At 56.9% G+C, this 55,591-nt stretch carries 57 protein-coding genes and 1 pseudogene (2 of these 58 running past the window's edge); 23 read left to right on the forward strand and 35 right to left on the reverse strand.

Translation table 11 applies throughout. From position 1 onward, the window contains the following. Positions 1-715: the 5' portion of a triose-phosphate isomerase gene (gene tpiA, locus IB144_RS00560; RefSeq protein ID WP_002922909.1), read on the reverse strand. Its footprint begins 53 nt before the window's first position; 715 of the gene's 768 nt are visible here — the first part of the coding sequence; the start codon lies at positions 713-715; its stop codon lies beyond the left edge, outside the window. A 109-nt stretch (positions 716-824) separates the two neighbouring features. Further along, the gene (locus tag IB144_RS00565) at positions 825-1,427 is read right to left on the reverse strand and encodes a YiiQ family protein (RefSeq protein WP_002922908.1); all 603 of its coding nucleotides are present in this window, start codon (positions 1,425-1,427) and stop codon (positions 825-827) included. Between the two features lie 112 nt (positions 1,428-1,539). On the opposite strand from IB144_RS00565, the gene IB144_RS00570 reads away from it, so the two are divergent. Next, positions 1,540-1,968 (forward strand): DUF805 domain-containing protein, encoded by a 429-nt coding sequence (locus tag IB144_RS00570; RefSeq protein ID WP_004173894.1) that lies wholly within the window; start codon positions 1,540-1,542, stop codon positions 1,966-1,968. Here IB144_RS00570 and fpr read toward each other — a convergent pair whose 3' ends face one another. The 7 genes from fpr to gmk all read right to left on the reverse strand — a co-directional run bounded on the left by fpr (position 1,969) and on the right by gmk (position 9,798). Then, positions 1,969-2,715 (reverse strand): ferredoxin--NADP(+) reductase, encoded by a 747-nt coding sequence (fpr, locus tag IB144_RS00575; RefSeq protein WP_004173895.1) that lies wholly within the window; start codon positions 2,713-2,715, stop codon positions 1,969-1,971. Positions 2,716-2,865: 150 nt separating this feature from the next. Then, positions 2,866-3,876, reverse strand: a complete 1,011-nt coding sequence (gene glpX / locus IB144_RS00580) for a class II fructose-bisphosphatase (RefSeq protein ID WP_004181540.1) — start codon at positions 3,874-3,876, stop codon at positions 2,866-2,868. A gap of 48 nt (positions 3,877-3,924) precedes the next feature. Further along, the gene (recG, locus tag IB144_RS00585; protein WP_149358928.1) at positions 3,925-6,006 is read right to left on the reverse strand and encodes an ATP-dependent DNA helicase RecG; all 2,082 of its coding nucleotides are present in this window, start codon (positions 6,004-6,006) and stop codon (positions 3,925-3,927) included. Positions 6,007-6,011: 5 nt separating this feature from the next. Continuing rightward, on the reverse strand, positions 6,012-6,701 hold the full coding sequence (trmH, locus tag IB144_RS00590; protein ID WP_004181538.1) for a tRNA (guanosine(18)-2'-O)-methyltransferase TrmH: 690 nt from the start codon (positions 6,699-6,701) through the stop codon (positions 6,012-6,014). A 4-nt stretch (positions 6,702-6,705) separates the two neighbouring features. Further along, positions 6,706-8,826: a bifunctional GTP diphosphokinase/guanosine-3',5'-bis pyrophosphate 3'-pyrophosphohydrolase gene (spoT, locus tag IB144_RS00595; protein ID WP_004150214.1), complete on the reverse strand. Its 2,121-nt coding sequence runs from the start codon at positions 8,824-8,826 to the stop codon at positions 6,706-6,708. 18 nt (positions 8,827-8,844) lie between these two features. After that, positions 8,845-9,120 carry a DNA-directed RNA polymerase subunit omega gene (rpoZ, locus tag IB144_RS00600; RefSeq protein WP_000135058.1) on the reverse strand — a complete coding sequence of 92 codons (276 nt, stop codon included), beginning with the start codon at positions 9,118-9,120 and terminating at the stop codon, positions 8,845-8,847. A gap of 54 nt (positions 9,121-9,174) precedes the next feature. Next, the gene (gmk, locus tag IB144_RS00605; protein WP_002922664.1) at positions 9,175-9,798 is read right to left on the reverse strand and encodes a guanylate kinase; all 624 of its coding nucleotides are present in this window, start codon (positions 9,796-9,798) and stop codon (positions 9,175-9,177) included. Between the two features lie 258 nt (positions 9,799-10,056). Between gmk and ligB the strand changes: the two genes are divergently transcribed. Continuing rightward, complete coding sequence (gene ligB, locus IB144_RS00610) at positions 10,057-11,733, forward strand: NAD-dependent DNA ligase LigB (RefSeq protein WP_032418267.1); 1,677 nt, start codon at positions 10,057-10,059, stop codon at positions 11,731-11,733. A 5-nt stretch (positions 11,734-11,738) separates the two neighbouring features. Here the strand turns inward: ligB and IB144_RS00615 are convergent, their stop codons facing one another. Next, positions 11,739-12,356: a trimeric intracellular cation channel family protein gene (locus IB144_RS00615; protein WP_002922654.1), complete on the reverse strand. Its 618-nt coding sequence runs from the start codon at positions 12,354-12,356 to the stop codon at positions 11,739-11,741. A 275-nt stretch (positions 12,357-12,631) separates the two neighbouring features. Here IB144_RS00615 and IB144_RS00620 point away from each other — a divergent pair. After that, positions 12,632-13,882 (forward strand): annotated as a pseudogene (locus IB144_RS00620) (chloride channel protein). Positions 13,883-13,937: 55 nt separating this feature from the next. On the opposite strand, the gene IB144_RS00625 reads toward IB144_RS00620, so the two are convergent. The 3 genes from IB144_RS00625 to IB144_RS00635 all read right to left on the reverse strand — a co-directional run bounded on the left by IB144_RS00625 (position 13,938) and on the right by IB144_RS00635 (position 16,791). After that, positions 13,938-14,996 carry a methylated-DNA--[protein]-cysteine S-methyltransferase gene (locus IB144_RS00625; protein ID WP_046653131.1) on the reverse strand — a complete coding sequence of 353 codons (1,059 nt, stop codon included), beginning with the start codon at positions 14,994-14,996 and terminating at the stop codon, positions 13,938-13,940. A gap of 2 nt (positions 14,997-14,998) precedes the next feature. Next, on the reverse strand, positions 14,999-15,745 hold the full coding sequence (locus IB144_RS00630; RefSeq protein WP_046653133.1) for an isocitrate lyase/phosphoenolpyruvate mutase family protein: 747 nt from the start codon (positions 15,743-15,745) through the stop codon (positions 14,999-15,001). Between the two features lie 182 nt (positions 15,746-15,927). After that, positions 15,928-16,791 (reverse strand): YicC/YloC family endoribonuclease, encoded by an 864-nt coding sequence (locus tag IB144_RS00635; protein ID WP_002922636.1) that lies wholly within the window; start codon positions 16,789-16,791, stop codon positions 15,928-15,930. A 499-nt stretch (positions 16,792-17,290) separates the two neighbouring features. On the opposite strand from IB144_RS00635, the gene IB144_RS00640 reads away from it, so the two are divergent. Next, a complete protein-coding gene (locus IB144_RS00640) occupies positions 17,291-18,991 on the forward strand; it encodes a lysophospholipid acyltransferase family protein (RefSeq protein WP_046653155.1) in 1,701 nt (566 codons plus the stop codon). A 37-nt stretch (positions 18,992-19,028) separates the two neighbouring features. Here IB144_RS00640 and IB144_RS00645 read toward each other — a convergent pair whose 3' ends face one another. Beyond that, entirely contained in the window at positions 19,029-19,160 is a 132-nt protein-coding gene (locus IB144_RS00645; RefSeq protein WP_015959141.1) for a hypothetical protein, read from the reverse strand. Here IB144_RS00645 and IB144_RS00650 point away from each other — a divergent pair. The 5 genes from IB144_RS00650 (at position 19,120) to pyrE (ending at position 23,647) form a co-directional block, all read left to right on the forward strand. After that, complete coding sequence (locus IB144_RS00650) at positions 19,120-20,046, forward strand: HlyD family efflux transporter periplasmic adaptor subunit (RefSeq protein ID WP_269465108.1); 927 nt, start codon at positions 19,120-19,122, stop codon at positions 20,044-20,046. The genes IB144_RS00645 and IB144_RS00650 overlap by 41 nt on opposite strands. Continuing rightward, a complete protein-coding gene (locus IB144_RS00655; RefSeq protein WP_004181533.1) occupies positions 20,039-20,956 on the forward strand; it encodes an ABC transporter ATP-binding protein in 918 nt (305 codons plus the stop codon). The genes IB144_RS00650 and IB144_RS00655 overlap by 8 nt, the downstream gene beginning before the upstream one ends. Beyond that, positions 20,943-22,082: an ABC transporter permease gene (locus tag IB144_RS00660; RefSeq protein WP_015875241.1), complete on the forward strand. Its 1,140-nt coding sequence runs from the start codon at positions 20,943-20,945 to the stop codon at positions 22,080-22,082. Before IB144_RS00655 ends, IB144_RS00660 begins: the two co-directional genes overlap by 14 nt. A gap of 96 nt (positions 22,083-22,178) precedes the next feature. After that, positions 22,179-22,895 carry a ribonuclease PH gene (gene rph, locus IB144_RS00665; RefSeq protein WP_002922602.1) on the forward strand — a complete coding sequence of 239 codons (717 nt, stop codon included), beginning with the start codon at positions 22,179-22,181 and terminating at the stop codon, positions 22,893-22,895. A 110-nt stretch (positions 22,896-23,005) separates the two neighbouring features. After that, positions 23,006-23,647: an orotate phosphoribosyltransferase gene (gene pyrE / locus IB144_RS00670; protein WP_004173904.1), complete on the forward strand. Its 642-nt coding sequence runs from the start codon at positions 23,006-23,008 to the stop codon at positions 23,645-23,647. Positions 23,648-23,694: 47 nt separating this feature from the next. Here pyrE and slmA read toward each other — a convergent pair whose 3' ends face one another. From slmA to coaBC, 3 genes are all read right to left on the reverse strand, one after another. Continuing rightward, positions 23,695-24,291, reverse strand: a complete 597-nt coding sequence (gene slmA, locus IB144_RS00675; RefSeq protein ID WP_002922598.1) for a nucleoid occlusion factor SlmA — start codon at positions 24,289-24,291, stop codon at positions 23,695-23,697. 124 nt (positions 24,292-24,415) lie between these two features. Then, positions 24,416-24,874, reverse strand: a complete 459-nt coding sequence (gene dut, locus IB144_RS00680; RefSeq protein WP_004145270.1) for a dUTP diphosphatase — start codon at positions 24,872-24,874, stop codon at positions 24,416-24,418. Next, entirely contained in the window at positions 24,852-26,066 is a 1,215-nt protein-coding gene (coaBC, locus tag IB144_RS00685; RefSeq protein WP_004188117.1) for a bifunctional phosphopantothenoylcysteine decarboxylase/phosphopantothenate--cysteine ligase CoaBC, read from the reverse strand. The genes dut and coaBC overlap by 23 nt, the downstream gene beginning before the upstream one ends. Positions 26,067-26,238: 172 nt before the next feature. On the opposite strand from coaBC, the gene radC reads away from it, so the two are divergent. The 4 genes from radC to mutM all read left to right on the forward strand — a co-directional run bounded on the left by radC (position 26,239) and on the right by mutM (position 28,490). Continuing rightward, positions 26,239-26,904 (forward strand): DNA repair protein RadC, encoded by a 666-nt coding sequence (radC, locus tag IB144_RS00690; RefSeq protein ID WP_002922589.1) that lies wholly within the window; start codon positions 26,239-26,241, stop codon positions 26,902-26,904. 216 nt (positions 26,905-27,120) lie between these two features. Next, positions 27,121-27,357 carry a 50S ribosomal protein L28 gene (rpmB, locus tag IB144_RS00695; protein WP_000091955.1) on the forward strand — a complete coding sequence of 79 codons (237 nt, stop codon included), beginning with the start codon at positions 27,121-27,123 and terminating at the stop codon, positions 27,355-27,357. Between the two features lie 20 nt (positions 27,358-27,377). Beyond that, the gene (gene rpmG / locus IB144_RS00700; protein WP_002922510.1) at positions 27,378-27,545 is read left to right on the forward strand and encodes a 50S ribosomal protein L33; all 168 of its coding nucleotides are present in this window, start codon (positions 27,378-27,380) and stop codon (positions 27,543-27,545) included. A 135-nt stretch (positions 27,546-27,680) separates the two neighbouring features. Next, positions 27,681-28,490: a bifunctional DNA-formamidopyrimidine glycosylase/DNA-(apurinic or apyrimidinic site) lyase gene (gene mutM, locus IB144_RS00705; RefSeq protein ID WP_004173907.1), complete on the forward strand. Its 810-nt coding sequence runs from the start codon at positions 27,681-27,683 to the stop codon at positions 28,488-28,490. Between the two features lie 188 nt (positions 28,491-28,678). Here the strand turns inward: mutM and coaD are convergent, their stop codons facing one another. The 7 genes from coaD to rfaQ all read right to left on the reverse strand — a co-directional run bounded on the left by coaD (position 28,679) and on the right by rfaQ (position 35,613). Continuing rightward, positions 28,679-29,158 (reverse strand): pantetheine-phosphate adenylyltransferase, encoded by a 480-nt coding sequence (coaD, locus tag IB144_RS00710; protein ID WP_002922501.1) that lies wholly within the window; start codon positions 29,156-29,158, stop codon positions 28,679-28,681. Beyond that, complete coding sequence (locus IB144_RS00715) at positions 29,155-29,931, reverse strand: glycosyltransferase family 2 protein (protein WP_040216449.1); 777 nt, start codon at positions 29,929-29,931, stop codon at positions 29,155-29,157. The genes coaD and IB144_RS00715 overlap by 4 nt, the downstream gene beginning before the upstream one ends. Further along, entirely contained in the window at positions 29,931-31,205 is a 1,275-nt protein-coding gene (gene waaA / locus IB144_RS00720) for a lipid IV(A) 3-deoxy-D-manno-octulosonic acid transferase (RefSeq protein WP_002922499.1), read from the reverse strand. Before waaA ends, IB144_RS00715 begins: the two co-directional genes overlap by 1 nt. A 91-nt stretch (positions 31,206-31,296) precedes the next feature. Then, positions 31,297-32,286 (reverse strand): glycosyltransferase, encoded by a 990-nt coding sequence (locus IB144_RS00725; RefSeq protein ID WP_004173909.1) that lies wholly within the window; start codon positions 32,284-32,286, stop codon positions 31,297-31,299. Between the two features lie 29 nt (positions 32,287-32,315). Beyond that, complete coding sequence (locus IB144_RS00730; protein ID WP_004145262.1) at positions 32,316-33,410, reverse strand: glycosyltransferase; 1,095 nt, start codon at positions 33,408-33,410, stop codon at positions 32,316-32,318. 2 nt (positions 33,411-33,412) lie between these two features. Next, entirely contained in the window at positions 33,413-34,540 is a 1,128-nt protein-coding gene (locus IB144_RS00735; RefSeq protein WP_002922496.1) for a glycosyltransferase family 4 protein, read from the reverse strand. Beyond that, the gene (rfaQ, locus tag IB144_RS00740) at positions 34,537-35,613 is read right to left on the reverse strand and encodes a putative lipopolysaccharide heptosyltransferase III (protein WP_004181527.1); all 1,077 of its coding nucleotides are present in this window, start codon (positions 35,611-35,613) and stop codon (positions 34,537-34,539) included. Before rfaQ ends, IB144_RS00735 begins: the two co-directional genes overlap by 4 nt. Positions 35,614-35,724: 111 nt before the next feature. Here rfaQ and IB144_RS00745 point away from each other — a divergent pair, with 111 nt between their 5' ends. Both IB144_RS00745 and IB144_RS00750 read left to right on the forward strand, forming a co-directional pair. Beyond that, positions 35,725-36,687 (forward strand): polysaccharide deacetylase family protein, encoded by a 963-nt coding sequence (locus IB144_RS00745; RefSeq protein ID WP_002922494.1) that lies wholly within the window; start codon positions 35,725-35,727, stop codon positions 36,685-36,687. Positions 36,688-36,705: 18 nt separating this feature from the next. Further along, on the forward strand, positions 36,706-37,785 hold the full coding sequence (locus IB144_RS00750) for a glycosyltransferase family 9 protein (RefSeq protein ID WP_032440407.1): 1,080 nt from the start codon (positions 36,706-36,708) through the stop codon (positions 37,783-37,785). Positions 37,786-37,828: 43 nt separating this feature from the next. On the opposite strand, the gene IB144_RS00755 is transcribed toward IB144_RS00750, so the two are convergent. Genes IB144_RS00755 through rfaD form a run of 5 tightly spaced genes read right to left on the reverse strand, consistent with a single transcriptional unit; the run spans position 37,829 to position 42,859 of the window. Beyond that, positions 37,829-38,998, reverse strand: coding sequence for an O-antigen ligase family protein (locus IB144_RS00755; RefSeq protein ID WP_032440405.1), 1,170 nt, complete (start codon positions 38,996-38,998; stop codon positions 37,829-37,831). Further along, positions 38,976-39,884, reverse strand: a complete 909-nt coding sequence (locus tag IB144_RS00760; RefSeq protein WP_032440403.1) for a sugar glycosyltransferase — start codon at positions 39,882-39,884, stop codon at positions 38,976-38,978. Before IB144_RS00760 ends, IB144_RS00755 begins: the two co-directional genes overlap by 23 nt. Continuing rightward, complete coding sequence (gene rfaC, locus IB144_RS00765; RefSeq protein WP_032440401.1) at positions 39,884-40,855, reverse strand: lipopolysaccharide heptosyltransferase RfaC; 972 nt, start codon at positions 40,853-40,855, stop codon at positions 39,884-39,886. Before rfaC ends, IB144_RS00760 begins: the two co-directional genes overlap by 1 nt. Positions 40,856-40,858: 3 nt before the next feature. Next, on the reverse strand, positions 40,859-41,917 hold the full coding sequence (gene rfaF / locus IB144_RS00770) for an ADP-heptose--LPS heptosyltransferase RfaF (RefSeq protein ID WP_004196077.1): 1,059 nt from the start codon (positions 41,915-41,917) through the stop codon (positions 40,859-40,861). Positions 41,918-41,926: 9 nt separating this feature from the next. Further along, positions 41,927-42,859, reverse strand: a complete 933-nt coding sequence (rfaD, locus tag IB144_RS00775) for an ADP-glyceromanno-heptose 6-epimerase (RefSeq protein ID WP_002922463.1) — start codon at positions 42,857-42,859, stop codon at positions 41,927-41,929. Positions 42,860-43,072: 213 nt separating this feature from the next. On the opposite strand from rfaD, the gene kbl reads away from it, so the two are divergent. The 3 genes from kbl to IB144_RS00790 all read left to right on the forward strand — a co-directional run bounded on the left by kbl (position 43,073) and on the right by IB144_RS00790 (position 46,261). After that, complete coding sequence (kbl, locus tag IB144_RS00780; RefSeq protein WP_002922462.1) at positions 43,073-44,266, forward strand: glycine C-acetyltransferase; 1,194 nt, start codon at positions 43,073-43,075, stop codon at positions 44,264-44,266. A 12-nt stretch (positions 44,267-44,278) separates the two neighbouring features. Next, positions 44,279-45,304: an L-threonine 3-dehydrogenase gene (gene tdh, locus IB144_RS00785; RefSeq protein ID WP_002922461.1), complete on the forward strand. Its 1,026-nt coding sequence runs from the start codon at positions 44,279-44,281 to the stop codon at positions 45,302-45,304. 219 nt (positions 45,305-45,523) lie between these two features. Continuing rightward, entirely contained in the window at positions 45,524-46,261 is a 738-nt protein-coding gene (locus IB144_RS00790; protein ID WP_232551505.1) for a glycosyltransferase family 2 protein, read from the forward strand. Positions 46,262-46,266: 5 nt separating this feature from the next. On the opposite strand, the gene IB144_RS00795 is transcribed toward IB144_RS00790, so the two are convergent. Genes IB144_RS00795 through gpmM form a run of 3 tightly spaced genes read right to left on the reverse strand, consistent with a single transcriptional unit; the run spans position 46,267 to position 50,043 of the window. Beyond that, complete coding sequence (locus IB144_RS00795; RefSeq protein WP_002922459.1) at positions 46,267-47,214, reverse strand: divergent polysaccharide deacetylase family protein; 948 nt, start codon at positions 47,212-47,214, stop codon at positions 46,267-46,269. A gap of 3 nt (positions 47,215-47,217) precedes the next feature. After that, positions 47,218-48,489 (reverse strand): murein hydrolase activator EnvC, encoded by a 1,272-nt coding sequence (gene envC / locus IB144_RS00800; RefSeq protein ID WP_002922458.1) that lies wholly within the window; start codon positions 48,487-48,489, stop codon positions 47,218-47,220. A 9-nt stretch (positions 48,490-48,498) separates the two neighbouring features. Then, positions 48,499-50,043: a 2,3-bisphosphoglycerate-independent phosphoglycerate mutase gene (gpmM, locus tag IB144_RS00805; protein ID WP_065888718.1), complete on the reverse strand. Its 1,545-nt coding sequence runs from the start codon at positions 50,041-50,043 to the stop codon at positions 48,499-48,501. Positions 50,044-50,288: 245 nt separating this feature from the next. Here gpmM and IB144_RS00810 point away from each other — a divergent pair, with 245 nt between their 5' ends. The 5 genes from IB144_RS00810 to cysE all read left to right on the forward strand — a co-directional run bounded on the left by IB144_RS00810 (position 50,289) and on the right by cysE (position 53,517). After that, entirely contained in the window at positions 50,289-50,720 is a 432-nt protein-coding gene (locus IB144_RS00810) for a rhodanese-like domain-containing protein (RefSeq protein WP_002922436.1), read from the forward strand. Between the two features lie 103 nt (positions 50,721-50,823). After that, positions 50,824-51,075 (forward strand): glutaredoxin 3, encoded by a 252-nt coding sequence (grxC, locus tag IB144_RS00815; RefSeq protein ID WP_002922429.1) that lies wholly within the window; start codon positions 50,824-50,826, stop codon positions 51,073-51,075. A gap of 60 nt (positions 51,076-51,135) precedes the next feature. Beyond that, on the forward strand, positions 51,136-51,603 hold the full coding sequence (gene secB / locus IB144_RS00820) for a protein-export chaperone SecB (RefSeq protein WP_002922428.1): 468 nt from the start codon (positions 51,136-51,138) through the stop codon (positions 51,601-51,603). Further along, a complete protein-coding gene (gene gpsA / locus IB144_RS00825; protein ID WP_002922427.1) occupies positions 51,603-52,622 on the forward strand; it encodes an NAD(P)H-dependent glycerol-3-phosphate dehydrogenase in 1,020 nt (339 codons plus the stop codon). Before secB ends, gpsA begins: the two co-directional genes overlap by 1 nt. Positions 52,623-52,695: 73 nt before the next feature. Next, on the forward strand, positions 52,696-53,517 hold the full coding sequence (gene cysE, locus IB144_RS00830; protein ID WP_002922426.1) for a serine O-acetyltransferase: 822 nt from the start codon (positions 52,696-52,698) through the stop codon (positions 53,515-53,517). Positions 53,518-53,598: 81 nt separating this feature from the next. Here cysE and trmL read toward each other — a convergent pair whose 3' ends face one another. The 3 genes from trmL to lldR form a co-directional block, all read right to left on the reverse strand. Further along, positions 53,599-54,072 carry a tRNA (uridine(34)/cytosine(34)/5-carboxymethylaminomethyluridine(34)-2'-O)-methyltransferase TrmL gene (trmL, locus tag IB144_RS00835; protein ID WP_002922423.1) on the reverse strand — a complete coding sequence of 158 codons (474 nt, stop codon included), beginning with the start codon at positions 54,070-54,072 and terminating at the stop codon, positions 53,599-53,601. 92 nt (positions 54,073-54,164) lie between these two features. Next, a complete protein-coding gene (gene lldD, locus IB144_RS00840) occupies positions 54,165-55,349 on the reverse strand; it encodes an FMN-dependent L-lactate dehydrogenase LldD (RefSeq protein WP_002922420.1) in 1,185 nt (394 codons plus the stop codon). Next, positions 55,349-55,591, reverse strand: partial view of a transcriptional regulator LldR gene (gene lldR / locus IB144_RS00845; protein ID WP_002922415.1) — the final stretch only. Its footprint extends 531 nt past the window's final position; 243 of the gene's 774 nt are visible here — the last part of the coding sequence; its start codon lies off the right edge, out of view — the gene reads right to left on this strand; the stop codon is at positions 55,349-55,351. The genes lldD and lldR overlap by 1 nt, the downstream gene beginning before the upstream one ends.

Consider the following 55,591-nt stretch of genomic DNA (forward strand, 5'->3'; position numbering starts at 1 on the left):
CTTTCAGGGAGGCGCCGCCAACCAGCGCGCCGTCGATGTCCGGCTGGGTGAACAGCTCTGCGGCGTTGCCAGCGTTAACGGAACCGCCGTACTGGATGATCACTTGCTCAGCGATTTTGGCGTCAGCTTTAGCAATGTGGTCACGGATGAATTTGTGCACCGCCTGCGCCTGAGCCGGGGTCGCTGATTTGCCGGTACCGATAGCCCATACTGGTTCGTAAGCGATAACCACGCCTTCGAAAGCGGCAGCGCCCTGGGTTTTCAGCACGGCGTCGATCTGACGCGCGCAAACTTCTTCCGTTTTGCCCGCTTCGTTTTCGGCTTCGGTTTCACCGATGCACAGAACCGGGGTCAGACCCTGCTCTTTCAGCACGGCGAATTTCTTCGCGATCAGCTCGTCGGATTCTTTGTGGTAGGTACGACGCTCGGAGTGGCCGATGATGATGTACTGCGCGCCGATATCTTTCAGCATTTCGGCGGAGGTTTCACCGGTGAATGCGCCGGACAGGTTCACGTCAACGTTCTGCGCGCCCAGGTGAATGTGGCTGCCTTCTGCCGCGCGCTTAGCCAGGTCCAGATACATTTCCGGCGGGGCGATGGCAACTGCACAGCCGCTTACGCCAGCCAGCTCGGTACGCAGGTTCGCAACCAGTTCGTTTACCATGTGGCGGCTGCCGTTCAGTTTCCAGTTACCCATCACTAAAGGATGTCGCATTTTAATTCTCCACGCTACTTAAGCGAATTAAGGAATATAGCCGCCCCAGAGGGCAGCATGGTCTGTGAAACAGTATAGAGACTCGTCACTGGAAAGGCTTTGCTTTTTGTCATTTATTGTTACCTTCCAGCGTTTCAGATAGCGCCAGCTTAATCGGTTCAATGGCGAAGGTCAGGCCCTTTTCCCCATGATCTGCCACCACATAGCGCACGGCGCCTTCGGTATCGGCGAAGTAGCGCTTGCCCTTGCCGGCGGCCAGCAGTTTCTGCAGTTTTTGCTGGCTTTGCGCCTGGCTAAAAGTCGGCACGAAGGCGCGGATCATGGCGCTCATATACTCCAGCGCTTTGGTCCTGGCCGCCTTTTGCTCCGGCCCCTGGATCGGCAGCCAGGTGATCTGCATGGATTTGATCTTCAGCGTGCCGCGCTCCAGCGCGGTGGAGGCATAGAGATTTTCGTTAATTTTGCTGGCGGCGCGGGTCAGGTTAGCCCGATCGCGACTGGTAGCGATGGAACGGAATTCGTTCAGAGGCAGCTTTGGGTTATCGGCGTTGAATTTCTCGCGGAACTGACTGATCGACTGGTCAAAGCTCGGCGCGCCGGCGAGCAGGTAGGGCGCTGCCGCGGTCGTCGATTCGCTCTCTGCGGACAACGCGTGCGGGCCGACGGCAAGGCCCATCAGCCCACTTAACCACAAAATTGTCCACTTCTTCATGCCCGTCGTTCCTTTTTTTGCCTGCTGACGATTAAATCGGGAAGCGCGGCGCTTGTCAAAAAGTCACGACGCCAGGGTAAACTACGCAGACGATGATGATAAGGAAAAACGCATGACCCTACAGCAGTGGTTATTCTCAATTAAAGGGCGCATTGGCCGCCGCGATTTCTGGATCTGGATTGCCATCTGGCTGGTGACCATGAGCGCCCTGTTTACCCTGGCAGGCAGCAATCTGCTCAACCTGCAGACGGCGGCGTTTATTATCGTCTGCCTGCTGTGGCCGACGGCGGCGGTGGTGGTCAAGCGGCTGCACGATCGCGGCAAATCCGGACTTTGGGCGCTGCTGATGATTCTGGCGTGGATGCTGCTGGCGGGGAACTGGGCGATGTTGCCGCAGGTCTGGCAGTGGGGCGTCGGGCGCTTTGTGCCGACGTTGATTATCGTCATGATGTTGATCGACCTGGGGGCGTTTGTCGGCACCCAGGGCGAGAATAAGTTCGGCAAGGAGACCCAGGACGTGCGCTGGAAAGCGGACGCCTGATTACCAGTAGTGCTCCGCCGTCATGTGGCCTGGCCGGCGACGCAGATGTTTGGTCATCTGCCGGGTCTCTTTTAACAGCTGTTGGGTATCGCGCACCATTTGCGGGTTGCCGCACAGCATCACATGGCTGGTGTCGGTGGTCATCGGCAGGCCGACGGCCTCTTCCAGCGCGCCGGTTTCAATCAGAAACGGCACCCGGCCGGTCAGCGAGCCTTCCACGGTTTCGCGGCTGACCACCGTCTGAATACGGAGTTTGCCGGCATAGCGCTGCTCCAGTTCGCGCATTAGCGGCAGATAGCTCAGGTCCGCGGCGTAGCGGACGGCGTGGACCAGCACCAGGTTGTTAAAGCGCTCAAGGTCCTTGCCTTCCTGCAAAATTGACAGGTACGGCCCCAGCGCAGTGCCGGTCGCCAGCATCCACAGGGTATCGCAATCCGGTACTTCCTCGAGGACGAAGAAACCTGCCGCTTCACTCACCACCAGGACTTCATCGCCCGGCTTCAGCGCCGCCAGACGCGGGCTCAGCTTGCCTTCCGGGACGGTGACCAAATAGAACTCGAGGTCGGGATTGCCGGGGGCGTTGACGTAGGAGTAGGCGCGCTGCACGCGTTCGCCGTCGATTTCCAGCCCGAGCTTGGTAAATTGCCCGGCGGTAAACGGATGAACAGGCGCCCGCACGTATAAACTGAACAAGGCGTCCGTCCAGTACTCCACTTTTGTCACTTTGCCGCTAACCCAGTCCGCCATCGTCTTCTCCTGTTGCCAAGCGATGCCTTATCTTCGGTCCAGACGAGCCAGATTTCCACCCCGAAGGCGCAAGAAAGCTCTATTGATCAAATATAAACGAAGAACAGGGCAACCGCCTGCGGACGGTTGCCTGGGAGAGAAAAAGCGGTATTACAGGATGTGCTGCTGAATGTCCGGATCTTTACGGTCGAGGTAATGAATCGACTGGATACGACGGATAGTGCGCGACTTGCCGCGGATCAGCAGCGTCTCGGTGGTGGCCATATTGCCCTTGCGGGTGATTCCGTCCAGCAGATCGCCTTTGGTGATCCCGGTGGCGGAGAAGACGACGTTATCGCTGCGCGCCATTTCATCCAGACGCAGCACTTTGCCCGCTTCAATGCCCATGGTTTTGCAGCGCGCCAGCTCATTTTCACCGATGCGGCGGTTCTCTTCGTTATCGCCCTTCACGTGGTGGCGAGCCAGCAGGCGCCCCTGCATATCCCCGTCGAGGGCGCGGATCACCGCGGCGGAAACCACCCCTTCCGGCGCGCCGCCGATGCCGTACAGTACGTCGACTTCGCTATCCGGCATGCAGGTGAGAATAGAGGCCGCGACGTCGCCATCGGGAATAGCGAACACGCGCACGCCCAGCTGCTGCAGCTGGGCAATGACCGCGTCGTGGCGCGGTTTCGCCAGCACGGTGACGGTCAGCTCGCCCAGCGGCTTGTTCAGGGCGCGGGCGATATTGTGCAGGTTCTCTTCCAGCGGCAGATTAAGGTCGATAGCGCCTTTAGCGCCCGGGCCGACGATCAGCTTTTCCATATACATATCCGGCGCGTTGAGGAAGCTGCCCTTATCGCCGACCGCCATCACCGCCAGGGCGTTGGCCTGGCCCATCGCCGTCATGCGGGTGCCTTCGATGGGATCGACGGCGATATCTACCGCATCGCCCTTGCCGGTACCCACTTTTTCGCCGATATAGAGCATCGGCGCTTCATCGATTTCGCCCTCGCCGATGACGATGGTGCCGTCGATATTGACGAGGTTAAGCATAATGCGCATGGCGTTAACCGCTGCGCCGTCGGCGGTATTCTTATCGCCGCGGCCCAGCCATTTATAGCCCGCCAGCGCGGCGGCTTCGGTGACACGCGAAAATTCGATGGCCAGTTCTCGTTTCATAATCCACTCGTTGTGTAGAAAAGTTGCCCGCAGCGCGGCAGAAGCGCGCTACGCGTTGGAATAGCGTTCGGTTTCCGGCATCCAGCGCTCGATAAGCGCCTGGGCCTGCAGCGGATAGCGTTCATGAATGTGGCGAGCAATGCGCTGGACATCGAGGATCATCGCCTGATCGCGCAGTAAGTCCGCCACTTTAAATTCGGCGTTGCCGGTCTGGCGGGTGCCGAGCAGCTCGCCGGGACCGCGAATTTCGAGGTCTTTCTGGGCAATGACGAAACCATCGTTGCTGTCGCGCAGGACCTGCAGACGTTTCTGCGCCGTTTTGGAGAGCGGCGATTTATAGAGTAGCACGCAGTGGGAAGCGACCGCGCCGCGCCCGACGCGCCCTCTGAGCTGATGCAGCTGCGCCAGACCCAGACGTTCCGGGTTTTCGATAATCATCAGGCTTGAGTTAGGCACGTCGACGCCGACTTCAATCACCGTGGTGGCTACCAGCAGATGCATCTCGCCCTGCTTGAAGGCCTGCATCACCGCCTGCTTCTCCGCCGGTTTCATCCGCCCGTGGACGAGGCCGATATTGAGCTCCGGCAGCGCCAGTTTGAGCTCTTCCCAGGTCGCTTCCGCCGCCTGGGCTTCCAGCAGATCGGACTCTTCAATTAGCGTACAAACCCAATAGGCCTGGCGCCCTTCGTGGGTGCAGGCGTTGCGTACGCGGTCGATAATATCGCTGCGCCGGGTGTCCGGGATGGCGACGGTGGTCACCGGGGTTCGGCCCGGCGGAAGCTCGTCGATAATCGAGGTGTCCAGATCGGCGTAGGCGGTCATCGCCAGGGTGCGGGGGATAGGCGTGGCGGTCATGATCAGCTGATGCGGGTGGAACCCCTGCTGCTGACCTTTTTCCCACAGCGCCAGCCGCTGATGCACGCCGAAGCGGTGCTGTTCGTCGATAATCACCAGCGCCAGGCCGTTAAACTGCACCTGCTCCTGGAAGATGGCGTGAGTGCCGACAATCATCTGCACTTCGCCGCTGGCGATAGCCTCCTGCTGCGCCTGACGGGCTTTGCCTTTCTGTTTGCCCGCCAGCCAGCCGACTTCTATGCCCAGCGGTTCAAACCAGCTGCGGAAGTTATTGGCGTGCTGCTCGGCAAGCAGTTCGGTGGGCGCCATCAGCGCCACCTGTTTGCCGTGGACGATAGCGCGCAAGGCGGCCAGGGCAGCGACCAGCGTTTTACCGGAGCCAACGTCGCCCTGCACCAGGCGCATCATCGGCACGTCCAGCGCCATATCGTGTTCAATCTCGGCGGTAACCCGCGCCTGCGCGCCGGTGGGCTTAAAGGGCAGGGAGGCCAGCAGTTGGTTTTTCAGGGTATCGTTGGCGCCGAGCGGCAGGGCGTGATAGCGCTGGGCGCCTGCCCGCAGCGCCAGCATGCTGAGGTTATGCGCCAGCAGCTCTTCCAGAATCAGACGCTGCTGCGCCGGGTGCTTGCCGCTTTCCAGCTCGCTAAGTTGCAAGGAGGGAGGCGGGCGGTGCAGCGTACGCAGCGCCTCCGGCAGGCTCATCATCCCCTGCGCCAGCTCCGGCGGCAGGAGTTCGCTAATCGCGCAGGTTTCCAGGAGCTCAAGCGCCTGATCGGTGAGCTTGCGCAGGGTCGCCTGCTTGATGCCTTCGGTGGTCGGATAGACTGGGGTTAACGTTTCCTGCAGCTCCGGGGTGCTCATATCGCCCTGGACGCGATATTCCGGGTGGATCATCTCGGCGCCGTACTTCCCGCGTTTGGCTTCACCGTAGGCCAGCACCCGACGACCGGTCGCGAGGCTGTTTTTCATCGCCGCGTTGAAGTTGAAAAAGCGCATGGTGAGGATGCCGGTGCCATCGCTGATCTGGCAGGTCATCATCCGCCGGCCGCCGAAGGTGATATTGCTGTTGAGCACTTCACCTTCCACGGTGGCATAAACTCCGGGAAGTAGCTCGGCTATCGGGTAAAGATGGGTGCGATCTTCGTAGCGTAAAGGCAGGTGCAGCAGCAGATCCTGTACCGTATGCAGGCCAATCTTCGCCAGTTTGCTGCTCTGCGCAGCGCCCACACCGGTGAGTGAACTGAGCGGAACGGCATCTAACAGGCGGCCTGACATTGGGTTTACCTCGCAGCCTGCATGGTAGCCCACCACGCGGCATCGGCTTCCACTTCGCCCTGCTCGTTAACGTGGGGGTAAGGCAGACCTTTTTGTCTGGCGACGCGGGCCAGCACCGGATAGCCGCCTTCGAACAGCAGGCGCTGCTGCTCTTGCGGCGGCAGCATGCTGTTGGCGCGTTGGTACATCCCGGCATTCTGCCGCTGGCGCTGCGCCTCGTAGAGGATCAGCGCCGAGGCGACGGAAACGTTCAGCGACTGCACCATGCCGATCATCGGGATAATGATGTCCTGATCGGCCAGCGCCAGCGCTTCCTGGGTGATGCCGGTTTTCTCCTGGCCCATCAGGATGCAGGTTGGACGCGTATAGTCGATTTCACGAAAATCGATGGCTTTGTCGGAAAGGTGAGTGGCGAGAATTTGCATGCCCTGACCTTTCAGGTGGCCGACGGCATCTGCGATAGTGCGGTGGGTTTTAACCTGCACCCAGCTGTTGCTGCCCGCGGCGGCGGAGGCCATGGTACGCATCCGGCTGCTCGGCCAGACGGCATGCACTTCGTGTACGCCAACGGCATCTGCGGTCCGGATGACCGCAGAGACGTTATGAGGCTTATGGACCTGCTCCATGCAGACCGTCAGGTCAGGCTGACGCCTGGCGAGCATCTCGCAGATACGCTCGTAGCGCTTTGAGTTCATAAAGCTAGTTTCGGTTACGGGTGACTTTAATCACGTCCGGCATGACGCGGATTTTGCGCATGATATTCGCCAGATGCACGCGGTCGCGCGCGGTCAGGCGGATAAAGGCGCTGTATACGCGGCCATCTTTCTCTTCCGTATTCAGGCTCTGGATATTGGAAGACGCGGTGTTGATCGCCGCCGTCAGGTTAGCCAGCGCGCCCTGGTGGTTAAACATGTCCACCTTGATTTCGGTGATGAACTCCTGAGCGGTCTCTTTATCCCACTCAACCGCCATAAATTTCTCCGGCTCTTTCTGGTAGCCGCGAATGTTACGACAGGATTCATGGTGGATAACCAACCCTTTACCCGGGCTGACGTGGGCGATAATCGGGTCACCTGGAATTGGACGACAGCACTTGGCGAAGGTGATCAACACGCCATCGGCGCCTTTGATTGGCAGATGACCGTGGTTCGACGCGTTAGCCGGTACCGGCGCCGCAGCGGCTTCGCCCTGCTGCAGGTTTTTTGCCACCACGACGCTCATGGCGTTGCCCAGACCGATCTCTGCCAGCAGATCGTCAAGCGAGGCCAGCTTCATGCGATCGAGTTCGCGCTGGATATTCTCCGGTGGGATCTCGGCAAGTTTGCGGCTTCCGCCCAGCGCGTGATTGAGCAGACGACGGCCAAGGCTGACCGAATCGTCGCGCTTAAGGTTTTTCAGCAGCTGACGGATCTTGGCGCGCGCTTTCGAGCTGACGACAAAGTTCAGCCAGGCGGCGTTCGGGCGAGCGCCCGGCGCGGTGATAATTTCGACAGTCTGACCGCTGGAGAGCGGCTGCGACAGCGGATAGGGCTGACGGTCGACGCGCGCGCCGACGCAGGCATGACCGATATCGGTATGCACCGCGTAGGCGAAGTCCACCGGCGTGGCGCCGGCAGGCAGTTCGACAATGCGCCCTTCCGGGGTGAAAACGTAAATCTCATCGGGGAACAGATCGGATTTTACGCTCTCGATAAATTCAAACGAGCTACCGGCGCTCTGCTGCAGCTCCAGCAGGCTTTGCATCCAGCGCTGAGCGCGGATCTGCGCGGTGGTGCTGCTTTCGCCGCCGTGCTCTTTATAAGCCCAGTGCGCCGCTACCCCCATCTCCGCCATCTGGTCCATGTCTTCGGTACGAATTTGTACCTCGACCGGGACGCCGTGGGGGCCGATCATCGAGGTGTGCAAAGACTGATAGCCGTTAGCTTTCGGAATGGCGATATAGTCTTTAAAACGACCCGGACGCGGTTTGTAGAGGCTGTGCATCTGGCCGAGCACGCGATAGCAGATATCAGCATCATGGACGATAACGCGGAAGGCGTAGATATCCATGATCGAGTGAAAACGTTGCTCTTTGAGCACCATTTTACAGTAGATGGAGTATAGATGCTTCTCGCGACCGCTGACGCGGCAGGGGATCCCCGCTTCCTGTAAACGCCCTTCGATTTCGGAGAGGATCTTTTGAATCATCTCCTTACGGTTGCCGCGCGCCGCTTTGACCACCTCTTTAATGACGCGGTAGCGGTTAGGGTACAGCGCTTCAAAGCCCAGCTCTTCGAGCTCGGTTTTGATGTGATGGATACCTAAACGGTGCGCCAGCGGGCTGTAAATTTCCAGCGTTTCGCGGGCGATGCGGCGGCGTTTATCCGGGCGCAGCGAGCCCAGAGTACGCATGTTGTGGGTGCGGTCGGCAAGTTTGATGAGGATGACGCGGATGTCCTGCACCATCGCCATGATCATTTTGCGAAAGTTTTCGGCCTGCGCCTCTTTCTTATCGCGGAACTTGAGCTTATCAAGTTTCGACACCCCCTCTACCAGCTCGGCGACGCTTTTACCAAAAAGCTGTTCCATGTCCTGGTAGGTGGCGGGGGTATCTTCAATCACATCATGCAGCAGCGCGGCCATCAGCGTTTCATAGTCGAGCTTCATCTCGGCCAGAATGCAGGCTACCGCGACCGGGTGCGTGATATAGGGTTCACCGCTTGAACGTGTCTGACCCTCGTGAGCGTCACGTGCAACGAGATACGCCTGCCGCAGACGCTTAATCTGGTCTTCCGGCAGGTAGTTTTGAATCAGCTGATTCAGGCTTTCAAACAGATACAAGGGCGACCCGCTGTGTGATTAACGACGACCTTCAGCAATCGCGGTAACGGCTTGTAATTCAGCGGCTTCCTGCTCTTGCTGTTCCTGGCGCTCACGTACGTCGAGGATCTGGTTGTTGATCAGACCTTCTTCGATTTCGCGCAGTGCGATAACGGTGGTTTTATCGTTTTCTTCCGGTACCAGCGGATCCTTTCCGCCAACCTGCATCTGACGAGCGCGACGCGCGGCGACCAGTACCAGGTCAAAACGGTTACCAATTTTCTCTACAGCGTCCTGAACAGTTACGCGTGCCATACTTAAAATGCTCCACAGGTGAAGAAATGACTGGGCATGATACTGAATGTGGGTTCAGTCTGCCAATAGTTTGGTGATTAAAGCGCCATGTCGCTGCTTTTGGCGGCTCATGCGCAGACGTTCAGCGCGGATGATATTTTTCAGGTCGCTCAGGGCGGTGTCAAAATCATCGTTCACAATCAGGTAATCATATTCCGCGTAATGGCTCATTTCCGCAACGGCCTGGGCCATCCGTTTCGCGATCACCTCTTCGCTGTCCTGGCCGCGGCCGCGCAGGCGACGGTCCAGTTCATCTTTTGACGGCGGCAGAATAAAAATACTGCGCGCGCCGGGCATGCTTTTACGGATCTGCTGCGCGCCTTGCCAGTCGATATCGAGGAAGACATCGACGCCGGTCGCCAGCACCTGCTCGATCGCTTTACGCGACGTGCCGTAATAGTTGCCAAAGACCTCTGCATGTTCCAGAAACGCGTTTTCGCCAATCATCGAGCGGAATTCGTCGTGATTCACGAAGAAATAGTGTTCGCCGTGCACTTCACCCGGACGCGGCGCCCGCGTGGTATGGGAGACCGATACCTGGGTGTCATACAACGGTTGGGTTTTTAATAAAGCCTGAATCAGGCTGGATTTACCCGCGCCGCTAGGGGCGGAAACAATATAAAGCGTGCCTTGAGCCATGAGTGTCTTTTGTATGTGGTTATCGAAAGAGGTCCTACATACGAGCCTATTATACACGTCGCCGCGGCGTGACGCAGTCATTGTCACACTTTTTGCCGCTGTTTCTTTCATTTTGCCTGCCGTTTTCCTGAATTCGCCAGCCGTTGCTGCAATGAGGCGTAAATCCTGGAAGGCGCTTCGCAAGGCGAAAAAGCTTCCGTCGCGGCTCGCGGCATTCTGCAGCAGACTCTCCGCGAGGTGATGGAGGAGGGGACTGCAATGCGTAAAGGAGGGTGGTGGCTGGCGTTAGGGATGTTCTCTGCCAGCGTGCTGGCGACGTGTCCGGACTGGCCGCCGGCCAGAGGAAGGCAGGAGACATCACGCCTTCATCAGCAAATTGTCGCCTGGAAAGAGGCTTACTGGCGGCAGGGCGCCAGCGGAGTGAGCGATGACGTTTACGACCAGCTCACCCTGCGCCTGGCGCAGTGGCGACAATGCTTTCCGGGCGCGACGCCTGAGGATGACGATCTGCCTCCGCCCACCGGCGATGCGCGTCATCCGGTGGCCCATACCGGCGTGCGCAAGCTGGCGGATGAGGACAGCGTTGCCCGCTGGATGAAAAATAAATCCGACCTGTGGATACAGCCTAAAGTGGACGGCGTGGCGGTGACTCTCGTTTATCGCCAGGGGCGTCTGGTTCAGGCCATTAGCCGCGGCGATGGTCTACGCGGTGAGGCATGGACCGCCCGAGCGCGGCAGATCCCGGCGCTGGCGAAAGTGATGACCGGTGAACTGGCCGACAGCGTACTGCAGGGGGAACTGTTTCTGCGCCGGGACGGCCATGTCCAGCAGCAGGCCGGGGGGATGAATGCGCGGGCGAAAGTCGCCGGGTTGATGATGCGAGCCGACGCGGCGGCGGCGCTCAGCCAACTGGACGTCTTTATCTGGGCCTGGCCAGACGGTCCGTCCGATATGCGCCGTCGTCAGCAGCTGCTGGCGCAGGCGGGGTTTAAGTACAGCGGACAATATACCCATCCGGTGTCGCGCATCGAGCAGGTGGCGCAGTGGCGCCAGCGCTGGTATCGCTCGCCGCTGCCCTTCGTCAGCGACGGTGTGATTGTGCGCGAAGGACGCGAGCCGCCGGGGCGAGTCTGGTCGCCCGGAAAGGGCGAGTGGCTGGCAGCCTGGAAATATCCTCCGGCATCGCGGGTGATGCAGGTACGGGCGATCCGTTTCAGTACCGGCCGCAGCGGCAGACTCAACGTGGTGGCCGAGCTTGAGCCCCAGCGGCTGGATGATAAACGCGTGCAGCGGGTTAACGTTGGCTCTGTGTCCCGCTGGCAGATGCTGGATATTGGGGTTGGCGATCAGCTGCAGATCAGTCTGGCAGGGCAGGGTATTCCTCGGGTCGACGCCGTCGTCTGGCGGACGGCCGAGCGCCATAAACCGACGCCGCCGCCGGCGAAATTTAATGCGCTAACCTGCTATTTCGCCACCCCTGAGTGCAGCGAACAGTTTCTTTCCAGGCTGATCTGGTTGTCATCAAAGTCCGCCCTGAATGTCGATGGCGTGGGGGAAAATTTATGGCGCGTCATTCAGCAGCAAAACCCAATGACGCATATCTTTTCCTGGCTGGCGCTTACCGTTGAGCAGCTGCAGGCGGTGCCAGGGATTTCCGCCGCCCGCGGGCAGCACCTCTGGCATCAGTTTGATCTCGTTCGCAAACGACCTTTTATCCGCTGGGTGCTGGCGATGGGGATCCCGGTGCCGCAGGGGGCGCTGGCGCAGCTCGAAAGCGAGAACTGGCATTTGCTGGCGGCAAAAAGTGAAGCGCAATGGCGCACGCTGCCGGGCGTGGGGGAGATCAGAGCCCGCCAGCTGGTGGCTTTCCTGCACCATCAGGACGTGGTGGCGCTGGCGCAATGGCTTAGCGGGCAGCGCATCCCCGGATTTTAAGGCGGTTAGTGGGCGTCATGGGTGTAGTGGAAGACCGGTAGCCCCAGTTTCCAGCGCAGCGCCAGCATGCGGGCGGTAAAGCCGAACAGCAGTGTAGCCAGCACCACCACATCGTGGCTGCTGACGTAATGTTGCAGAGCAATATAGAGTACGGCTGCGGCAAAGGAGATCCCGGCATACAGCTCTTTCTGGAAGACCAGCGGAATGCGTTTGCAGAACATATCGCGCAGTACGCCGCCGAAGACACCGGTGATCACGGCGGCAATAGAGGCGATAACCGGGCCTTCGCCCATGTCCAGGGCGATCTGCGCGCCGATGATAGAAAACACGATCAGCCCCAGCGCGTCCAGCACCAGAAACAGCCGACGAAGGTGCGGCATCACCGGAGCGGCAATGGTCGTGAGGACGGCGGCGACGGCGACAATGATGACATATTCGGGATGCTTCACCCAACCAAGAGGATAGTGCCCCAGCAGGATATCGCGAACGGAACCCCCGCCCAGCGCGGTCGCAGTGGCGATAATGATGACGCCAAACGTATCCATCCGCCGGCGCCCGGCAGCCAGTGCGCCGGTCATGGCTTCCGCGGTGATACCGATTAAATACAGAACATGAAGCAGCATAGATCCCCCCAGGTAATGGCGGGCAGGTTAACGATTTGTGCGCAGGATCACGATTGAGATTTTCTAAAGCGAATCATTTACGCCAGGAAAAATTAATGGAAATAGTATCTGTGATGGCTTGATTTAAAGGTTTATTGATTTTTTAGGGATTTTTATTGATTAGAAAAAGTAATGCTAAGTGAAGCGATGGGTATCACTATCGAAAACACTATGATTACGCAATGTTTAAGTCTCGTCCTTTATTCTTTTATTTTTCCTTTTCAAGGCCTGAGAAAATGAGCGTCGCCGCCGGGAATAAAAATCATCTGATCCGCCTGATAGCCGTGGTATTAACCGGGATTCTGGCCGGTCTGTCCGGCATGGTTTTGGCACTAATTTTACACGCGATTCAGCACCTGGCTTTTGGTTACAGTTACGGGCAGATCGTCGGTTCGGTGTCATTTTTACAGGGCGTCACGGAGTCGTCCTGGCCACGCCGCATCGTGGCAATCGTGGCCGGCGGCGCCGTCGCCGGATTTGGCTGGTGGCTGCTTGGTCGCTACGGGCGGAGGCGGGTTTCTATTGCGGCGGCGGTGGCCAACCCCTGCGCACCCATGCCCGCGGGCACCACGACGATCCACGCGCTGCTGCAGATCGTCACCGTAGCGCTGGGCTCCCCGCTTGGCCGCGAGGTGGCGCCCCGGGAAATGGGCGCGCTGGGGGCGGGGATGGTGGCGCGTAAGCTGCGCCTGCTGGAAGATGAAACCCGCACGCTGATTGCCTGTGGGGCGGGCGCAGGTCTGGCGGCGGTCTATAACGTCCCGCTGGCCGGGGCGTTGTTCAGCCTTGAGGTCATGCTGCTGTCGTTTAGCTGGGAAAAAACGCTGGCGGCGATGATGACCTCGGCGATTGCCGCCTGGACGGCCACCCTGGGGTTAGGGGATGAATCGCAATACCATTTTGTTTCCAGCGCACTTCCGCACACCTTTCTCTGGTGGGCGATTCTGGCGGGCCCGATTCTTGGCACCGGCGCCTGACTCTTTCGCAAAGCGACCAGCGCGGCGCGTTCACGCGCGCGAAGTAACTGGCAGATGCCGGTGTTCTGTCTGCTGGGGTTTTCTCTTCTTGCCATCCTGAGTCTTTATTTCCCCGAGCTTCCGGGTAATGGCAAGGGTCCAATGCAGCTGGCGCTCAGCGACGGGCTGCCTCTCTCCATGGTCGCTGTCCTGTTAGTATTGAAGATGGTGGTGATTCTGGCGGTGCTGCGCGGCGGCGCGGAGGGTGGATTGTTAACCCCAGGGCTGGCGGTGGGCGGATTGGTCAGCCTGCTGCTCTGCGCGCTCTGGCAGCTCGGCTTCCCTGGCGGTGATAAAAGCAGCTTCGCTGTGGTGGGGGCGGCCGCGTTTCTCGCCGCCTCCATGCAGATGCCGCTGACCGCGGTGGCGCTGGTGATGGAGTTTACCCACATGGATCACAGCTATCTGGCTCCAGCGCTGCTGTGCGCGGCAGGGGCGTTTTTAACCTGCCGGGTGCTGGATAAAAAATAGGCTTACCGAGCCGCGGTGAAAGTCAGGGAGGGGCCCGTTGATCCTGAAAGTAAAATCAGCCGCGTTTTTCCCTGATGGTTGCCTCATGGTTAATAAGCCATATTTTTCGTGCAATGCCGCCGCCGTAACCGGTCATCGAACCATCTTTGCCGATAATTCGATGGCACGGGATGATAATCGCGACGCGGTTAGCGCCGTTTGCAGCAGCCACCGCGCGCGTGGCCGTTGGTTTACCTATCTCCATCGCAATCGATTGATAATGCGTCGTCTCACCGAAGCTAACGTGCTGTAAACGGCGCCAGACCGCTCGCTGGAACTCGCTGCCTGGGGTATCAAGCGCCACCTCGAACGATTGACGCTGTCCGGCGAAATACTCCGTTATTTCCTGTTGCGCCTGCCTGGTGTGGGCATTTTCACCTGCGATGATGCTGGCGTTGAACCGCCGCTGCAGGTCGCTGAATTCTGACTCCAGCGCTCGTCTGTCGACAAACTCCAGCAGACAAATTCCCCGTTGCGTTGCACAAACAAACATTGGCCCTAACGGGGTGGTAAAACGATGAATTAAAACAACCTGGCGTTGTGCGCTGGGTACGAAACCGGTCAATTTTTTGCAGGTATAGCCGAAGCCGCTTAAGGACTCGTAACCGCTATCGAAAGCGACATCGGTAGTTGAGCGGCCTGCTTTTAGTTCCTGAAGCGCCATATTCAAACGCTGCATCCGTTGAAAAGCCTGAAAGGTGATCCCGTGGTTTTGCAGGAACCAGCGGCGAACGCGTTCCGGGCTAATATCGTGCTGACGTAGCTCGCTATCGCTGAGGCGGACCTTTGGAGCTTCTCGCAGCAGGCGGAGCGCTTGTTCAACAAAGGCGGGGGCCGTCCGGGCATTCTCCGTCGGGCGACAGACTTTGCATGGCCGGAAGCCGGCATCCAGCGCGGATTTAAAGTCATTATAAAATTCGACGTTTTCCCGCCGGGGTTTTCGCGCCCGACAGACCGAGATACAAAATACGCCGGTGGTTTTCACGCCGACGAAAAAAACGCCGGTGAATTCCACCGCGCGTTCAAGCAGCGCCTGATACCAGATATCGCACTGCATGCTGTCGGTAATTTTCATGGTCAAAAAACACCTGAGAAAGAGTGTTGGGTTTGCACCTGACATAATAAGTCTTTCAGTCTGGCCTGCGTCGCAGCATAAATAAAATTGCCCATCGAAATTCGTTTTACGCCCAGTGTCGATAAGGTGCTGAAGTCAGCCAGCTCAGGCATACACATTACGTTTAAGGGTAAAGGCACGTGGTGAACGATGGCGGTAATATCCTCCGCGCGGGTGACGCAAGGCACAAAAAAACCGCATGCGCCGTGTTTGGCGTAGAGTTGACCGCGATAGAGCGTCTGAACCAGCGCATCTTGTACGTTGAGAAGAAAGGTATCGGTGCGGACATTAACAAACAGACCGGGACAGGCGCGGGTTATTTCCTGCAGTTTGACGGCAAAGCGCTCCGCATCGTCAAGACGACGCGTACCATCCACCACATGACTATCCTCGAGATTTATTCCACTCACGCCGAGATGCGCCAGACGCCGGATATTGTCAATGATGTGGCTGGTTGTCGCGCCGTAGCCCGCCTCTAAATCGACGCTTAACGGCAGTTCGCTAACGGTTTTGATGCGTGAGACGACATAAAACAGCTCGTCAAAACTCATCTCTTCGCCATCTTCATACCCTAACATTGCGGCGATAGCAGCGCTGGAGGATCCCAGCGCCTGATAACCAGCCTGCTGAGCAGCCTGAGCGCTGCTGGCATCCCAGATATTGGCAAGCAACAAAGGTTGGTTTTGCTGGTGAAGCGCATTAAAGTCCATTCTTTTCTCTCGCGGTAGTGTTTTCCTGACTGTGCCGCGTTGTGCTTATTTGCCACAACCGAAAACTGGACGACTATTTTTTATAAGTAGATTCTTATCATTCGCCCGTGAGAGAGATAAATAAAAAGGCCATGATTTATCATGGCCCTGGATACCGAAATACATTAACAAACGAGAAAGCGTTACTCGATATTCTGGATTTGCTCACGCATTTGCTCGATGAGTACCTTCAGCTCAATCGCGGAGTTGGTCACCTCGGCGTTAATCGATTTTGACGCCAGGGTGTTCGATTCACGGTTGAACTCCTGCATCATAAAGTCGAGACGGCGACCCACAGCTTCTTTCTTCTTCAGAATGTTATAGGTCTCTTTAACGTGCGCTTCGAGACGGTCCAGTTCTTCGGCAACGTCGATACGCTGCGCCATCAGCACCAGCTCTTGCTCAAGGCGGTTATTTTCCAGCTGCACTTCCGCATCTTCCAGCTTGGCGACCAGACGCTCGCGCTGCCACTGGAGAATTTCCGGCATATGAGCGCGAACTTTCGCCACTTCGCCGCTCACGCCTTCAAGCCGCTGCTCGATAAGCGCTTTCAGGGCCTGGCCTTCCGTTTCGCGGGCGACGATGAAGTCGTCCAGCGCGCCGTCAAGAGCGGCCAGAATGTCGGCGGCGATGGCGTCGAGATCCTGCTCTTTGGCGGCCATCACGCCCGGCCAGCGCAGGATATCAACCGGGTTGATTTCCCCTTCATCGCTCTGCATTTTCACCCAGTTGGCAGCGTTTACCAGCTGTTTAGCCAGCTTTTCGTTGAGGATGAGTTCACCCTGAGCGCTGGGATCTTGTTCAAAACGCAAGGTGCATTCGACTTTACCGCGAGTCAGGCGGGCGCGAATGCGCTCGCGTACCACGGGCTCCAGACTACGGAACTGCTCCGGCAGGCGGAAGTACGTTTCCAGATAGCGCTGGTTTACCGAGCGCAGCTCCCATGCGGCGCTACCCCAGTCACCCTTGATTTCACGGCGGGCATAGGCGGTCATACTGCGGATCATAGGCGTTCCTGTTTTCGTAATAATGAATGCAAGGATTATAGCCGTGCGGGCGGTGACTTAACAGGAATAGTGATGAAATACTTCAAGGACGATTGTTTTAAGGGATATCGCTGCAAAGTTATTTTCGCCAGGGGCTGTAGGTGGGGTTATATATTATGGGAATCCGTAGTTAATATTTTCTGATATTAGATGCGGGCATGGAATTCGGATGCCTTTGTACAAATGCATATACCGCCAGAAAAGCTATTCTGTGAGTTTTAGGAAGTATAACCACCAGAAATGAGATAGGGTATTACCTTTAAGCATTATGTATGTTTTTTTTGCATTGATTACTATAAATTTATTAAAACTTTGGTGATTGTATTTATGGTGAGAATACTGTTGTATTAATTATATCTAATTGTTTTGTTTTGGCCTTTTTAAGTTTTATGCGGTATTGTCCGACTGAAAGAACGCTAGTATAGTCGTTTAAGATGAGTTCTATAAAAAGGATTTTAATATGGACGCTATCTTTGACAGAGTCGTAAGGGAATTTTTTCCAAATACAACCATACCTTTTTGGAAAAAATGGCTGTTCAGGACGGCATTTGGCAATAAGGTATTTTCTCGCTTAATATATAACGAGCGACTCGTTAATAAAAATGGGGTCGAGTGGGTTAATGCAGTTGTTGAACTCCTTGAGTTGAAATGTGAAAGCGAACACCACCAACTTAACAACATACCTGGGCATGGGGCTACGGTTGTTATTTCAAATCATCCGACGGTTATCGATGGACTTAGCTTAATACATACGGTCTCCCGAGTCAGGAGTGATATAAAAATAATAGCTAATCACGTTTTGCCAATTATATTCCCCCAGGTATCGGAACTTACCATTGGAATTGAGAATATGGCCGGTAAGATGAGCCATAAAAAATTCCGCGAGATGAACGATCACCTGCGAAAAGGAGGCGTATTGATTATATGTCCTGCGGGTAAGCTGGCTAACTGGTCTCTTTCCGGGTTACAGGAGCATAAGTGGAACCCCGGTTTTTTACAGCTTGCTATGAGAAATAATGCAGCATTGGTACCAATTCATATTACGGGAGCAAACAGTAAGATTTATTATCTTACTGCAACATTCTGGCGGCAACTGTCGAATATGATGGTTATTCGTGAAGCTCTCCGCCATCATGGCAAGACCATGAAAATCAATATAGGACAGCAAATAGCCTTATCCTCGTTTAAAGAATACAATAAAGATCTTTCTGCCGCGGCAAATGTATGTTTGACGCACCTCCAGAGTATAGCGAAGAATGGCCCGGCTATATTAGATACGATTGCGCCGCAAGAATTAGAACCATGTAAAGAGGAGCTAATTAGCGCAATAGAGGAGTGCGAAATATTAAGGCAGTTTGAAGACGGTAGAAAACTAGTGATATATCGCTGTAATACTAACCGAACCTCACCCATTATTGATGAGTTAGGGCGCTTACGCGAACGCTGTTATCGCGATATTGGTGCCGGAACTGGTAACGACCGAGATAACGATGTTTTTGATGAAAGTTATTATCATATCATTTTATGGGATCCTTCTGATGTGGAAATCCTGGGAGCATATCGTGTTATGCCCGTTGGCGAGCAGCTGGCCCAGCATGGTGTAACAGGCCTCTATAGCAACAGCTTGTTTAAATACCATGATAATGCCTATTCCTGTTTAGAGAAGTGTGTGGAAATTGGCCGCGGCTTTATTCAGAAACCTTATCAAAAAAGTAAGGTGCTTGATTATTTATGGCAAGGGATATTTGACTTTATAAAAAGATATCCGGACTATAAATACTTGCTGGGTGTGCTGACCATTCCTGGAACTTTTCCTGAAAAAGTACAGAAACTCATCATCAGTTTCTATAATATATACTTTTCCTCGACAGCTGATTTTTGTACGCCGATAGCATTGTTCACTGCCGAAAATGTACAGGATGATACTCCATTTTGTGGCGAAGATTTTAGAGCAGACTGGAGCATGCTTAATCACCTGCTGAGAGAAGAAGGTTATGAACTTCCCTGGCCTTTTAAACAGAGTGCTAAATGGTTCTCCCCGGGCGGATCGTCGATTCTTGCATTCACAAAAGATGATTCTTTTAATTCGATAGCTGGGTTAAATCTGAGCTCTATAGATAAATTGAATGAAAGCTACGTTAAGCATTATTTAAGAGATTAAACTGACGATGATTGTCCGGTCCTGGAGCGAGCGTGCCTCAATCCAGACCGTAGTGATAAGGGAAATGATATGCGTATGGATGCGTTTTAATGCGAAAGCCAATAAATGTATTTATTATATTGATATCGGTGCTGATACTCACCGGGTGTGATAACAAACCAGATAACATGTTATCCGGTTATTCACATGGAGAATTTGTATACCTTTCATATTCTGGTAATGAAAAAATAGAACGGATCTTGATCAATAAAGGAGATAACGTCGCCGCAGGACAGGAGTTAGTGAAGATTGAGTCCTTCGATGCGCAAAATATTTTCCTGCGCGCTGAGGAAAAGCTATCAGCAGAGAGCGCTCTATTACGAAATCTGGAATCTGGCGAACGGCCTGAAGAGCTGGATATTATACGTTCGCAGATTAAAAAAGCACAATCGGCAGAATCTCAGGTAAAGCGGCAGCTTGGGCGATATCGTAATCTTTACGCCAATCATGCCATATCGCTTGCGGAATGGGAGGATATCCGGGATGAATTAACTCAAAAAGGCGCACAGGTTGAAGAGTTAATTAATCAACTCAAAGCACGGCAACTCCCTGCCCGGCAGGATGAGATTAGCAAGCAGCGCTCAATGGTGGCCGCGGCAAAACTCGAACGGGATAAGGCGCTGTGGGATGTCCAGCAAACGACGATTGTTTCTCCGGTCAATGCTAAGGTCTTCGATATTATTTATCGTGCCGGGGAGCGCCCTTCTGCTGGTAAACCAATAATCAGTCTGTTACCTCCTGAGAATATAAAAGTACGCTTCTTTATACCCGAAGCGAAGCTCGGTAAATTTAAAATCGGATCTAAGGTAAAACTTATATGCGATGGTTGCGCTGAGCCCATTGCTGGCATTATTAACTATATCAGCCCTGAGGCCGAGTTTACGCCTCCAGTTATTTATAGTACGAAACGTCGTGAGAAGCTCATTTTTATGGCGGAGGCTATCCCTGCGCTGCAGCAGGCAGGGCGGATGAAAATCGGCCAACCGTTTGATGTGGAGATTATTGGCGATGAATAATCTTTGTATTGATGTAAAAAATCTCAATAAACATTTTGGCGAGCATCACGTCGTAAAGGATTTCTCTTTACAGGTGGCAAAAGGCGAGATCTATGGTTTTCTCGGTCCGAACGGTAGCGGAAAAACGACATCGATTCGAATGATGTGTGGTTTGATTACGCCGGATTCCGGTGAAGGTACTTGTCTGGGTATGGATATCTTTACGCAGCGGGAAAAAATAAAAAAAAAGATAGGCTACATGACCCAGTATTTCTCAATGTGGGGAAATTTAACTATTCGGGAAAACTTACTTTTTATTGCGCGGTTATATAGCCTCGATCGGCGTAGAGAGCGGGTTGAACGTGCGCTTTCTGAGTTAGGCCTCACTGCCCGACAGCACCAGCTGGCTAAGGAGCTTTCTGGGGGCTGGAAGCAAAGAATGGCCCTCGCCGCCTGTATGTTGCATGAACCTGTTTTGCTATTTCTGGATGAGCCGACTGCTGGCGTGGATCCCAAGGCGCGGCGAGAGTTCTGGCAAATGCTGCACCAGCTCTCTGACCGGGGGATCTCGATACTGGTGAGCACGCATTATATGGATGAGGCTGAGCGCTGCCATAAGGTTGCCTATCTCTCTTATGGTCGGCTGCTGGCGAATGGCACTATTGCGTCGATTATCGCCTCCCAGAATTTGATCACCATGCGAACCAGCGGCGCCGGTCTGACGCTGCTTGAAAGCCAGCTACAGCGCTTGCCGGATATTGAGCAAACGGTCATTTTTGGCAATCAGCTTTATATTACATCCAGAGATGAAGCGAAGTTAAAATCCGCGCTTTTTGCCTTTACGCAACAGGGTTATGAGTTCTGTAAGGTGGATACCAATCTGGAAGATGCATTTACCTACTTGATGAAAAATAATTGTGAAAAAAATTAATTTTAGCTTCTCCGTTACGCGGTGGATTGGCGTGGTTATTAAGGAAATTCACGAGCTACGCCGTGATAAAGTCAGCATCAGTATGGTGCTCCTGACACCTCTTTTTCAGCTGATCATTCTTGGCTATGCCATCAATATGGATCCGCATAATCTTCCGACCGCCTTACTAAATTATGATACCGAACGCATGAGTCAAATCTTTGTGACGGAAGCGCAAAATACCGGGTATTTTTCGATGATTCCTGTCGATTCAGAAGAGGCGGCGCAGAAAGCCTTTGTGCGGGGGGATGTCACTTTTATCGTGACGATCCCTGAAGGGTTTACGCGCAAGTTACTGCGTGGAGAAAAGCCACAACTATTGATTCAGGGGGATGCCATCGATCCGATCACCACGGGGAATGCGCTCAGCGCCCTTGTGCAGGTGGCGAAGTCGATGTTTCAGCACGATTTGCCGGGCGACATGCGTGTGGTGCAAAAAGAGGATGATTTCGAGCTTATCATTCATCGCATGTTTAACCCTGAGGGGATAACCCAGTTTAATACTATTCCCGGTATTATGGGGTCTATACTCAGTACAACGTTAATCCTGATGACCGCCCTGTCTATTACCCGCGAGCGAGAAAACGGGGCGTTAGAAAATTTACTGGTCTCTCCGTTGTCCGGGCTTGAGGTCATTATTGGGAAAATAACGCCTTTTGTTATCATTGGTCTGTTTCAGGCGACGTTAATCCTGATTGCCGCCGTTTTGTTGTTCGATATCCCCCTTCACGGTAGCGTCTTCCTACTATTTTTTGTGCTGTTAATTTATGTCTTTCTTTGTCTGTCAATTGGTATCGGTATTTCTGGCTTAGCACAAAACCAGCTGCAGGCGCTGCAAATGTCGTCATTTTATTTCATCCCTTCACTTATGCTGTCCGGATTTGTCAGCCCCTTTATTAGTATGCCAGACTGGGCGAAAGCCATTGGCTCCTGTTTACCGCTGACCTACTTCATCCGCCTGGTTAAGGGCATTATGCTGAAAGGCTATTCAGCAATGGCATTGTTGCCTGACCTCTTGCCGCTGATAGGCCTGGCGGTGATTGTCATTGGTGTGGGGTTGAAATCTTATCGTAAAACGCTGGACTGACATTATCGGCGCGTCCGGCTGGAGTGGGCATAGGCTTTTTGCCATGAAATTCGTATAATGCGCCCTCACATTCGTTTCAAGCCGGAGATTTCTATCATGCGTCCAGCAGGCCGTAGCGCTAATCAGGTGCGTCCCGTCACCCTGACCCGTAATTACACAAAACACGCTGAAGGCTCCGTGCTGGTCGAATTCGGTGATACCAAAGTGCTGTGCACTGCCTCTATTGACGAAGGCGTTCCGCGTTTCCTGAAAGGCCAGGGCCAGGGCTGGATCACCGCTGAATACGGCATGCTGCCGCGTTCTACGCACACGCGTAACGCGCGTGAAGCGGCAAAAGGCAAGCAGGGCGGCCGGACGATGGAAATTCAGCGCCTGATTGCCCGCGCGCTGCGCGCAGCGGTTGACCTGAAAGCGCTGGGCGAATTCACGATTACTCTCGACTGCGATGTACTGCAGGCCGACGGCGGCACCCGCACTGCCTCCATTACCGGTGCCTGCGTGGCGCTGGCCGATGCGCTGAATAAGCTGGTCGCCGCCGGCAAGCTGAAAACCAATCCGATGAAAGGGATGGTGGCCGCGGTCTCCGTCGGTATCGTAAATGGCGAAGCCATCTGCGATCTGGAGTACATCGAAGACTCCGCCGCGGAGACCGACATGAACGTGGTGATGACCGAAGATGGCCGTATTATTGAGGTGCAGGGCACTGCGGAAGGTGAGCCGTTTACCCATGAAGAACTCCTCACTCTCCTGGCGTTAGCCCGAGGGGGGATCGAGTCCATTATCACGACGCAGAAGGCGGCGTTAGAAAATTAATGATTAAGGCGACTGAGAAGTCGCCTTTTTTTTGCGCTTTATCCTTCATCACACCTGCGAAGGGGAGCGCGCAGTCTGACAATGATGAAAAGTACCAAAGGAGCGAATCCATGAAGCCGTATCAGCGCCAGTTTATTGAGTTTGCGCTTAGCAAGCAGGTTCTTAAGTTTGGCGAATTCACGCTGAAATCCGGGCGCAAGAGCCCCTATTTCTTCAACGCCGGCCTGTTTAACACCGGGCGCGATCTGGCTCTGCTGGGCCGTTTTTATGCCGAGGCGCTGGTGGATTCCGGAATTGAGTTTGACCTGCTGTTTGGCCCGGCCTACAAAGGAATCCCAATCGCCACCACCACCGCGGTGGCGTTAGCCGAGCATCATGACCGCGATCTGCCTTACTGCTTTAACCGCAAAGAGGCAAAAACCCATGGCGAAGGCGGCAATCTGGTCGGTAGCCCGCTGCAGGGCCGGGTAATGCTGGTGGATGACGTGATCACCGCCGGTACGGCGATTCGCGAATCCATGGAGATTATCCAGGCCCAGGGCGCGCAGCTGGCGGGCGTTCTGATCTCCCTGGATCGTCAGGAACGCGGCCGCGGCGAGATCTCCGCCATTCAGGAAGTGGAGCGGGATTACGGCTGCCAGGTTATCTCAATCATCACTCTGAAAGAGCTGATCGCTTACCTGGAAGAAAAGCCGGAGATGGCGGAACACCTGGCGTCAGTTCGCGCCTATCGTGAAGCCTACGGCGTCTAAGACATACGCCCGGTAAGCGTCACGCTACCGGGCATCTCAGAAGAAGATTACTGCAGCTGTGCGGCGACCAGCGGCCAGCGGGCGTCGAAATCATCCGTCGGACGATATTTGAACTCGCTGCGCACAAAGCGCGACAGCATGCCCTCGCAGAAAGCCAGCAGCTGGCTGGCCAGCAGGGTTTCGTCGAGGGTGTAGCCTTCGCCTTCGCGCATTTTTTTCTCGCGCATCACCTGGCGTAGCTGCGCTTCGATGCGCTCAAAAAGCTGGTTGATGCGACCCTGAAGCCGGTCCTGTTCGAACATCAGCGCGTGCCCGGTGAGGATACGCGTCAGCCCAGGATTACGCTCGCCAAAGCCAAGAATCAACAGAACGATCAGGCGCAGACGCGCGGTGGTGTCCTTTTCATCTTTCAAAATCAAATTGATGCGCGTAATCAGACTGTCTTCAATGAACTCGATCAGGCTGTCAAACATGCGGGTTTTGCTGGGAAAATGGCGATACAGCGCGGCTTCAGAGACGCCGACGGAAGCCGCCAGTTTCGCGGTGGTAATACGCTGACTACCATCGCTGGATTCCAGCATCAGCGCCAGAGATTGAAGTATTTCTTCGCGACGATTCCGTTTCGCAGTTTGCTTTTCTGCCATGTTTTAAAATACCCCTGAAAATAAGCACTTGTCAGGCAGACATCCACAACGCGACCGCAAACCAGGGCTTGCGGTAATGTTATTGCGTTATGCGCGTTGGGATGCAGATTCCGTGTTGCTGGGCTTATTTACGCCCTGAGTGACCGAAGCCGCCTTCGCCGCGGTCGGTGGCATCGAAGGATTCCACCAGGTTAAATTCCGCCTGAACGACCGGCACAAAGACCATCTGTGCGATACGTTCGCCCGGCTCGATAATAAAGCTCTGCTGACCGCGGTTCCAGACGGACACCATCAGCTGCCCCTGGTAATCGGAGTCGATAAGGCCCACCAGGTTGCCCAGGACTACGCCATGCTTATGACCCAGGCCGGAGCGCGGCAGGATCACCGCCGCCAGAGAGGGATCGGCGATATGAATCGCAAGGCCGGTCGGCAACAGCGTGGTTGCGCCCGGCGCCAGCTCTACGGCGTCGTCGAGACAGGCTCGCAGGTCAAGTCCGGCGGAGCCGGAGGTGGCATAGGTCGGCAGCGGAAATTGCTGGCCGACACGCGGGTCCAGAATCTTAACGTCGATTTTTTTCATCATAACGGGTCACGATCTCGTCGAGTAATAATTGGCCCAGGAGTTCCTTGCGCTCAAGTGGTAAGCGCTTTTCCCCATCCTGCCAGAAAAGGTGTAGTGCGTTGCTGTCGCTGTTAAAGCCCTGATTAGGCTGGGAAACATCGTTGGCGCAAATCAGGTCGAGGTTCTTGCGGGCACGTTTTTGCCGCGCATATTCTTCCACATTATTCGTTTCGGCGGCAAACCCAACGACGTAGGGGCGATGTGATTTTAGCGCCGCGACCCCGGCCACGATATCCGGGTTTTTAACCATTTTTATTGTTAATTCATCACCTTGTTTTTTTATTTTATCTTCGGCGATGACGGCGGCGCGGTAATCCGCTACTGCGGCGCAGCCAATAAAAATGTGCTGCTGCTGGGCGCCAGCCTGGACGGCCGCTTCCATCTCCAGCGCGGTAGTGACATCAATGCGCTGCACAAACGGCGGGGTCGGTAGCGATACCGGCCCGCTGATCAAGGTCACATTCGCGCCCCGCTGCGCTGCGGCGGCGGCAATCGCGAAGCCCATCTTGCCAGAGCTGTGGTTGGTGATATAACGCACCGGATCCAATGGCTCACGGGTCGGGCCCGCGGTAATCATGAGGTTGAGATGTTGCAAATCTTTGACAGGGGAGGCGAAATGCTGCGCGGCCATGTCTACGATAGTTAACGGATCGAGCATTCTCCCCGGGCCGACGTCGCCGCAGGCCTGGCTACCGCTGTCTGGTCCCCATAGCAGCAGCCCGCGGGTAGCGAGCGTCTGCAGATTATGCTGGGTGGCCTGCGCGCGATACATCTGCTGGTTCATGGCGGGCACCACGGCAACCGGGGATGGGGTGGCAAGACAGATCGTCGACACCAGATCGTTGGCCATGCCGGCCGCCACGCGAGCGATTAAATCGGCGGTCGCTGGGGCGAGGATCACCAGGTCGGCCCATTTACCGAGCTCAATATGGCCCATTGCCGCTTCCGCCGCCGGATCGAGCAGGCTGTCGGAAACCGGATAGCCGGATACCGCCTGCAGGCTGAGTGGGGTGATGAACGCTTTTGCCGCCTCCGTCATCGCGACACGCACTTCCGCGCCGCGTTCACGCAGCCGGCGCACCAGTTCCGGGGTTTTATACGCCGCGATGCCGCCGCTGACGCCCAGGACGATTTTTTTACCCGCCAGAGTCATCATGATGTCTTCCTGTTGCCGTAGACCAGAATCCGCGCATCTTATCACAATCCTGCCGCCGTCGTGCCTCTGCCGGGCATTCACTTTGCGAGCGGCTACGCAGGGTGAAAATCGGCGGGTCGGCAGCGCCGTCAGGCTGTGCCAGGATAGGCTGATTCACCCAGGAGGGCGCATGGACGGAATGGAAAATCTGATGCCACGGGAGAAGATGCTGCAGTACGGCATCGAAACGCTAACGGATGTTGAGCTGCTGGCGCTTTTTCTGCGCGTCGGCACGCGTCGTCAGGATGTGCTCAGCTATGCCCAGGCGTTACTGCAGCGTTTTGGCTCACTCTACGCTCTGCTTTCCGCTGATAAAGCGCAACTGATTGCTGTGGACGGACTGGGGCTGGCGAAATATGCGCAACTGAAGGGCATTGCCGAGCTGGCGCGACGCTATTTTAGCTCGCAGCTGGTCGAGGAGGCCGCGCTGGTCACCCCCTCGATGACGCGCGAGTTTTTACAAAGCCAGCTGACGGAAGAGGAGCGCGAGATCTTTATGGTGATCTTTTTAGATAATCAGAACCGGGTGTTGAAACATAGTCGTCTTTTTTCTGGTACTCTTAGCCACGTTGAGGTGCATCCGCGAGAAATTGTACGCGAAGCCATCAAAGTGAACGCCGCCGCCGTGATCCTTGCGCATAATCATCCCTCCGGTAGCCCGGAGCCAAGTCAGGCCGACAGACTGATTACCGAAAGGGTGATAAAATGTTGTAGATTCATGGAGATACGCGTGCTTGATCATCTGGTTATCGGCCGCGGTGCGTATGTATCTTTTGCCGAACGTGGCTGGATTTAGCCCCGAACAGGCGATCCTTCGGGATCTTTGTCTGTTCGGGACTTGAGCACATCGCCGAGTCAGCGTATACTACGCCACCTTTGAGAATCTCGGGTTTGGCATTTGGGCCTGGCAGTCGAGAGTTCACATTGAACTGCGATGACCAGGCTGTAAAGCCTGACGAGGCGCCAATACCCCATACGAAGCTCGAGCTAATTTGATTTTTGGAGAATAGACATGTCCCGAGTCTGCCAAGTTACTGGCAAGCGTCCGGTGACCGGTAACAACCGTTCCCACGCACTGAACGCGACTAAACGCCGTTTCCTGCCGAACCTGCACTCTCACCGTTTCTGGGTTGAGAGTGAGAAGCGTTTTGTCACCCTGCGCGTATCTGCTAAAGGTATGCGTGTAATCGATAAGAAAGGCATCGATACAGTTCTGGCTGAACTGCGTGCCCGTGGCGAAAAGTACTAAGTACTTAGAGGAAATAAATCATGGCTAAAGGTATTCGTGAGAAAATCAAGCTGGTTTCTTCCGCTGGTACTGGTCACTTCTACACCACCACGAAGAACAAACGTACCAAACCGGAAAAAATGGAACTGAAAAAGTACGATCCGGTTGTACGTCAGCACGTTATCTACAAAGAAGCTAAAATCAAATAATTTTAGCCTCCTTGTATAAAAACCCCGCTTCGGCGGGGTTTTTTGTTTTTAAAACTCCCCCATGTTGCTTTCACATACTCCCTTTTCAGTCACCTGTCCGTGAAGCACAATACGTCGGGTAAACGGAGGAAAATCATGCCTGAATTACCAGAGGTTGAAACCAGCCGCCGCGGCATCGAGCCGCACCTGGTTGGCGCAACCATTCTGCACGCCGTCGTGCGCAACGGACGGCTGCGCTGGCCGGTTTCCGAAGAGATCTATCGCCTGAGCGACGTTCCGGTTCTCAGCGTGCGTCGCCGCGCCAAATACCTGCTTCTGGAGCTGCCGGACGGCTGGATCATCGTCCATCTTGGGATGTCGGGGAGCCTGCGCATCCTGAGCGAAGAGCTGCCTGCTGAAAAACACGATCACGTTGACCTGGTCATGAGTAACGGCAAGGTGTTGCGCTACACCGATCCACGCCGCTTTGGCGCCTGGTTGTGGACCAGAACGCTGGAAGGCCATCCGGTACTGGCCCATCTTGGCCCGGAGCCGCTCAGCGACGCGTTCAACGCCGACTATCTCCAGCAAAAATGCGCGAAGAAGAAAACCGCGATCAAACCCTGGCTGATGGATAACAAGCTGGTGGTGGGCGTGGGGAATATCTACGCCAGTGAATCGCTGTTCTCCGCCGGGATCCATCCTGACCGGCTGGCGTCCTCGCTGTCGCGGGAAGAGTGTGAGCAGCTGGTGAAGGTGATTAAGCTGGTCCTGCTGCGTTCGATAGAGCAGGGCGGCACCACGTTAAAGGATTTCCTGCAAAGCGATGGCAAGCCGGGCTACTTCGCCCAGGAGCTACAGGTCTATGGCCGCAAGGGCGAACCCTGCCGGATCTGCGGCACGCCGGTCGTCGGGACCAAACATGCCCAGCGGGCGACCTTTTATTGTCGTCAGTGCCAGAAGTAGTTCTCAGGAACAGGAATGTTTGTCGGCCAGGTCAGCGGGCCTGCGGGTGCGCATCTGGTGGGCCGGGGGCGTTTGTAGTCCAGGTCAGCGTAGCGCCATCTGGCACAAAGACCGGGACAGAGCCGGTGTGAATGACCCAGCGGCGCAGTGCTGCGCCAGCCAATATGGCTCATGTCCCGGCAGATGCGTTACTTCAGCTTATTCAACAGCGCCTGATGCACATTAGCTGGCAGAAAGTGAGAAACGTCGCCCTGGTGGCGCGCCACTTCCTTCACCAGTGAGGAAGAGATAAACGACCACTCTTTGCACGGCATCAGAAACACGCTCTCAAGGGTGGGCATCAGGTGGCGGTTCATATGAGCCAGCTGCATCTCATACTCGAAATCCGCCACCGCCCGCAGGCCGCGGATCAGGATATTGGCCTGCTGCGCGCGCGCGAAATTGGCCATCAAATCACTGAAGCCGATAACCTCCACGTTCACCAGGTGGGCCGTCGCCTGCTCTGCCAGCGCAATGCGCTCATCAAGGCTGAACATCGGCTTTTTACTCGGGCTGGCGGCGATAGCCAGCACCACTTTATCGAACATACTTGCCGCGCGGGTGACAATATCGATATGACCGTTGGTGATGGGGTCGAAGGTACCCGGATAGATCGCTTTTGTGCTCATGATGACTCTTTCTCCGAGTAGCCGTGGCTCAGCGCCCACAGCTCGGTATATTTCGTAAACGTATACTGCGCGTTGACAATCGCCAGTAACCATCCCTGTTTACCGTCCAGCACCCCACCGCGCAATAGCAACGTCTTGAGGAACGCGCCCAGCGTATGGCTGAAAATCCCTGCCATCGAGGTCTTCTTGCCCTTCTGGTGACGCTCAAGCGCCCACGCGGCGGCATACGCCAGCTGTTTTTGCTGGAAGCCAGCGAAGTCGCGGCAGGTCAGGTGCAGGAGATCGCCGGTCAGCGGAATAACCTCGGCGCCCAGGCTATCCAGCGATTCATGGACCAGATTATCGTTATAGCGGTAACGGGCGCGTTCGTACAGGCGCAGGACGCGATCGGGATACCAACCGCTGTGGCGCATAAAGCGTCCGAGAAAATAGTTACGGCGGGCGATGCTGTAGATGGCGCCGCGCTGGGGGGCGTCCAGTACCTTAAGAATAGCCTGCCTGAGTTCTGGCGTGACGCGCTCATCGGTATCGATCATCAACACCCAGTCGCCGGTGGCGTAATCCTGCGCGCGCTGGCGCTGAATGCCATAGCCTCGCCAGTCGGTATGGGTATAGACCTGGGCGCCGAGGCGGCGGGCCAGCTCAACGGTGTTGTCGGTGCTGCCGGAGTCGAGGACGATAATTTCATCCGCCCAGCTAACGGAGCCCAGACAATCCGGCAGCAGGTCGGCGGCGTTTTTAGCGATCATCACCACGGAAAGCCGGTTCGACATTAATGACTCCGCTGCGGCAGGTAAGGTTGCAGTAACTGTAGCAGACGCGACAGCGCGCCCTGGTTCTGATGCAGCACTTCCACCGCGTGACGGCCATACCACAGACGGTAATCTTCATCGGTCAGGAGCGTGGACACCTCCCTGACCAGCGAATCGGCATCGGTAACGGTGATCAGGCCATCGTCCTGCTGCAGCTTGGCGCAGATATCTTTGAAGTTGAAGGTATGCGGACCCATCAGCACCGGAATGGCGTGCGCCGCCGGCTCTAGCGGGTTATGGCCGCCGCGCTCCACCAGGCTGCCGCCGACGAAGGCGAGGTCGGCAATGCCGTAGAGCAGCATCAGCTCGCCCATGGTATCGCCAATGACTACCTGGGTACTGGAGGAGGGGATCTCGCCGGTGCTGCGCAGAGTAAAGCTCATCCCAGCCTTTTGTACCATCTCACGGGCGTCAGGGAAGCGCTCCGGATGGCGGGGAACAAGGATCAGCAGCAGGTTCGGGAAAGCCTCCAGCAGTTTTTTATGCGCCTGGAGGATGATTTGTTCTTCACCGTCGTGGGTGCTGGTGGCAATCCAGACCTTGCGGTGCGGTGCCCATTGCCGACGCAGCGTCACCGCCCGGGCCGCCAGCTCTGGCGTGACGGAGATATCGAATTTCAGGCTGCCGGTGACCGCCAGCTGGTTGCGCTTCAGCCCCAGAGAGAGGAAGCGGTTACCATCTTCTTCATTCTGCGCGGCGATAAGCGTAATGCGGCTCAACAGGCGGCGCATAAAGCCGCCCAGTTTGGCATAGCCTTTGGCGGAACGTTCGGACAGGCGCGCGTTGGCGATCACCAGCGGGATCTTACGCTTATGCAGCGCGGCCACCATATTCGGCCACAGCTCGGTCTCCATAACGATCACCAGCTTCGGCTGAACGGTGTTCAGGAAGCGGTTCATGGCGCCGGGCAGATCGTAGGGCAGATAGACGTGATGAACATCTTTGCCAAACGCCGACATGGCGCGCTCGGAGCCGGTCGGCGTCATGGTGGTGACGGTGATCGGCAGAGAAGGGTAGCGGTGGCGCAGGGCGCGGACCAGCGGAATGGCGGCTAAGGTCTCGCCGACGGAAACGGAGTGCAGCAGAATGCCATCCGGCTCTACCTTGTTCTGACAGAAGCCATAGCGTTCCGCCCAGCGTTTGCGATAGGCAGGAGCCTTACGACTGCGCAGCAGCAGCCGCAGCCACACCAGCGGCTGAATAAGGTAAAGTAGGGTGGTATAAAGCAATTCCAAACTATTTATCCGTTCTCTGTTTTGGCGGGCAAATTCTAAGCATTTAGCCCGCGTAAAGCTATCTCTTTGGCGGAAACAGCGGGTTTTTGGTCTATCCCGCGTGGCGATAACGCTTAATACGCAGATAACGGCGTCCCAGGCGCCAGCGTAAACGGAAAGTACAGGCGTTTTTCCAGATTAACCGCCAGATACCGCGGTCGAAGAATTCGTTAATAATAACATGCTTTTTGGACTCATCTTTCATGCTATCGAAGGTATGGATGATCCCCAGGCCTTCTTTGGCGATCTGCCAGCGACAGGCGGCGATATGGCGTACTTTATCCGGGTAGCGCTGGTTAATCGCCTCCAGCATCTCCAGAATCTTCATATAGTGGCGCGCCGAACGCATCAGCGTGTCGTCGTTGTCCGGCTTATGCGACACCGACTCAGAGTGAATGTAGTAATCATAGAACTGCTGACTGGTGTACTGCACGCGCTCCGCGGCCAGCAGGGCTTCTGTGGTCCATGGGATATCCTGATGGCGCAGGCCAGGCTCGAAATGGAAGTGATGCTGGCGGATAAAGTCGTGACGATAAATATTAAGCCAGGTGACGTGCAGAAACTTCCGCGAGTCCAGGGCCTGCTTAAGCCAGACATGGCCCGGCAGCACATCCGTCGAGGGCAGGCGATCCAGTGGGAAGATCGGGTGGCTCTCGCGGCGCTTTTCGTACACATAGGTGCCGTTGCAGGTAGCGATATCGAGATGTTCTTTCTCGGCCATCTCCAGCAGCGTGCGATACATGCCCGGATAGAGTTTGTCGTCGATATCCGGAAACGCGAGATATTTGCCGCTGGCGGCGGCGAGGCCGGTATTGCGCGCGACCGAGACGCCCTGGTTTTCCTGCTCCAGCACCTGGACGTTCTGCAGCCGCTCCTGCCATTCGGCGATCACCGCCAGGCTGTTGTCTGTCGAACCATCGTTCACCAGGATCAGTTCATAGCTGTCCAGCTGCTGCTGTTCAATGCACTCAAAGAATTGCGCTAGAAATTTCTCACCGTTGTAGACGGCAGCCACGATGCTCAATAAAGGCGTTTGACTCATAAATCTTCGGTCCTGGTTAACTAACGGCGTCAGGTGCGCTGCAGCTGACGGTACTGCTGACAAATGGATACGACGCTGAATTTTTCCAGCGCGGCATCGTCGATGGCCGGCGGGTTATGGTAAATGCTTTGCATCGTCTGAGCCAGCGCCGGACTGGTCAGATCCGCCAGACCGCGGGCAAGTTCGCCGGTGAGGATCTCGGTGACGCCGCCGGGGCAGCGGGTGCTGGCGACCGGAGTATGTAACAGCAGCGCCTCCACCACCACATTGCCGAATCCTTCGCTATCGGAGCTCAAAACCAGCATCCGTGCGCCTTTGATCCACGGTAAGGGGTTTTTCTGAAAGCCTTTGAACCACACCCGATCGTCAATGTGCAGCGTTTTTGCCAGCTGGCGCAGGCGCTGCTCTTGCTCCGGTTTTCCCTGGCCTAGCAGCACCAGCGGTGCGTCGATGCCGCTCTGCGCATAGGCTTCAAGCAGGCGGTCATGGCGTTTGCCCGGATGGAAGCGACCGACGTGAATCAGGTAGTCACCGTCCGGGCGCTCGCTGTCGGCTTCCGCCTCGGCGCGCAGGGCAGTGATATCGAAGGGATTGTAGATGGTTTTCAGCTGTGCCGGGCGCAGGGCAAACTCTTCCACCAGATCTCGCCCCACCGCGTCGGAAACCGTCACCACGTTGCGACCCTGATAAATTCGCTTAATTTTCTGCTGCTTCATCCAGCGGTCAAAGCCGGTGCGGTGCCCGAGATAGGAGGCCGAAAAGACGCCGTGCAGACAGAACCAGACGTTACGCTCGCGCAGCGCCCGGCTGCGGGCGACGATGCGGTCGGTTTTGTGCAGGTTGGAGAGCACAAGGTCAAATTGCCCCTGCTGTTCGGCCCGCACGACTGCGGCATCCAGCTGGCGGGCGCGGCGGGACAGCTCGGTCAGCTTGCGCCACGGTTTACGGCAGCGATCGGCAACTACCTGGTAGTCGAGCCCCTCGGGCAATGGGTACTCGCAGACATCGCGCAGCGAAATGAGCGACACCCGATCGCCGTCGCGCAGGAACTGTGCCGCCAGGGTCAGGACCACTTTTTCCGCGCCGCCGCCGGGTAAGCCGTCAATCACAAATAAGATGCGCATCGTTATTTCACCAGATCCTGATAAAGAGAAAGCAGCTGGGTTGAGAGTCGCTCGCTGGTGCAGGCCATAATGCGCTCGCGGGCGTGACCGCCTTGCGCGGAGCCCAGCGCGCGCGCGGGCAGGGCCATTACCGCCTGCTGTAGCGCCGGGATATCCAGAGCGTCGCAGACGTAACCATTGTGGCCGTCGACGATAAACTCCGCCCCGCCGCAGCCGGTAGTGGTGATCACCGGCAGACCGCAGGCCATTGCCTCGAGGATGACGTTGGGGAACGGATCGTAGAGGGTGGGCAGCAGCAGACCATCGGCCATTTGATAGAAGGGCAATGTCTCCGACTGCATGCCGAAGAAGCGCACCCGCGCTTCACAGTTCAGGCTCTTCGCCAGCGCCTGATAGCGAGGCTGATCCTTATCTTTGCCGACCACCAGCAGGTAGCGATCGGTGGGGGCGATGGCGCGGATCGCCGCCGCCAGCCCTTTACGTTCAAAGCCGGAGCCGACGTAGATCAGGCAGGTCGCCTGCAGCGGCAGCTGCCATTTGGCGCGTAAGGCGGCAAAGGTCTCTTCGTCCGGCGGCAGGAAGCGCTGGTTGTCAATGGCGTTGTAAATAACGTGGATCTTCTCCGCCGGCAGGCCAAAGTCTTCGATAATCTCGCGCTTGATCATCTCGGCGTTGCAGATCACCCCGCGCAGGTGTGAGTCTTCATACATCTCGCGTTCCGCCTGCATGACGTAGCGGTGGTAACGGTCGGCGAACAGCAGGCGGCTTTTCCAGGCCGGTAAAATGCGCGAGCGCTGCTGCAGCCAGCGGCGATGAACGCCATCGCCAGCGCGGTAGAGATCGCAGCCGGGAATACGTTCATGGCTCTGCACCAGGTCGAAGGACTCGCGCTGCCAGAGCGCGCGCGCGGCGTTGGCAAAGCCGCGCTCGCGGCTGATGCGCCCCCATTTACGTGGGTTACAGATATGGATCTGCCAGTCCGGTTTCACCGGCCCCTGCCATTCGCGGGTGATGACGTTCAGTTGCAAATGACTGCTGTCGAGGGCTTCCAGCGCGCGGGAGACAAACCGTTCTGCGCCGCCGTCCGGGCGGTACTTCTGCCGCACCAGAGCCAGCCTGAATTTACTCATGCCAGTACCTTTTTCGCCGCCGCGATCACGGCGTCGGTAGGAATTAAATCAAGATAACGTTCGTCGGTGTTGGTGTTGATAGCGTCCGGATCGGGCAGCGGACCGAAGTCGCCGGCCCAGATCACCTCGCCTTTCGCCTGCCACGGACGCCAGAAGGTCAGCTTCGAGGGACCGAACAGGGCGACCAGCGGAGTGCCAAGGGCTGCAGCCATATGCATCGGCACCGAGTCGACGCCGATAAACAACCGGGCATGATCGATCACCGCCGCCAGCTGGCGCAGCGTTAACTGGCCGGCTAAAGAGTGTAGTCGCGCCTGCGGGCAGCCGGCGATGATGGTATCCACCATCTTCTTCTCTCTAGCATCGGGGCCGGAGGTGAGCACCACCGCGTATCCTTCGGCGGACAGCGCGTTGATCAGGGCGCTCATCCGATCTTCGCGCCAGCATTTAAAGAACCAGCGCGACGTCGGCTGGATGACGATGTAGTGTTCCCGGAAGTCCTCCGGCAGCAGGGCGCGGCTGGCGGCCCAGTCTGCTTCGCTGTAGCCCATCCGCGCCGGCGCATCGTTCAACTGGAGACCGAGCGGAGCGAGAATAGAGAGATTCTGCTGTACCGTATGCAGCTGGTTGTGCTGTTGGGTGGAGGCCAGCGCGGTGTGGCAATAGCGCCAGACCGGGTGGCGGCGCTTCGGAAAATCAAAACCAATCCGCGTCGCGGCGCCGGTCAGTTTGCTGATAACCGCGCTCGGCCACTGGTCGGCCAGGTTAAGCACCATATCGTACCGCTGCTGGCGCAGCGTCTGAATGAGCTGCCATTGCATCTTCAGCTGATACCTTTTTCCCTGCTTTTTCCAGCGGCGATCGAGACCATAAATATGGTGGATATCGGGGTTGGCTGCGAGCATATCCCGGGTCTCTTCATACAACAGGACATCCACGCTGGCGGCGGGGTACTGCTGTTTCAGCGCGTGAATAAGCGGCGTGATCAGCAGCATGTCGCCATGATGGCGCAGCTTAATGACCAGGATCCGCGCCGGGTTCAACGGGCCGCGGGAGAGGGTTTCAGGCGTCATACTCTGTTCTTCATCCAGGATAAGGGTTCCGATTCTAGGGGATCAGACAGATTGAGAGAAGCGTTGTATTGCTCTACCATGACCCGATACGTATGGCCTGAGGACGTTTTCGTGCACAATCCCGCATTTCTCATCACGATTGATACAGAGGGCGATAACCTCTGGCAAAAACATGACAGCATCACCACCGAGAATGCGCGTTATCTTCCGCGTTTTCAGCAGCTTTGCGAAAAGTATGGCTTTAAACCGGTCTATTTGACCAACTATGAAATGGCCATCGACCCCTTTTATATCGAATTCGCCAGAGACGTGATTGCCCGCGGCACCGCGGAAGTCGGCATGCATCTGCATGCGTGGAACAGCCCGCCGACCGAGCCGCTGACTGCAGATGACTGGCGCCATAAGCCTTATCTTATTGAATACAGCGACGCTATGATGCGTGAGAAGGTCGACTATATGACGCGTCTGCTGGAGGATACCTTCCAGACCAAAATGGTTAGCCATCGCGCCGGGCGCTGGGCTTTTGACGAGCGCTATGCGCGTCTGCTGGTGGAATACGGGTATCAGGTGGATTGCTCGGTGACCCCGCGGGTGAACTGGAAGACCGCCAAGGGGGCGCCGCAGGGCGATGGCGGGACCGATTATCGCCGCTTTCCGCAGCATGCCTATTTCCTCGATGAAAATGACATCAGCCGCGAGGGCCACTCGCCGCTGCTGGAAGTGCCGATGAGCATCCAGTACAAGCACTCAGCGTGGATGAACAGCGTGAAGCAGGGCTACGACCGCCTGCGCGGCAAAGTGCGATCCCCCTCCGTACACTGGCTGCGACCGATGGGCGGCAATGTGGAAACGATGAAAAAAGTCGTCGAACAAACGTTGACGCAGGGCAATGACTACGTGGAATATATGCTCCACTCTTCAGAGTATATGCCCGGCGGCAGCCCCACGTTCCAGAATGAACGGGATATTGAGCGTTTATACGCTGACCTCGAAGCCTTTTTTAGCTGGCTGGCGCCGCAGGTGAAGGGCATGACGCTGGCAGAATATTACCAGCGGAAAATTACACAGCGCTAACACAGCTCAAGGTACCGTATGCGTATCCTTAAACAATTAACGCGGAAAAAGAATGCTTTTTTCCGCGGCATTAAATTTAATTTAATTAACTATCGATACAGAAATAAGCCGGCGCGTAAAGCCTTCGACCCAGCGGCTGTGCGCCGCGTGCTGCTATTGCGTCTGGATGATAAAGTCGGTGATATGGTGGTCACGACCGGTTGCGCCAGAATACTGGCTGAACGGGGATATCAGGTTTCGGTGTTAACCGGACCAATATGCAGCGAAATATTAGCAGGCTCAGAATTCATACAGCAAGTATATTTATATCGGCCCCGCATGTCCTTAAATACGTTGCGGGCGGCGGGTTTTGATGCGGTTATCGATTTTGATGACGTGACCAGCTATGAACGCTTTAAATTACTCGCCGATTTACGGGCGACCAGCGTGATTGGTTTTAATAAAGAGCCCTATAAACTTTACGATCACTCAATCGCTTTTTTTGACGGCAACAGCCATATTTCCCTGCGCTATAAGCAGGTGGTGAAGCTGTTTGGCATCGTTGACGACCGCCCGTATCACTATCATATCCCCGGCTGCCGCCATGAGCGGGAGAAAGTGGCCCGCTTGCTTTCTCAGGCCGGAGAGGTCGAACTGCGTATCGCCATTAACCCTTTTACCGCCTCCGAGGATAAAGACTTCTGTCGTCACCAGGTGGCGACCCTGGTCGAGCGGCTACATGCTCTGCCTTACCGGGTCTGTATCGTGATGGTGGGGCGCAGTGAAAAAATCCGCCAGCTGGGGCTGGATATGGCGCTGTACATCGCCGACAGCACCATCAACTCCGCCGTAGAAGTGATCCGCAGCTGTGATTTAGTCATTACGCCGGACACCTCGATCGTGCATATTGCCCGGGCTTTCGATAAGCCGATGGTGGCGGTCTATAACAAACGCAAACTCAAGAATACCGGGCTGCCCGGCTATCACATCTGGGCGCCGGGCTATGACAAGGCGAAGCAGATAGTCTGTGAAGAAGCGAATGTCGCCGATGTGGCGATTGAGTCGGTGTGGCCCGTGATTAAAGAGCAGGCCGACCGGCTGGTCGCCGCCCGCAGTTGATTTAAAAAGTTAATATAAAAAGGGCCGCTGACGGCCCTTTTTGTTAGCGTTTTTCCGCCACCCCTTTGCTGAGCGCAATGCCCAGCGGCAGCCAGAACAGCACCCAGGTTTCCCGGGGATTGCTGATGATAAACATCCCCTGCGAGGCCATAAACACCAGCGCGTAAAACAGGATCGCCAGACTGTAGCGGCTGTCGGTATGGCGCTTGCGCCACGCCTGCCATAGCCCGCAGGCAATGATCGCCAACAGCAGCAGTAACCCCACGATGCCGCCTTTCAGCAGGGCGCCCATATACACGCTGTGGGTGGTGGTGATGTGCTCGCCGCTGTAGTTGATGAAATCCAGTTCATAGCTGAAACCGCGCCCCAGCCACGGCTGGCTGGCCATCTCCGACAGGGTATGGTGCCAGATGCTCAGGCGCAGCCCGCTTTGGGTGCCCAGCTCCTCGAAACGGGCGAGCAGCATGTCGCCCACCGGCGTCATGACCAAAAGCAGCGCTACCAGCACGGCCAGCGCCGCGGCGATCAGCAGGTTGCGGCGGGTGAAGACGTGCAGGTGCAGCGTACAGCCGACCGCCAGCACCAGGGCGATGATCGGCCCGCGGCTTTGGGTGAGCAGCAGCATCACCAGCATGATGACCACCGGCAGATAGAGCCAGTGGCTGGCTTTTTCTTTCAGTAGCATGCCGCAAATTAAAATGCCGATGCCGCAGTAACCGGCAAGGTCGATAACGTTCGTTGGTCCGGGGTTCTCGGGGGAGACCGCTCGTTCGGTGAGAACCAGCGTATGGTCGATAATCAGCGTCCACAGGGAGAGCACGGTGATCCCGCCGACCACCGCCAGCATCGCCAGTCGGCGGGTTCGTCCGTCCCTGAGCAGCATCGTCATCAGCAACAGATACCCGGTCAGATACACGCCGTGGGTGATCGGCGAGTCAATATGCTGCGGCGTATGGCCCCACACATTACTGAGGGCGTAATAGATAAAGAAAGCCGCCAGCAGCGTCCAGGTCTGCCACTGCTCGCGTAACACCCCGGCCAGCGCCTGGCGGTTTTCCTGGCGTACCAGCGACAGCAATAGCAGCAGGATCGATAAATGCAGCAGATTATTGGTCCGGGTGGACATGCAAAAAATCGCGCTGAAAAATAAAAACAAAGGAAAGACAATCGAGTAACCCTGTCTGGCGAAGTTACTCACTTTTAAAGTACTCATTAAACGCAACCTTTTCGAAGATAGTATCCGGCACAGCGCTTTCTGGGGAAAAATTAATCACCCGAATCTGGCGTTGCTGCAGTACCTGCGCGGCATGCGCAAAGGAGGGCATGACGAGGGTATCCACTTTTGTTGCCAGGTAAGAAGGCAATTTTTCTTGTTGTGTTTCGTAGAATCGCGGCTGGTTAAAGTTGGTCATATCCAGGCCGCTCACCAGGATAGTATTGAAGCCCAGCCAGGCGAGAATTTGCAGCGCCCAGTAGACCACCGTGCCGGCATCAAAGATGCCCTGGCGAATATCGGTGCTAAAACAGATATCCGGGCGCTGAGGATGAAAGCACATCGCCGGATTCTGCTGGTAAGTGCGCTTTATCGCTTCGCTGGCGACTTTCGGCTGGTAAATCTTATAGCAACCGTCCTCAATCAACGCCAAACGGCAGCGCAGCGCGTCCCCATAGCGATCGACGATTTTGGCGATCCCGTGCATGGTGGTGAACAGCAAAATATCCGGCTGGCTGACAATGGCGCGGATAATGTCCGGCTTCTTATCGAAAAATTCCATGTCGACGATGGTATAGAGCGAAAAGTGCAGCCGGTCGGCAAGATGCCAGGCGCCATTGACGCCCATCACCGGGATCGTTTTCGACAACAGGGAAAAATCGATATTGCGGGTTGAGGGGCCGGTGGCGGTCAGCAGGACTTCGCCCTGCATACTGTTTTTCAGCGCGCTCAGGCTGACCAGCGGCACCGTTTTCCCTTTATAGCGTAACGCGCTGATTTCGCCGCTTGGCGCACGCGTAATACGGGTAAAAGGCCACAGATTTTCATTGTGGCGATACGCGCGAGGGCGCGTATAGCGGTAGATCTGCTTAAACAGGGATCCCATCAGAGCAGCCCCTGATTTTGCAGGAGAAGATGAATCCGGCTGGCCGCAATATCGCCGGTGCTGGCGCTGTTTTCCGGCCGCACGATATGCTGGTTTTTACCGTATCCGCCAATCAGCCCCGGGTCGGTCGGGCCGTAGAGCGTAAAGTTCGGTTTATCCAGCGCGGCGGTCAGATGGCTCAGCCCGGTATCGACCGAGACGACGGCCCGGGCGCCGGCCAGAACCTGCGCCACCTGCTCAAGGCTCATGCGCGGCAGCACTTCGACATACTCCCGGCCTTCCGCCAGCCGCTTCGCCCGCGCCTCTTCGTGCGGGGCCCCCCACGGCAGCTTAATGTGGACGCCGCTGTCGGCCAGCAGATCGAGAAGCTCCTGCCAGCGGGTTTCCGGCCAGTGCTTATCGTCGCGGGTGGTGGCGTGCAGAAACACCAGATAGGGCGCGGCAGCGCTAGCCTCGTGCTGCAGGAAATGGCGCGCAATGGCGTAATCCCCCTGGGTCTGGGGTTTCGCGTAGCCAAGGCTTTTGGCGAACAGCTCACGGGTACGCTCCACCGCGTGCTGCTGTTTCGCGATATGGTGGCGGCGGTTGTAAAACAGGCTCGCCAGCGGCTCGCGGGCCGATTGCCAGTCCATACCGTGCTTGACGCCGTGCGCCAGGCGAGTAACCAGCGCGGCGCTTTTCACCAGCCCCTGGGCGTCGATGATGGCGTCATACTTTACCGCCTGAACGGCCTCGCGAAAGGCTTGACGCTCGGCTTTGATCGGCGCGGAGAACCAGGCTTTGCGCCAGCGGCGGATCGCCACCGGGATCACCCGCTCGACGCTTTCATGCCAGGAGGGGATCTGCGCGAAACCCTCTTCAACCACCCAGTCGAAGCGGATGCCGGGGATAGCCTGCGCGGCGTCGGTTAGCGCGGGCAGCGTGTGCAGCACGTCGCCCATGGAGGAGGTTTTAACGATCAATACCCGCATCCGTTACGCTTCCTCGTGCTCGGTTTTTTCCGCTAACAGTTCGTTTAGCTCTTGCAGGACGCGTTCTGGGGTGATGTCGATCAGGCTCTGATGATAGCCTTCGGCGGCATCGCCTTTGCGCACCTTGTGGTAGCCGGTAATCAGACGGATAACCCGCGCTTTATGCGACAGCGGCGGGGTAAAGTCCGGACTGCTCGGGCCATACAGCGCCACCAGCGGGCGGTCCAGCGCTGCGGCGACGTGCATCAGCCCCGAATCGTTAGTCACTACAGCTTTACAGGCGGCGATCAGAATGACCGCCTGCTCCAGCTGGGTTTCACCCGCCAGATTACGGCACCAGGCCTGCTGCTCGCTGCTGAGGGCGGCGATGATCTCTTTGCCGGCCTCGTTATCTTTCGCCGAGCCGAAAAGCGCAATCTGATAGCCATCGTCGATAAGCTTTTTCGCCAGCGCAGCATAGTGATAGTGCGGCCAGCGTTTGGCCGGGCCGAACTCCGCGCCGGGGCAGAAGCCGACGATCGGCCGATCGTAGGACAGGTTAAAAGCGCTGCAGGCCTGCGACTTTTCCCCTTCGTTGACCTGCAGCTGCGGCCACAGCAGCGGCTGCGGCAGATCTTTGGCGCAGCGCATCACGCCGTTGTCGTAGGCCAGCGCCACGTAGCGTTCCACCATCAGCGGCCAGGCGTCTTTGTCCAGCACCCGGGCGTCGTTGAGCAGTCCGTAGCGCATCTCGCCGCGCCAGCCGGTGCGCAGCGGGATATTGGCAAAGAAAGGGACTAATGCCGATTTAAACGAGTTCGGCAGCACGTAAGCGCGATCGTAGCGACGTTCGCGCAGGCTGTGGCCGAGCTTACGGCGTTCGCCGATAGCCAGCGCGCCGTGACCCAGCGGCATCGGGATCGCTTCGTTCACTTCCGGCATGCGCGAAAGCAACGGACGGCACCAGGCTGGCGCCATCACGTCGATAATCGCCTGGGGATAGCGCGCCCTGAGCGTACGATAAAGACTTTGCGACATCATCATGTCGCCTACCCAAGACGGGCCTACCACCAATATTTTCATGCTTGTTTCTTACGCGTCGCGGTTTAGCCAGGCCATATATTCCGTTACGCCTTCGGCAACGGTTTTGAACGGTTTGTCATAGCCCGCTTTGCGCAGGTTAGTCAGATCCGCCTGAGTGAACGCCTGGTAGCGGCCTTTCAGTTTGTCCGGGAACGGGATGTACTCGATGCTGCCTTTTTTGTGGTATGCCAGGGTCGCATCGGCGACGGCCTGGAAGGATTCCGCACGGCCGGTGCCGAGGTTAAAGATGCCGGAAACGCCGTTTTCCCAGAACCACAGGTTGACGTCAGCCACGTCGCCCACGTAGACGAAGTCGCGCTTGAAGCCGTCGCTGCCTTCGAACAGTTTCGGGCTTTCGCCATTATTCAGCTGGGTATTGAGGTGGAAAGCGACGCTCGCCATGCTGCCTTTGTGGCCTTCGCGCGGCCCGTAGACGTTGAAGTAGCGGAAGCCGACGATCTGCGAATTGGCTTCCGGCAGGATCTGGCGGACGTATTCGTCGAACAGGAATTTGGAGTAGCCGTAAACGTTCAGCGGCTGTTCGTACTCGCGGGACTCGATGAAGTCGCTGGTGCGTCCGCCATAGGTGGCCGCGGAGGAGGCGTACAGGAACGGGATTTCGCGCTCCAGGCAGTAGTGCAGCAGCTCTTTGGAGTACTGATAGTTGTTGTCCATCATGTACTTACCATCCCACTCGGTAGTGGAAGAGCACGCGCCTTCGTGGAAGATTGCTTCGATTTCACCGAACTCTTCACCCGCCATAATCTGGATCAGAAAGTCTTCTTTATCCATGTAGTCAGCGATGTTCAGGTCAACCAGGTTTACAAACTTGGTGCCGTCTTTCAGATTGTCGACAACCAGAATGTCGGTGATGCCTTTGTCATTCAGCGCTTTAACGATGTTGCTGCCGATAAAGCCTGCGCCGCCGGTAACGATGATCATAACTGTACCTTTGAAGTTGAGAGCCCGGAGACAATCCGGACATGAATGCTCTTATCATATCACCACATGAGCAAGCCTACAGCCATTCGCAGAATAAGGTGCTGGGCTGACGTGATTTATGCTGCAAATAATTCATTCAGGCCTGCATCATCTCGTATCAGCGTATAGCTTTGGGTAATATGTGCCAAATTTTGCCGAATCTGGAGAGTTGCAATGCGTGGTGATTTCTACAAACAGTTAACTAGCAATCTGGAGACCGCTCGGGCCGAAGGGTTGTTCAAAGAAGAGCGCATCATCACCTCGGCGCAGCAGGCGGACATTACCGTCGGCGACAGCCACGTGATTAACTTCTGCGCCAATAACTATCTGGGTCTGGCGAACCACCCGGAACTGATTGCCGCGGCGAAATCCGGCATGGACAGCCACGGTTTCGGGATGGCCTCGGTACGCTTCATCTGCGGCACCCAGGATACGCATAAGCAGCTGGAGAAGAAGCTGGCCGATTTCCTCGGTATGGAAGACGCGATCCTCTACTCCTCCTGTTTCGACGCCAACGGCGGCCTGTTTGAAACGCTGCTCGGCCCGGAAGACGCCATTATCTCCGACGCCCTGAACCATGCCTCGATCATCGACGGCGTGCGTCTGTGTAAAGCGAAGCGCTTCCGCTATGCCAACAACGATATGCAAGAGCTGGAGGCGCGTCTGAAAGAAGCTCGCGAGGCCGGCGCGCGTCACGTGCTGATCGCCACCGACGGCGTGTTCTCGATGGATGGCGTGATCGCCAACCTGCAAGGCGTTTGCGACCTGGCGGATAAATACGATGCGCTGGTGATGGTCGATGACTCCCACGCCGTCGGCTTCGTCGGCGAAAACGGCCGCGGCTCCCACGAATACTGTGATGTGATGGGGCGCGTCGATATCATCACCGGCACGCTGGGTAAAGCGCTGGGCGGCGCCTCCGGCGGCTACACCGCCGCGCGCAAAGAGGTGGTTGAGTGGCTGCGCCAGCGCTCCCGTCCGTATCTGTTCTCCAACTCTCTGGCGCCGGCCATCGTGGCCGCCTCCATCAAAGTGCTGGAGATGGTTGAAGAGGGGGCAGACCTGCGCGATCGCCTGTGGGCTAACGCGCGTCTGTTCCGCGAAAAAATGACCGCGGCAGGCTTCACGCTGGCCGGCGCCGACCACGCCATCATTCCGGTGATGCTGGGCGAGGCGGTGGTGGCGCAGAACTTTGCCCGCGAGCTGCAGAAAGAAGGGATCTATGTCACCGGCTTCTTCTATCCGGTGGTACCGAAAGGCCAGGCGCGTATTCGCACCCAGATGTCGGCGGCGCATACCCCTGAACAAATTGAGCGTGCGGTGGAAGCCTTTACCCGCATCGGCAAACAACTGGGCGTCATCGCCTAATAAGGGTATGAGATGAAAGCGTTATCCAAACTGAAAGCGGAAGAAGGCATCTGGATGACCGACGTACCGGAACCGGAAGTCGGCCATAACGATCTGCTGATTAAAATCCGCAAGACCGCCATTTGCGGGACCGACGTGCACATCTACAACTGGGATGAGTGGTCGCAGAAGACCATTCCGGTGCCGATGGTGGTCGGTCACGAATATGTCGGCGAAGTGGTGGGGATTGGTCAGGAAGTGCGCGGCTTTAAGATTGGCGACCGCGTCTCCGGCGAAGGGCATATCACCTGCGGCCACTGCCGTAACTGCCGCGCGGGCCGCACCCACCTGTGCCGCAACACCATCGGCGTGGGCGTCAACCGCCCGGGCTGCTTTGCTGAGTATCTGGTGATCCCGGCCTTTAACGCCTTTAAAATCCCCGACAATATCTCTGATGACCTGGCGTCTATCTTCGACCCGTTCGGCAACGCGGTGCACACCGCGCTCTCCTTCGATCTGGTCGGGGAAGACGTGCTGGTTTCCGGCGCCGGTCCGATCGGCGTGATGGCGGCGGCGGTAGCGAAACACGTCGGCGCGCGTAACGTGGTGATCACCGACGTCAACGAGTACCGTCTTGAGCTGGCGCGCAAAATGGGCGTTACCCGCGCGGTGAACGTGGCCAAAGAGAACCTTAATGACGTGATGGCCGAGCTGGGGATGACCGAAGGTTTCGATGTGGGTCTGGAGATGTCCGGCGCGCCGCCGGCGTTTCGCAGCATGCTGGATACCATGAACCACGGCGGCCGTATCGCGATGCTGGGTATCCCGCCGTCGGATATGTCCATCGACTGGACCAAGGTCATCTTCAAAGGGCTGTTTATCAAAGGTATCTATGGTCGCGAAATGTTCGAAACCTGGTACAAGATGGCGGCGCTAATCCAGTCTGGTCTGGATCTCTCACCGATCATCACCCACCGCTTCGGCATTGATGACTTCCAGAAAGGTTTTGACGCGATGCGCTCCGGCCAGTCCGGTAAAGTGGTTTTGAGCTGGGACTAACCCCCCATGCTGGCGTAAAAATCAGCAAAAAAGGCGCCTGCGGGCGCCTTAATTTAGATTTGGATAACATTTTTAGCCTGCTTAATATTAAGCGCACAATTTCTACATCGATTTTACGGTTATTCGCTTATACAGTGTGTTTAGTCGCAGTTTAACTTTGTAACTATCATGCTTAAACTCTCCGTATGCTTACTGACCTGTAACTCTGCGCGCCTGCTGATGGAGGTGCTGCCGCCTCTGCTGAAGGTAGCCGATGAATGTATCGTCGTCGACTCCGGCAGTACCGACGAAACCGTCGCTATTTGTCAGCAGTTTGGTCTCACCGTCCATCACCATGCCTATAAAGCCCACGGCGCGCAGATGAACTATGCCATCGGGCTGGCCAGCCATGACTGGGTGCTGTGCATGGACAGCGACGAAATTCTTGATAATGACGTGGTGACGGCCATTCAGGCGCTAAAAGCGGGCGAGGAGCCGGACCCAACCTGCGCCTGGCGTTTGCCGCGCTACTGGTTTGTGCTCGGCACGCAGGTGCGGACGATCTACCCTATTTCTTCGCCGGATTACCCGGTGCGTCTCTTTAACCGCCAGCAGGCGCGGTTTAACGACCGGCCGGTGGATGACCAGGTGGTCGGACACGCACGCTCCGTCAGGCTGCCGGGCTTTGTACGCCATGACACCTTTTATTCGCTGCATGAAGTGTTTAATAAGCTAAACAGCTATACCACCCGGCTGGTGAAGTACCAGCAGATCAAACCTTCGCTGACGCGGGGGATCGTCAGCGCCATTGGCGCTTTCTTTAAGTGGTATCTGTTTAGCGGAGCGTGGCGCTATGGCAAAGTCGGCGTGGTGACCGGCCTGTACGCGACGTTTTACAGCTTTCTGAAATATTTTAAGGCGTGGTACGCCCACGAAGATAACCAGGCGCCCGTCGCGCAAAAGCGAACGGACCCCTGAGTAGTCTAGTTGCCGGGGTTGTCCCAGCCCTGCCATTTGAGGCGATAGTACTGGATCAGCGCGCTCTGGCTGATGCTATCGCTGAGGATAGTGAAGAAGCGACTGGCGTTCACAGGCTCCAGCGGGCGCTTCGGTTTGCAAGACTTCACGCCATGGAACGGATTACGCGGCTTCTGCTGCGTTTGTTGCGCGGGCGGCTGGGCGTAGTTTGGCGTCGAGTTGTCGACCTGCGGCTCGTTGAGCAGGCTGCTCGGGCGCACCAGCGTGATATCCGGCGGCAGGTTATAGACCATCTGCTGCAGCACCCGCACCGTCGTCGGATGCGGATGGCCAATGGCTATCGCCGAACCGTTGCGCCGCGCCAGGGCGATGGCGCGATTGAACTGGTTGCGGATATCGGCTTCATTCTGCGTATCGTCGAGAAACACTTTGCGCTTAATCACCTTCACGCCGGTACCCTGCGCGGCGCGCATGGCCTGGGTGTTGCCGATGGTGACGCTGTCGAGAAAATAGAGATTGTAGCGCTCCAGGGCCTGCATCACCTTCTGCATGCCAAACAGGTTGGAGGTCATCGCGCTGCCCATATGGTTATTCAGCCCGACGGCGTAAGGGACTTTGCCGTAAGCCTCGCGAATAATGCGCTCGATCTCCTCGCTGCTCATTTCGGGACGCAGGGTGTCTTTTTCCAGCGGCTGTTTGCTGAGCGGCGCCATTGGCAGGTGGATGAGCACTTCATGGCCCTGATTATGCGCTTTAGTGGCCATTTCCCGGGCGTGCGGCGCGTTCGGCAGCACGGCGACGGAGATAGTTGCCGGCAGCGCCAGCACCTGATTCTCGGTCTGCGGGCGGTAGCCAAAATCGTCAATAACGATGGAGAGTTTGCCAGCGAACGCTGGCGCCGCCAGAGCCAGCGAACCGGCTACGGCAAGAGCAATTGCGCGAAATTGAAGCAAAACTTATCTTCCCAACCACGGCTGTGGATTGACCGCCTGACCCTGGCGGCGAATTTCGAAATAGAGCGACGGACGGCCCTGACCGCCGCTGCTGCCTACGAGCGCGATAGGCTGGCCGGCACGCACCTGGGTACCAACGCTGACCAGCGCGCTTTGGTTATAGCCATACAGGCTCATGTCGCCTTTGCCATGTTCGACCACCACCACCAGACCATAGCCCTGCAGCCAGTCGGCCAGAATGACCCGACCATCGGCAATGGCTCTGACTTCGGTGCCTTCAGACGCGGCGATAACCATCCCTTTCCAACGTAGTTCACCTTGCAGCTGTTCGCCATATCGATGAAGGAGCGGACCGCGAACCGGCCAGAACGCCTGACCGCGCGGCGAGCCCAGCCCGCCGGTGCGTGACATCAGCGAACGCTCACTTTCCGTTGGTTTATAGGTGGTGCCTTTGCGCGATGCTTCCTGCTGGCGGTCGCGCACCGCCTGCGCGTCGCGTGCTTCCCGATCGGCGCGGGCTTTGGCGGCAGCTTCCGCCTGGGCGATACGACCGCGTAGGCGCGATTCGTTAGCCCGTAATTCACTTAATTGTTGCTGACCCTGCTGAATGGAAGACTCCAGGCCGGAAAGGGTCTTTTTCCGTTCGTTACGCGCCTGCTCCAGCTTCGCCTGCTGGGCCTTTTGCTCGTAGACCAGCGTTTGCTGCTGGCTCTGTTTTTCTTCGAGCATCGACTTTTGCACCGCCATCTCTTCGCGCGTTTTCTTCAACTCCGCGATAGTCTCCTGGCGGGCCTGGTTGAAATAGCTGAAATAGACCTGCATCCGCTGATTGCGCTGGCCCTCTTCACCGCTGAGCACCATTTGGATGCCGGTATGCGGCCCCTGGCGGAAAGCGGCATCGAGCTGCGCGGCGAGGTTCCGCTCCTGAGACGCGCGCTGGCGCTCCAGCTTCGCGAGAGCGGCGTTCATCTCGTCAATCTGCTTATTGAGCTGGTTCAGGCTATCCTGGGTTTCGCGCAGTTTGCGGGCCGCGGCGGCGATCGCCTCTTCCTGCGCTTTGAGCTGGGCGAGCAGGCTTGCGCGCTGCTGCTGCTGTTGCTTAATCGCCCGCTGCCTGGCGGCGATGTCGGCCTGGATGGACTTTAGCTGATCGCGATCGTCGGCATGCGCAGATGACGCGCACAGCAATACGCCAGCGCTGAGCGCGCTGGCGTAAAGGACGGATCGAACTGCCGCTGCGATCCATGTAGTTGAATACATCGCCTTTCCCCTCATGGGGAAGGATTATTCCACGATGAACAGCGGCTTGCCAGTCATCTCTTGCGGGATTTCCATTCCCATCAGCGACAGCATGGTCGGGGCGATGTCGGAAAGTTTGCCGCCGTTGACCGCTTTGACCGCTTTATTACCGACGTAGATCAGCGGAACCGGCAGATTGGTATGGGCGGTGTGCGCCTGGCCGGTGGTCGGGTCGCGCATCTGCTCGGCGTTGCCGTGGTCGGCGGTGATCAGCAGCTGGCCGCCAACGGATTCCACCGCCTGAGCCACCTGGTCGATGCAGCGATCCAGCGCTTCAACCGCTTTTACGGCAGCTTCCATCACCCCGGTATGGCCAACCATATCGCCGTTCGGGTAGTTACAGATGATGGTGTCGTATTTTCCGCCTTTGATGGCGGCGACCAGTTTCTCGGTCAGCTCGGCGGAGCTCATTTCCGGCTGCAGATCGTAGGTCGCCACTTTCGGCGAGTTAATCAGGATCCGCTCTTCGCCTTTAAACGGCTCTTCTACGCCGCCGTTGAAGAAGAAGGTGACGTGAGCGTATTTTTCAGTTTCGGAGATGCGCAGCTGGGTTTTATCGTGCTTCGCCATCCACTCGCCGAAGGTATTGGCCAGCGAGGCGGGCGGATAGGCGCAGGCGACTTTGATGTCGGCGGCGTATTCGGTGAGCATCACGTAATCGAGATTAACCACTTTCTTACGCGCAAAGCCGTCGAAGTCGGCGTTGACGAAGGCGCGGGTGATTTCACGCGCGCGGTCGGCACGGAAGTTCATGAAGATCAGCGCGTCGCCGTCTTCCATCGCGGCATCGGCCTGGCCGGCGGCGCGGATAACGGTGGCTTTCACGAATTCGTCGTTTTCGTCACGGGCGTAGGCGGCCTGCAGACCCGCGACGGCGGTATCGGCCTGGAATTCGCCTTTGGCCAGGGTCAGCAGATCATAAGCTTGTTCCACGCGATCCCAGCGGTTGTCGCGGTCCATGGCGTAATAGCGGCCGATGAGCGACGCGATGCGACCTTTGCCCAGCGCGGCAAATTTGGCTTCGAATGTCGCCAGCGTTTTTTCCGCACTGCGCGGCGGCGTATCACGGCCGTCGAGGAAGGCGTGCAGGTAGATCTTCTCAGCGCCGCGCTCTGCCGCCAGCTCCACCATCGCCATGATGTGATCTTCGTGGCTGTGGACGCCGCCTGGCGACATCAGGCCCATGATATGTACTGCTTTGCCGGCGGCAACCGCTTTATCGACCGCGGCGGTCAGTACCGGGTTGGCGAAGAAGGTGCGTTCTTTAATTTCCACATCGAGACGGGTCAGGTCCTGATAGACGATACGACCGGCGCCCAGGTTGACGTGGCCTACTTCGGAGTTCCCCATCTGACGGTCCGGCAGGCCGACTTCGAGGCCGGATGCATCGATCAGGGTATGTGGACGTTTGGCCCACAGCGCGTCCATTACCGGCGTTTTAGCGCTATAAATGGCGTTATCCTGTTGGTCTTCGCGATAGCCGTAGCCATCCAGAATCACCAGTACCATAGGTTTTTTAGAAACCGACATTGCGACAACCTCATGCTCAAAGACAGAAATTTTGCGTAATTTTACTACAGCTGAATCGTTTAAATCCCCGTGAAAGATCAAAGAAAGGGAGCGGCGGGGCCGCGCCGGGTCAGCGAGAGCGGCTTTTTTTCGCCACCGCCCGCAGAAAATACATTACATCGCGCTCACTGGCTGTAATTGCCGCAAGGCACAGGTATACTCCTTTCCTGGTTTTTTTCTCACTTAGTCGGGAGTTGTAACCCCCCATGCAAGAAATTATGCAATTCATCGGCCGTCACCCGGTCCTGAGCATCGCGTGGATCGCGCTGCTGGGTGCGGTAGTGTTCACCACCTTCAAGGGGCTGATGTCGAAAGTTAAAGTCATCACCCGTGGTGAAGCGACGCGTCTTATCAATAAAGAAGATGCGGTGGTGGTCGACCTGCGTCAGCGTGACGATTTCCGTAAAGGCCATATTGCCGGCGCTATTAACCTGCTGCCCAGCGATATCAAAGCCAATAACGTCGGCGAGTTGGAAAAACACAAATCGCAACCCATTATTGTGGTAGACGGTTCCGGCATGCAGGCGCAAGAGCCCGCCAGCGCGCTGAACAAAGCCGGGTTTGAAAAAGTCTTTGTACTGAAAGAGGGCATTGCTGGCTGGAGCGGCGAAAACCTCCCTCTGGTACGCGGCAAATAACTTACCTCGCGTGGTGATGCCGCCGCGTTTTCTCTTCACGCCTGACGTGAAGAGAACACAGGCTGCGGCGTAAAACCCTCAGGGTAACAACAGGAGTGAAGTCATGGCCAATATTGAGATCTACACCAAAGCGACCTGCCCGTTCTGCATCCGCGCGAAAGCGCTGCTGAACAGCAAAGGCGTAACGTTCCATGAGTTGCCGATCGATGGCGATGCCGCGAAGCGTGAGGAGATGATCCAGCGCAGCGGACGGACGACGGTTCCGCAGATTTTTATTGATGCGCAGCACATTGGCGGCTGTGACGACTTGTATGCGCTTGATTCACGTGGTGGACTTGATCCCCTCTTGCGCTAATTTTTGCGCGCTTTCCCTGGCGGAAGCGCGTATTTAAGGACAACACGAAAGGGTTTTACTATGTCAGAACAAAACAGCACCGAAATGACCTTCCAGATCCAGCGTATCTATACCAAAGATATCTCTTTTGAAGCGCCGAACGCGCCGCAAGTTTTCCAGAAAGACTGGCAGCCGGAAGTTAAACTTGATCTGGATACCGCCTCCACCCAGCTGGCTGAAGGCGTTTATGAAGTGGTGCTGCGTGTGACCGTGACCGCTGCGCTGGGCGAAGAAACCGCGTTCCTCTGTGAAGTACAGCAGGGCGGTATTTTCTCCATCGACGGCATCGAAGGCACCCAGATGGCGCACTGCCTCGGCGCATACTGCCCGAACATTCTGTTCCCGTACGCGCGCGAGTGCATCACCAGCCTGGTTTCCCGCGGTACCTTCCCGCAACTTAACCTTGCGCCAGTGAACTTCGACGCGCTGTTCATGAACTATCTGCAGCAGCAGGCTGGCGAAGGTGCTGAACAACATCAGGATGCCTGATGAACGCACTTAATGCTGCAATGACTGTGATCGGTGCCGGCTCTTACGGCACCGCTCTTGCCATCACCCTGGCAAGAAATGGCCACCACGTTGTGCTGTGGGGCCATGACCCGAAACATATCGCGACGCTGCAACACGATCGCTGCAACGCCGCGTTCCTTCCCGATGTGCCTTTTCCGGATACGCTGCATCTTGAGAGCGACCTGGCCACCGCGCTGGCCGCCAGCCGCGACATCCTTGTCGTGGTGCCGAGCCATGTATTCGGTCAGGTGTTACGCCAGATTAAACCGCTGATGCGTTCCGACGCGCGGCTGGTGTGGGCCACCAAAGGCCTGGAGGCCGAAACCGGCCGTCTGCTGCAGGACGTGGCGCGTGAAGCGCTGGGCGATGATATTCCGCTGGCGGTGATCTCGGGGCCAACCTTCGCCAAAGAGCTGGCCGCCGGCCTGCCGACGGCGATTTCGCTGGCGGCCACGGATCCGCAGTTTGCGGAAGACCTTCAGCGCCTACTGCACTGCGGCAAAAGCTTCCGCGTCTACATCAACCCGGACTTTATCGGCGTGCAGCTCGGCGGCGCGGTGAAAAACGTCATTGCCATCGGGGCAGGTATGTCGGATGGCATCGGCTTCGGCGCCAATGCGCGTACGGCGCTGATTACCCGTGGGCTGGTGGAAATGTCCCGCCTCGGCGCGGCGCTGGGCGCCGATCCGGAAACCTTTATGGGCATGGCCGGCCTCGGTGACCTGGTGCTCACCTGCACCGACAACCAGTCCCGTAACCGTCGCTTCGGCATGATGCTCGGCCAGGGTATGGACGTGCAGAGCGCCCAGGACAAGATTGGCCAGGTGGTTGAAGGCTACCGCAATACCAAGGAAGTTCGCGTTCTGGCACAGCGTTTAGGTGTCGAAATGCCAATAACCGAGGAAATTTATCAGGTATTGTATTGCGGAAAAATTGCGCGCGAGGCAGCATTGACCTTATTGGGTCGCGCCCGCAAGGACGAGCGCAGCAGCAATTAGCTTTCCTTTGTCACCTGAATGACCCTGCCAGCGCAGAACTGGCAGGTCATTACTATATCGCCTGGAGTATGCAATGCCGTGTGAAGAACTGGATATCGTCTGGAATAATATTAAAGCCGAAGCCCGGGCTTTGGCTGACTGTGAGCCGATGCTCGCCAGTTTTTACCACGCAACGCTACTCAAGCATGAAAATCTCGGCAGCGCGCTGAGCTATATGCTGGCCAACAAGCTGGCTTCCCCGATTATGCCGGCGATCGCCATTCGCGAAGTGGTGGAAGAGGCCTACGCCGCCGATCCGGAAATGATCGCCTCCGCCGCCTGCGATATTCAGGCGGTGCGCACGCGCGACCCGGCGGTGGATAAATACTCCACGCCGTTGCTCTATCTGAAGGGTTTCCATGCCCTGCAGGCCTATCGTATCGGCCACTGGCTGTGGACTCAGGGGCGACGCGCGCTGGCGATTTTCCTGCAAAATCAGGTCTCCGTCTCTTTCCAGGTGGATATCCACCCGGCGGCGAAAATCGGCCGCGGGATCATGCTCGACCATGCCACCGGCATTGTGGTCGGCGAGACGGCGGTGATTGAAGATGACGTCTCTATTCTGCAGTCGGTCACCCTCGGCGGGACCGGTAAAACCAGCGGCGACCGTCATCCGAAAATTCGCGAAGGCGTGATGATTGGCGCCGGGGCGAAGATCCTCGGCAATATTGAAGTCGGGCGTGGCGCGAAGATTGGCGCCGGTTCGGTGGTATTGCAGCCGGTTCCGCCGCACACCACCGCGGCGGGCGTACCGGCGCGTATCGTCGGCAAGCCGGAGAGCGACAAGCCGGCGATGGATATGGATCAGCATTTCAACGGCATCCACCACACCTTCGAGTACGGCGATGGGATTTGATGTATTGCCATTTGCCGCTGCTAAGCACAGAAATGTAGCCCGGATAAGGCGCAACGCGCCGTAATCCGGGAACCGCTCAGGTTAGCTGCGCAAGACCGCGCCAGGATACCCCAGCTGGCGCCAGGCTTCATACACCACCACCGACACCGCGTTTGACAGGTTCATACTGCGGCTGTCCGGCATCATCGGAATACGGATTTTCTGCTCCGGCGGCAGGGCATCGAGGATGCTGGCCGGCAGACCGCGGGTTTCCGGGCCAAACATCAAGAAATCGCCGTCCTGATAGCTCACTGCGCTGTGCGCAGGCGTGCCTTTGGTGGTCAGGGCGAACAGACGCTGCGGCTGCGCGCTGGCGACAAACGCCGCGTAATCCGCATGGCGCTGCACGGCAGTGAACTCGTGATAGTCAAGTCCGGCGCGTCTCAGGCGTTTATCGTCCCAGGTGAAGCCCATCGGCTCAATGATATGCAGACTGAAGCCCGTGTTGGCGCACAGGCGGATAATATTCCCGGTGTTCGGCGGGATCTCTGGTTCGAATAACACGATGTTCAGCATACTGCCCCCTTAATTGCGGGGGGCAGAATAGCAGATATTTGGCGAACCCTCACCCTGAGGGAGAGGGGCGGCGTAAGGGAAAACGTGGAGAATTACGCGGCGTTATTCTGCTTCAGCGCATCGAAGGTCTGCAGCGCTTCGGCGTTCTGCACCAGCGAATCACGGCTGATTTCACGGATACTTTTCGCCCCGGTGAGGGTCATCGCCACTTTCATCTCTTTCTCGATGAGGTTCAGCAGATTCGCCACGCCCTGCTTACCGTGGGTCGCCAGGGCGTACAGGTAAGCGCGGCCCAGTAGCACGCTGTCGGCGCCCAGGGCGATCATCCGCACCACGTCGAGCCCGTTACGGATGCCGCTGTCGGCGAGAATAGTGATGTCGCCTTTCACCGCGTCGGCAATTGCCGGCAGGGCGCGGGCCGAGGAGAGCACGCCATCGAGCTGGCGGCCGCCGTGGTTGGAGACGACAATGCCGTCAGCGCCGAAGCGCACCGCATCGCGGGCGTCCTCCGGATCGAGGATCCCTTTGATCACCATCGGACCGTCCCAGAAATCGCGGATCCACTCCAGGTCTTTCCATGAAATCGACGGATCGAAGTTATTCGCCAGCCAGCCGATGTAATCCTCAAGCCCGGTCGGTTTGCCGAGATAGGCGGAGATATTGCCCAGATCGTGCGGGCGACCGTTAAGGCCGACGTCCCACGCCCACTGCGGATGGGTGACGGCCTGCCAGTAGCGGCGCAGGGCGGCGTTCGGGCCGCTCATGCCTGAATGGGCGTCGCGGTAGCGGGCGCCGGGAGTCGGCATATCGACGGTAAAGACCAGCGTCGAGCAGCCGGCGGCTTTGGCGCGCTCCAGCGCATTGCGCATAAAGCCGCGGTCGCGCAGGACATACAGCTGGAACCACATCGGGCGCTTGATGGTCGGGGCGACCTCTTCGATCGGGCAGACGGAAACGGTAGAGAGGGTGAACGGAATGCCTTTGTCGTCCGCCGCGCCGGCGGCCTGCACTTCGCCGCGGCGGGCGTACATCCCGCACAGCCCGACCGGCGCCAACGCCGTCGGCATCGCCAGCTTCTCGTTGAATAATGTCGTTTCCAGACTCAGGTCCGACATATTGCGCAAAATACGCTGGCGCAAGGCTACATCGGACAGGTCCTCGACGTTGCGGCGCAGGGTATGTTCGGCGTAGGCGCCGCCGTCAATATAGTGGAACAGAAACGGCGGCAGGATACGCTGTGCGGCGGCGCGATAGTCGCTGGCGGCGGAAATAATCATCACGAGTTCTCCCTGGAATTTTCATTGTGGTCACCGGGCAGGCGGGTAATTCGCGCCTGGCGGGCCTGGTCTTCATCAAAACGTTTGATGGTGGCGTGGACAAAGCCTAAGTGGCCCATCATCGCCTGGCGCGCCGCCTCGGCGTCGCCGGCGACAATCGCCTCCATGACGGCCTGGTGCTGTTCGGTCAGGCGGGCAAACACCGGCGGCACCTGATACATGCGCTGGCGGCTCTGCTTAAC

This window comes from Klebsiella sp. K4, assembly GCF_014596785.2.
Taxonomy (GTDB): domain Bacteria; phylum Pseudomonadota; class Gammaproteobacteria; order Enterobacterales; family Enterobacteriaceae; genus Klebsiella; species Klebsiella pneumoniae.

Excerpts from the sequence above, each read along its gene's own strand:
- IB144_RS00565 (WP_002922908.1), bottom strand. The coding sequence starts at position 1,427 with ATGAAGAAGTGGACAATTTTGTGGTTAAGTGGGCTGATGGGCCTTGCC.
- IB144_RS00570 (WP_004173894.1), top strand. The coding sequence starts at position 1,540 with ATGACCCTACAGCAGTGGTTATTCTCAATTAAAGGGCGCATTGGCCGC.
- fpr (WP_004173895.1), bottom strand. The coding sequence starts at position 2,715 with ATGGCGGACTGGGTTAGCGGCAAAGTGACAAAAGTGGAGTACTGGACG.
- glpX (WP_004181540.1), bottom strand. The coding sequence starts at position 3,876 with ATGAAACGAGAACTGGCCATCGAATTTTCGCGTGTCACCGAAGCCGCC.
- recG (WP_149358928.1), bottom strand. The coding sequence starts at position 6,006 with ATGTCAGGCCGCCTGTTAGATGCCGTTCCGCTCAGTTCACTCACCGGT.
- trmH (WP_004181538.1), bottom strand. The coding sequence starts at position 6,701 with ATGAACTCAAAGCGCTACGAGCGTATCTGCGAGATGCTCGCCAGGCGT.
- rpoZ (WP_000135058.1), bottom strand. The coding sequence starts at position 9,120 with ATGGCACGCGTAACTGTTCAGGACGCTGTAGAGAAAATTGGTAACCGT.
- gmk (WP_002922664.1), bottom strand. The coding sequence starts at position 9,798 with ATGGCTCAAGGCACGCTTTATATTGTTTCCGCCCCTAGCGGCGCGGGT.
- ligB (WP_032418267.1), top strand. The coding sequence starts at position 10,057 with ATGCGTAAAGGAGGGTGGTGGCTGGCGTTAGGGATGTTCTCTGCCAGC.
- IB144_RS00615 (WP_002922654.1), bottom strand. The coding sequence starts at position 12,356 with ATGCTGCTTCATGTTCTGTATTTAATCGGTATCACCGCGGAAGCCATG.
- IB144_RS00625 (WP_046653131.1), bottom strand. The coding sequence starts at position 14,996 with ATGAAAATTACCGACAGCATGCAGTGCGATATCTGGTATCAGGCGCTG.
- IB144_RS00630 (WP_046653133.1), bottom strand. The coding sequence starts at position 15,745 with ATGGACTTTAATGCGCTTCACCAGCAAAACCAACCTTTGTTGCTTGCC.
- IB144_RS00635 (WP_002922636.1), bottom strand. The coding sequence starts at position 16,791 with ATGATCCGCAGTATGACCGCCTATGCCCGCCGTGAAATCAAGGGTGAC.
- IB144_RS00640 (WP_046653155.1), top strand. The coding sequence starts at position 17,291 with ATGGACGCTATCTTTGACAGAGTCGTAAGGGAATTTTTTCCAAATACA.
- IB144_RS00645 (WP_015959141.1), bottom strand. The coding sequence starts at position 19,160 with ATGTTATCTGGTTTGTTATCACACCCGGTGAGTATCAGCACCGATATC.
- IB144_RS00655 (WP_004181533.1), top strand. The coding sequence starts at position 20,039 with ATGAATAATCTTTGTATTGATGTAAAAAATCTCAATAAACATTTTGGC.
- rph (WP_002922602.1), top strand. The coding sequence starts at position 22,179 with ATGCGTCCAGCAGGCCGTAGCGCTAATCAGGTGCGTCCCGTCACCCTG.
- pyrE (WP_004173904.1), top strand. The coding sequence starts at position 23,006 with ATGAAGCCGTATCAGCGCCAGTTTATTGAGTTTGCGCTTAGCAAGCAG.
- slmA (WP_002922598.1), bottom strand. The coding sequence starts at position 24,291 with ATGGCAGAAAAGCAAACTGCGAAACGGAATCGTCGCGAAGAAATACTT.
- dut (WP_004145270.1), bottom strand. The coding sequence starts at position 24,874 with ATGATGAAAAAAATCGACGTTAAGATTCTGGACCCGCGTGTCGGCCAG.
- coaBC (WP_004188117.1), bottom strand. The coding sequence starts at position 26,066 with ATGACTCTGGCGGGTAAAAAAATCGTCCTGGGCGTCAGCGGCGGCATC.
- radC (WP_002922589.1), top strand. The coding sequence starts at position 26,239 with ATGGACGGAATGGAAAATCTGATGCCACGGGAGAAGATGCTGCAGTAC.
- rpmB (WP_000091955.1), top strand. The coding sequence starts at position 27,121 with ATGTCCCGAGTCTGCCAAGTTACTGGCAAGCGTCCGGTGACCGGTAAC.
- rpmG (WP_002922510.1), top strand. The coding sequence starts at position 27,378 with ATGGCTAAAGGTATTCGTGAGAAAATCAAGCTGGTTTCTTCCGCTGGT.
- mutM (WP_004173907.1), top strand. The coding sequence starts at position 27,681 with ATGCCTGAATTACCAGAGGTTGAAACCAGCCGCCGCGGCATCGAGCCG.
- coaD (WP_002922501.1), bottom strand. The coding sequence starts at position 29,158 with ATGAGCACAAAAGCGATCTATCCGGGTACCTTCGACCCCATCACCAAC.
- IB144_RS00715 (WP_040216449.1), bottom strand. The coding sequence starts at position 29,931 with ATGTCGAACCGGCTTTCCGTGGTGATGATCGCTAAAAACGCCGCCGAC.
- IB144_RS00725 (WP_004173909.1), bottom strand. The coding sequence starts at position 32,286 with ATGAGTCAAACGCCTTTATTGAGCATCGTGGCTGCCGTCTACAACGGT.
- IB144_RS00730 (WP_004145262.1), bottom strand. The coding sequence starts at position 33,410 with ATGCGCATCTTATTTGTGATTGACGGCTTACCCGGCGGCGGCGCGGAA.
- IB144_RS00735 (WP_002922496.1), bottom strand. The coding sequence starts at position 34,540 with ATGAGTAAATTCAGGCTGGCTCTGGTGCGGCAGAAGTACCGCCCGGAC.
- rfaQ (WP_004181527.1), bottom strand. The coding sequence starts at position 35,613 with ATGACGCCTGAAACCCTCTCCCGCGGCCCGTTGAACCCGGCGCGGATC.
- IB144_RS00750 (WP_032440407.1), top strand. The coding sequence starts at position 36,706 with ATGCGTATCCTTAAACAATTAACGCGGAAAAAGAATGCTTTTTTCCGC.
- IB144_RS00755 (WP_032440405.1), bottom strand. The coding sequence starts at position 38,998 with ATGAGTACTTTAAAAGTGAGTAACTTCGCCAGACAGGGTTACTCGATT.
- IB144_RS00760 (WP_032440403.1), bottom strand. The coding sequence starts at position 39,884 with ATGGGATCCCTGTTTAAGCAGATCTACCGCTATACGCGCCCTCGCGCG.
- rfaC (WP_032440401.1), bottom strand. The coding sequence starts at position 40,855 with ATGCGGGTATTGATCGTTAAAACCTCCTCCATGGGCGACGTGCTGCAC.
- rfaF (WP_004196077.1), bottom strand. The coding sequence starts at position 41,917 with ATGAAAATATTGGTGGTAGGCCCGTCTTGGGTAGGCGACATGATGATG.
- rfaD (WP_002922463.1), bottom strand. The coding sequence starts at position 42,859 with ATGATCATCGTTACCGGCGGCGCAGGCTTTATCGGCAGCAACATCGTT.
- kbl (WP_002922462.1), top strand. The coding sequence starts at position 43,073 with ATGCGTGGTGATTTCTACAAACAGTTAACTAGCAATCTGGAGACCGCT.
- tdh (WP_002922461.1), top strand. The coding sequence starts at position 44,279 with ATGAAAGCGTTATCCAAACTGAAAGCGGAAGAAGGCATCTGGATGACC.
- IB144_RS00790 (WP_232551505.1), top strand. The coding sequence starts at position 45,524 with ATGGAGGTGCTGCCGCCTCTGCTGAAGGTAGCCGATGAATGTATCGTC.
- envC (WP_002922458.1), bottom strand. The coding sequence starts at position 48,489 with ATGAGGGGAAAGGCGATGTATTCAACTACATGGATCGCAGCGGCAGTT.
- gpmM (WP_065888718.1), bottom strand. The coding sequence starts at position 50,043 with ATGTCGGTTTCTAAAAAACCTATGGTACTGGTGATTCTGGATGGCTAC.
- IB144_RS00810 (WP_002922436.1), top strand. The coding sequence starts at position 50,289 with ATGCAAGAAATTATGCAATTCATCGGCCGTCACCCGGTCCTGAGCATC.
- grxC (WP_002922429.1), top strand. The coding sequence starts at position 50,824 with ATGGCCAATATTGAGATCTACACCAAAGCGACCTGCCCGTTCTGCATC.
- secB (WP_002922428.1), top strand. The coding sequence starts at position 51,136 with ATGTCAGAACAAAACAGCACCGAAATGACCTTCCAGATCCAGCGTATC.
- gpsA (WP_002922427.1), top strand. The coding sequence starts at position 51,603 with ATGAACGCACTTAATGCTGCAATGACTGTGATCGGTGCCGGCTCTTAC.
- cysE (WP_002922426.1), top strand. The coding sequence starts at position 52,696 with ATGCCGTGTGAAGAACTGGATATCGTCTGGAATAATATTAAAGCCGAA.
- trmL (WP_002922423.1), bottom strand. The coding sequence starts at position 54,072 with ATGCTGAACATCGTGTTATTCGAACCAGAGATCCCGCCGAACACCGGG.
- lldD (WP_002922420.1), bottom strand. The coding sequence starts at position 55,349 with ATGATTATTTCCGCCGCCAGCGACTATCGCGCCGCCGCACAGCGTATC.